The following is a 54,347-nucleotide window of genomic DNA, read 5'->3' on the forward strand; positions in this document are numbered from 1 at the left end:
GGGCTGATTCCCCTGGATAACAACCCGGCCGAGAACGCCATCCGCCCCTTCGTCGTCGGTCGCAAGAACTGGTTGTTCAGCCACACGCCGAGCGGTGCCCAGGCCAGCGCGGCAATCTACAGCCTGATTGAGACCGCCAAGGCCAACGGCCTCTCACCCTACGAGTACCTGCAGTTCGTGTTCGAGACCCTGCCAACCCTCGGCGAGGATGACGACCACGGCACGCTGCTGCCCTGGCGCTGGAAAGACACGCTGCCGGTCTAACTCAGGCCGCAACAGGTGGGGTTGGTGGAGCGCTTACCTTCCACCATTGGGTTCTTCATCGGATCGTCGCTGGCCTGCCACTCCTCTAGCAGGGGAACGGCTTCGGGTGATGCGGCCAGGCGAGCCGCCAGGACGTGGTTGGCATCCGGGTAGTCAGTGATTTCGCTGGCGTAGTCACTCTGCACTTCTGAGTAGCATGCCAAGGCGTCGTCCGTGGCTCCATCCAAGCGCTCTTGCAACATGCAGCGCATCAGCTTCCCTTCCTTGTGTAACTCTCCTTCTTTAAGCATATCCAGATCAGCCTTAGCCGCTGCGTAGTGGCCGAGGCTGGCGTTTAGCTGTGCGCGATTGTTGAGAAGATCGGAGTCGGTTGGGTGCTTTTCGAGGCCCTCATCGTAGATGGTGAGCACTTTTTCGAGCTGAGTGGCATCGCCATGTGCTTTGATAAGTGCTGCGTTGGCACGCTCCTGGTAATGCTCTGCTGATTCGCCTTGGGCCGATGAGCAGGTGCACTAAGCGAGCCGACTTCAGTGCTGCAGCCCGTTATTACCTGACCACCGCAGGAAGTGGCGCTGCCATGAATGGCGGCGTGTGCACCCTCTATGGGGTACCACGCCACCCCGTCGGTGATGGTGGCGCCGCAGGAGCACTTATCACCAACCCTGGCGATGGGGATGCCATCCACCATGGCGTTGGAGGCACCGGAAACGATGCGGTGCGGCCCATCTTTGCAAGAACAGGCCACCTTATCGCCAAGCTTTGCCAGATCCATGGGCTGGTACCTTCGATCTCGTACCTTGAGTACTTATCGATTATCACTATCGTTGGTGCCTTGGCTACCGATGGAACGGGGATTTCAGCGATCTCTTACAGCAAGATAAGCAATATCTTACAGTGCTGTTGTGGTGGTTCACATTCAGGAGCGATCAACCCGGAACGACGCCATATCCACCGCCGGTTCTTCGCCATCCATCATCTGGGCGAGCCGCAGCTTGGTCTAGCCTAAGACGTTTCTCGCGCAACGTACCGTCAGCAGCAAGCCCCCACGACGATTGAGAGGGAGTAAATCAATCATAACTCGCTGGCGTCGACCTGTATGTGATGGATGAAGTGGGTCAAGCAGGCTGCCGCAACAATGGGGAAATGCGGTTGTTGCGTCTTGGTGGTTTTAAATATTAGAATGTAAAAATGTTTCCCCGCTATGGAATAGTCTAACGGCGCCCCATAGATCTATCAGCCACGGTAAGGGGCCGGGCAGTTTGGCAAGAGCTGCTGGAAACCGTTCCCTATCGCGTCATGTACGACGTAAGCAGCAAGCCACCCGCGACGATCGAGGGGAAGTGATCTTCGCGAAGTGGTTTATCCCCAAAGTAAGTGCCCCGCAACGTTAATGTAATTCCTAAGGAAAGGTATGTTTCACATCTTTAAAGAACTTTACCGGCTCCGTCCGATGAGCGAGCCGCGCCAGGATCGCCACCGCTACTGGCTGGCTGCCTGCTTGCTATTAAGTATACAGTTAGGCGGCGCGTTTCTTATGAGCCAAAGCCGTTTCTTATGGGACATGACGCCACGATTCTATTCTGAAGCCATCTTTTGGGGTAGCTATTTCACGCCGCATGTCTCAATGGATCTCGCATTGATCGCTCTATACATCATCGTGGGTATGAACGCCTTCGGCCGGGTTTGGGGTAGCCTCGCTGGGGTCGGCCTATACTCATTAGGGGCTTCGGGCTCAGTGTTCAACTGGGCGACATCGAATCCTATGGATGAGCATCTTTGGCATTCACTACTCTCGGCAGGGGGGCTGGCAATAATAGGCGTCGTGGCGCTGCTCATGGGGTTCACGTTACGCTCTCTCCGCGATGTCGAGCCGTCACATGCGCTCTTGCGACAGCGGCCGGACATGCCTGCGGAAAAACAGCTGGACTGCCTGGCCTTCTTGCGCCGTTACCTGTTAGCCCACTTGGTGATCAGCGTAATAGGTGTCGCAATTAGCGGCATCATGTTTTGGCGTCTCAACAACCTATCAGGGGTGGCTTACTATGGGGCAGCCGATTCAACGCTCAAGACCGGTGGTTTTTTCCTACTGCTACTGGCAGTGGTGGGATGCATCTGGATCCTCAAGCTAGTCGCCAAGCGATTGAACAGTTTCACCGATGCTACGGTGGCAATTTTATGCTGGGGTATAGGCCTCACAGTCGTCATCGGAGGCGGTACGGCCTGGCTGGCAATAAACGAGTTTTATGCTAACGGGTGGCTATTTCTACTGGCCACAACCGTTGGTCTCAGCCTATGGCCTATCAGCATTGCCGCTCATATTTATTTGCTAACCAATCCCGCGAAACAGCCCTCCTTCGCAGAGGCGGAAATGGCAGAACCATCAGCGCAGGCACCTGCCGGCTCTCCGCAGGTTGATACTTGACGCCCCCTACCAAGCGACCATGACCAGCTAAATGTGCCGGCATGGTCGCTGATCATCGGGGACCCCGTATCTAGTTCCTTGTGGGCTTGCACTCAGAAGCGATCAACCCGGAACGGCGCCATATTCACCGCGGGTTCTTCGCCATCCATCATCTGGGCGAGCAGTTCGCCGGTGGCCGGGCCCAGGGTAAAGCCCTGGTGGCCGTGGCCGAAGGCGAGCCACAGCCCTTCCTTGTTGGGGGCGGGGCCGATCACCGGTTTCATGTCGGGCAGGCAGGGGCGGGCGCCTTTCCAGGGCTGGCCGTCGCGGCGCTTGCCCAGCGGGAACAGCTTGCGTGCCACCTTCTCGGCGGCGGCTAGTTGCTTGTACTGGGGCGGTGAGTCCAGGTCGGCCAGCTCGGCGCCTGTGGTCAGGCGAATCCCGGCGCGCATCGGTTCGAGCAGGAAGCCCTTCTCGGCGTCCATCACCCAGTGGTTGAGCTTGGCTTCGCCTTCGGCGGAGTAGTGCATGTGGTAGCCGCGCTTGACGAACAGCGGCACCTTCATGCCCAGCCGTTCCAGCATATCCCCGGCCCAGGGCCCCAGGGCCACTACCACCTCGTCAGCCTCCATTGGCCCCTCGCTGGTCTTGACCCGCCAGCCGCCCTCGACCTGTAGCACGTCCTCGACGCTGGCCTGCGTTACCTTGCCGCCCTGTTCGGCAAAGCTGCGGGCGTAGGCCTGCACCAGGCCGCCCGGGTCCGAGACCATCCACGGCTGCGTCCAGTGGATCGCGCCGATCAGCCCCTTGTCCAGATGCGGCTCCTTGGCGTGGAGCGCCTCGGCGTCGAGCACCTCATACTCGACCCCGAAGCGCTCGTGGTTCTCCTTGGCCTTTTCCTGGCACTCCTCGAACGCTTTGCGGGTGCGATAAAGCTCCAGCCAGCCGCCCTGACGCACCAGCGCCTCGGCGCCGGCGGCCTCGATCATCGGTGCGTGGGCATCCTGACAGCGCATGATCAGCGATGCCCACTCGGTCACGATGCGCTCGTAGCGCTTGCCACTCGAGTTCAGCCAGTAGTTCAGCAGCGGGCCCGCGGCACTCATCATGCCGGTGGGGCGGTAGCGAATATCCACCTGGCGGTTGGGCACCACGCGCAGCAGGGTGCTGATATCACGGGGGAAGGCGTAGGGGCGCACCGCCTCGCGCTGGATGATGCCGGCGTTGCCGAAGGAGGTCTCAAGGCCTGGCTCGCGGCGGTCCACCAGGGTGACGTCATGGCCGCGACGCACCAGATGCCAGGCTACGGATACGCCGACCATGCCGGCACCAAGAACGATGATATTGCGAGCCATGAAGATCTCCCTGCCGATGGGTATGGGACGCTCTGCCGGGGGCAGAGCCTGTTACGGGCGGAGTTTATCAGTGCTTGTCATAAAATCGGCGGCGTGTCGAAAATTAAGATGAAGTGGCTATATAAGGCTATAAAAGCAGAGCATTCTTCCTCTTAGATGGCGAAAAATGGCACTTGTTTTTGTGGGCGGTGTTAGGCCCGCTCGCGCCCTTGCCCATTCAGTGTAGGTGCTGACCTGACGGCCGCCGTGGTCTGCTCAGCCGCCCCTGGCCGTCCACCGCTCTGGCAGCTTGCGGCAGTTGCTCAACAGCCGCTGCTGCAGCCGCTCCAGTAGTGTTTGCTCGGGCGCCTAGGGGCTCAGGGTGGCGAGGGTAGCGTCGATGGCTGTCGGCAGTCTGAATACGCTAGTGGTGTGGTGGCGAAGCTCAAGGTGGTGACGCAGGTCGCCTTCCGGCAGCAGGTTTTCGAAGTAGGCCAGCACCGCATCGCCTACGTGGACCTGCGGCGAGAGGGGCAGGGTGGGGGAGAGACTCGCCGCGCCAGGGTATCGTCACTCGACATGGCGATTGCCACCCTTGCGCCGCACCACCACCTCGAGCCCCATCAGGTCGAGTACATCCAGTACCTTCTGCAACTGCAGTGTCGGCTTGCCCCGCTCCAAGTCGACGATGAAGCGATTGCCGGTGCCGGCGAGGCCGGCCAGATCGATCTGTAACAATCCCTGCTCGGCGCGCAGCTGGCGCACCAGCTTGCCGAGCTCTTCGCTGTGGCGAATGGTAGCGGCCTGGGTCGGCGGGGAGTCGATGGTCGGCATGGCAAATCCGCGTGTAATTACCGTTCGGTAATTCTAGGCATGGATTTGTTGATTCGCAATGAAGAAATTACCGCTCGGTAACTTTCATGGCGATCAAGCTCGGCTTGCAGGAAAAATTACCGACCGGTAACTCATGCGTAGTCGCGCTTGCCGGTCTTTCGTGAACGGTAACGAGGGCTCATTACATCTTCGCCTCGCCTTCCTCCAACACCCGCCATGCCCTGCGCCTCAACGCCTGGTCTCCCGCTGTCATCACTTCGAGGAGCAGGCGCTTCTCGGCCAGGTAGACTCGGGCGAAACCGCGGTCCCGCGCGGCGATGCTGGTGGTGTTGTCGATCAGGTCGGCGTACTTGATGGTCTGCGCCTCGGGGGAGACGTGAGCTAGCCTATTACGCTCCAGTGCCTTGCGGTGTGCGCGATTGCCGATTTCCGGATCGATGAATTGATCCGTCAGTTCCTGAACCAGGACGGTGACCCGCTGGCCGAAGCACTCCTCGATGTCCAGGGCTGTCACGGCAGTATCCTCGAGCACGTCGTGCAGGAGGGCGGCGGCGATCATCTCGGGTGTCGCCATCTCCACGGCTGACACGGTTTCTGCAACAGCCACCGGGTGTTGCCAGTAGGGTTCGCCGGTGTACTTGCGCTGCTGCCCAACGGCTTGGTGTGCGGCCCTGCTGAATAGCGCCGCCCGTTCGATGATGTCGTCCACGTCGGTAACGCCCTGCAGTGAATATTCCCCATCAGGATGCCAGATATCCATCGCATCCGAATCACTCCTCCCGCCTCATCTCCAGCATCTCTTCCACTATCGGGTTCTTCATCGGATCGCCGCTGGCCGTGAGGCTGGTCAAGTTTCCGTTGATCTTCGCTTTGAGCCTATCGAGCTGGCTTGAAAGAGCCATATTAGTAACCCTACGCATAGGATGAAAGCACCCCAGGCCATGTAGAGGCCGGACACCGAGGTGATCGAGAATAGAGTGGGGATAAGATATATCACCATGCCGATTGAGTTGGTCAGCATGGAAGTGGTGGCCCGAACTCTGCCCATCATGCCTTCAGGGCAAAATGTTAGGATCTTTCCATCAAACCTCGCCCTAGTAATCGAAAAAAGTCCCCCCATAATGGCATAGAGCAGTATCAGTGCAGGGATAAAACGAAGGAAGGAAAATAACATCATGCTGATGCCAAGCAAACACAGCAGTAGTGCTTCAACCTTGCTGTAAGGGGAAGAGTGATGTTTAAAGGCAGCGATAAGTAGTATGGTGCCCCCACCAATAGCCCACGCCATTTCTAGTAATCCATATACGTCGCTTCCCGCAGCGAGCTCATCTTGTACGAAGCCCGGAACCAGCACATTTGTCATTTGTGCGGCTGAAAAAGTTAAGGCTACACCACATATAGAAAGATAAATGTTCTTGTCGTTAGCAGCATATGCCAATCCTTCTTTCCAAAGCTGCATTGGATTAGAAGAGGAACTCCGTTTTATCTTTTTCAGGCTGTTAAGAAACACCTCGCTAATGGCAAAGCGTGAAATAGACACCACAAGCAACAGTGATATGCAAAAAATGGCGCTGGTTTGGTCTAAAAGAATCCCGCCACCTCCCATGCCAATCGCGAGCCCCAATTGGCGTATAATAGAAACTCGCACAGACATGGCCACGCGCCTTTCTTTGCTGACAATAGCTTGGAAAACGCTGTCTATCGCCCCAGCTTTGACTGCCATGCCGGCAGTGTTGAGAACGCTGAAGATATAAAGGAAAGGTGGCAGGCTGTGGCCCTCTAGTATGGCATAGAGTAGAATTACCAAAGCGATCACCTGGGCTGTTATTCCAAGCCTGATAACCATCTTCCTGTTCCAACTGTCTGTCAGCACTCCTCCTAGCAGAGAGATACCTATGCCCGTGAGGCTTGACAGAAGGAATATTCTACCGACTACGGCTATTGAGCTGTCTTCGACAGCGATCCAGGCAATCGTGACGAGGCTGCTGCCTATAAAGAGGAAGGTAAGGAATAAGAACACTACATAGCAGAATAGTTGTAGGCTTCTTTCTGACATGTTGACTGTTTCCGTTGTTGGTGCTCTTATTGTATTGGTGTTGGCTTTCAAGGATGGTATGTTCTGCCTACACACATTCCTTCTAAAGATATTGAGCGCATGAAGGAGCGTGTATATCTTGTTCCCGCAACAGGAGAGTTGAATATATCTCTCGAGTGTGCACCTGAAGAGTTGTTCATGATAATGACTCTTCTTGCTCTTTGGGGGACGTAGTATCGAAAAATGTTGTTTTGCATAGACTCTCTTAAAGACATGCTGATGCTTCTGTTGTCAATGCCGTTATCGAGATCAGCCAACTCTCCATTATAAAACATGCTTTTTTTGGGCCCTTCTTTAAAGAAGATAGGTGCTTCAACAGCTGAGAGGGTTGGTCTTTCAAGTTCGCCACCTCTTCCTGAATACACGATAGGAGTTAGCTCAAACTTATAGGGAACATTCCACCCAATGGACTCTGCGAAACTCTCAAATTCGCCCCATAAGGCAAAAGGAAGCCAATAAAAATCCCCAGGTTTTTTGTAAGCGATTAACAGGTTGTAGATAGATAGGCGCTCAGGAATATAAACATTTGGAGAGTCTATCCTACCATCTGTGTGAAACCCTAGCTTCTCTTCAGGAGAATAAAACCGAAGCCCGGATTTCTTTAGCTTTTTCTCTCCTTCCTTAGAGGCATTGTATAGGGTGAATGGTGTATGGTTTTTCCTATCTATTGCAGGTGACATGAATTTGTTCACTATCGCTTGTGCAACAATTGCTCCCACTAGCGCATCATGCGTAGGATCATTAGAAACTCCCTCTGGAATATCGAGAGCGGCTATACCACAGGAATCATCCTGCAGAGCGGAGCTAATGTCAGCATGAATGTCTTCTGCTATATTGTATGACAAATGGTCTATTTCTTCTCTGATTGTTGAAGTTTTAAATATGTCTAGGGAGGTTGGGTTTATGTTGTTGTCGGCCAATGATTTTATGAAATCTTTACAAGCATGCAGTGAGACGTTGAATAGTGGTGCTTCCATTCTTTTGTAACTTTCTTTAGAGATATACTGAGACATAGCTTCACCCTCATAGGAAGTTTAGCCCCCCGCCGAATCGACGGAGGGCTACCAGAGCCTAACTGGTTAAATCAGGCCTGGGCCGTCAGTGCATTCGGGGGATTGAAGGCAGGCCTCTAGAGAACCGGCAACTATATCCATGTTAATTTGACAGAGAGTATCTTGTGTCATGTTGCACCTCACTTTTGGCTTGGTTTTTTCTTCCGGCGCACAGTTTGTGTAGCGCCATAAAAGGTATAGCAATCATTTTCACCTCGATGCATAAGAATAATATGACATATTATGTAAGAAATTTCTTACATTAGTGAGATATGTGCTGGCACACTGTCTTTTTTAAGACTAGCCGCCCGGTTAACGCTATTGCTGGAGGGCACGTTAAGGCCCTCCCGGAGAGGCCAACGTTCTATATTGCCATTGCGCATGTGCTTATGCCTCTGGCTCGGGTGTTTCACCAAGGGGCGACAGCATGCCGTAGTTGCTACTACAGCTCGGTAAGATGGACCTGAGCCAAGAGGCCGCCGGAAGGCAGCACGCCACCTGGATGGTGAGTGGTGGGGAGGTCGACTATCGTGAGTAGAGGAAGGGAGGCCGTCATCCAGGTTGAGGATCATGCTCGCGGGGTTGCCTTGGAAGCAGGCGGCCGCCGGGTGATCGCGGGGCAGGGGCCGCACCATGGAACGCATCCGGCATATCCATTCCATCACCAAGCGCCTGATCATCATGACGACCATCGCGGTTGCCGTGCTGGGCGGTATCTTCGCGCTGACCTACTTTTTCGATCAGCGGTTTTTGGTGACCTGGGCCGTTCCCCTGTGCGGCATCATTGGCGGCTTCGTCAGTATTCAGCAGCGTTTGAACACGGTTACCGATGAAGAACTCGCGCTGCTGGATGCCTCACTGTTTCAGATCCTGCTGGTGCCGATCTTTGGCGGCGTCTTCGCACTGGTGCTCTACCTGGTGTTCCTCTCCGGCATCGTCTCCGGTGATCTCTTTCCCCAGTTTTCCTTTCCGCCAGAGGATGCGGGGGCGTCAGGTGACGACTTCATGCTCAGCATCTTTCGGGAAACCTACCCCAGCTCCGGGCCGGACCTGGCCAAGTTGCTGTTCTGGTCGTTCGTGGCGGGCTTCTCGGAGCGTTTCGTGCCCCAGCTGATCAGCAATGTCACGTCGTCGGCTTCATCGACATCCCGGGGCGGCGAGCGGGATGACACGGAGGATCGCTGAGCGATCGATGCCGGCCCATCGGCATACCGGGCAAATTTGACAGCGCCGCGCGCTCGGGCATCAATGAAGTCTTTCCTGTGGAGTGCTATGGGGGAGACGGTGATGCTGAAGGCGGTACTGCTCGATATCAGTGGCGTGCTAACCGAGGACGGTGAGGCCCTGCCCGGCGCCGTGGCTGCGGTGGCGCGGCTGCAGGCCAGCGGTCTGGCGCTGCGCTTTCTGACCAACACCTCGCGCAAGACCTCGTTGGCGATACGCGATGAGCTGCAGCGGCTGGGGTTCGCCCCGGCGCCTGAGCAGGTCTTCACCGCGCCGGGGGCGATCCGCCGCTACCTCGAGCGCAGCGGGCTGCGCCCCTATCTGCTGGTGCATGAGCGGCTCGAGCCCGAATTTGCCGACCTGCCCCGCGATAACCCCAATGCGGTAGTGCTCGGTGACGCTGAGCAGCGCCTGGACTATGCCCACCTCGACGAGGCCTTCCAGCTGCTGCTGGAGGACGCGCCGCTGCTCGCCGTGGGCAGCAACCGCTATTTTCGCCAGGCCGGTGCCCTGCACCTGGACGCGGGGCCCTTCGTGCGAGCCCTGGAATATGCCGCCGGCATCGAGGCCAGGGTGCTGGGGAAACCCTCCGGCGATTTCTTTCATGCCGTGCTCGACGAGCTTGGCGTGGCGCCCGATGAAGCGCTGATGGTGGGCGATGATGTGGAGTGCGACGTGGTCGCCGCCATGGACATTGGCCTGCAGGCCTGCTTGATCCGCTCAGGTAAGTATCGCTCGGGGGACGAGGCGCAGGCCCCCCAGGCACGCTGTGAGGCGAGCCTGGCCGAGCTGGTCGATACGCTGCTGGAGACGCGCTAGCCGCGCGGTAGGGAAGTAGTGCTGGCCGCTTCCCCTAGATCGAGGTGCTGGCCGTGTTGCTTTTACAGGCGCTGGCGAGGATGCTTTATTGAGCAAATGCCGAACGTCACCGATAGGAACCCGTCGAGGAACGCGCTATGCCGCTGGAACTGTGGCTCTCTTTCTGCCTGGCTTCGCTGTTGATCATCGCTTCTCCTGGCCCCGCCGTGGCGCTGCTGGTCACCACCGGGGTCAACCGTGGGCGCCGTGCCGCTCTGGCCATGCTGCCGGGCTTCTTCCTGGGCGACTTGCTGGCCATGACCCTGTCATTCGCCGGGGTCGGGGCGCTGCTGATGGCTTCCGCCGAGCTGTTCCAGCTGTTCAAGTGGCTCGGGGCGGCCTATCTGCTCTACCTGGGCATCAAGATGTGGCGCGAGGCCGGCCAACTGGGCGACCTGCAGCCAACGGGGGCGGACATTCGGCTGGGCACGGCTAAGGCGTTTCTGGTTACCGCGCTGAATCCCAAGAGCCTGGCGTTCTTCATGGCCTTCATGCCGCAGTTCGTGGCGCCGGGCCAGCCCCTGCTGCCGCAGCTGGCGATCCTGTTCTCGACTTTTCTGGCCCTCGGCGTGCTCAGCGATCTCGCCTTCACCTTCCTGGCCACCAGCGGTGGGCGGATGCTGAGCGCACGGCTACGTCGCATCCTGCACCGCACCGGCGCCGGCAGCCTGATCGGGGCGAGCGCCCTGGTCGCTGCCATGCGACGGCCTTGAGGGGGCGCGCCTCCGCTAAGTACGCATCAAGCACGCGGGATTTTCTTCAGGCGCTGGTCGGCGCGTTTCACCGTTTTCATCTTCTCGGGCCGCTTCATGGCTTTCCAGTGGCGTATCTCGTCAACCGTGCGGCCGCAGCCGACACACAGATCGCCTTTCAGTTGGCAGACCGAGACGCACGGGCTTTCGATCTTCTTGGCCATTCAGTGCCTCGTTGGCTTGCTGCGTAGCCGCCGCTGCCAGTCGCCGCCGTGCTCTCGCTGGCAGTCCTCTTCGCTGTCGACATCGAGATGCCGCGAGGCGTCGCTAACATCCACGCCAGCGTCGGCCAGTGCTTCGGCGGTCAGGTCATTGATGCTGTGTCGGGCCTCGCCCTTGAGCGCCTGCGCCAGGTTGACGTGGGTGTCGAACACCCAGGTCACCACCAGGCTTTCGGGGAAGCGCTGATAATCCACCTCGTGGGTCAACCAGCAGAAGCCGGGCAGCTGAGGCTTGGCCTGCTCGCAGGCATGGGTCAGCGCAGCGCTCAAGCGGCGCTCCATCTTGCCGCGCGCTTTCTTGGCAATCATTGCGTCTCCATTGGGGTTAACCGGATACGGGAAACAGTCCCGCGAAGCCCTTGTCGGTGCCGAAGGCCAGCCAGGCGCCGTCGGCGGACCAGGCCATGGTGGTCACCGCGCCGTGTCCCGGCGGCTTGATCACCACTTCCTGATCCTTTTCGATGTCGGCCACGGTGACCTGGCCGTCATCGTAACCGATCCCGAGAAGGGGGTACTGTGGATCTCCCGCCACGGCCGTGACCAGTGCACGCTCGTTGTCGCCAGGGGTCTTTGGGGTGTGGCCACGGGGGCCCTTGCGGCCTTTGAACGGCCAGCAAGGGGCGCAGTTGGAACCGCTGGTGGCCAGGTAGTGCCCGCCATTGAACCACGACCAGGATTTTACCTTGGTGGCGTAGCCACTCATATAGAGGTCGTCGTTATCTTCCAGCCGCCAGCCACGAATACAATCCTCCTGCATGGCCGAGAGCACGAAGCGTGCGTTGGGGCTCCAGGTCACCGAGAGGTGCGAGCCCGGGCATGTCAGCGCTACCGGCGAGGCATCGGCGGAGCGCGTAGAGCAGAGGGTGACGCCGCCATAGTGGGCTACCGCGATGCGGTGACCGTCCGGCGAGAAGCAGATACCGCCGACCGTACTGGGAAACTCGCGGATGATGTCGTCGCGGCCCGCAGCGAAGAGGTGCAGGCGCTTGCCTTCGGAGCAGGCGACGACCCCGTTGGAGTGGCTGGCGACGTGGTCGACCCAGCGCCCGGGGAAGGTGGCCAGCGCCTGTATGCTGCCGTCCATGCCGAGTTGCACGCAGCGCCCATCGTCACCGCCGCTCACGAAGCCCGTGCCCGGGGCGGGGGCCATGCTCAGTGCCATGTCATCGTGTACTTCGACACGCTGTGGTGTTTGCGAGGCGCCGGCGGGCAGCAGCCGCAGGCTACCGTCGCCGAGGGCAAAGGCGAGGTTGTTCGAGGCATCGAAGCATGCCGAGAGAATATAGGCCGACCACTGCCACTGGTGACCCAGTTGCTCGAGGATCGAGGCGGGCTGATTCATGCTTGCTCCGACGCCACACGAGGCTTGGAAACGCAGGCATCGAAACCGGCCTGGAGCTTGTCGGCATCGAGGTCGCGGCCGATGAACACCAGTCGGCTGTGGCGCGCTTCATCGGGCTGCCAGGGCTGGGTCGGGATGCCGTTGGCCAGCATATGCACGCTCTGGAAGACGTAGCGCTGCTCCTGGCCCAGCAGGTCGAGAATGCCCTTGCAGCGCAGGATATTGACACCGTCGATGCGTAGCACGTCGGCAATCCAGCGATCGAATCGCTCGGGAAGTAGCGGGCGGGTGGCCGTCAGCGAGATGCTCTTGACCTGCTCGTCATGCTCGTGCGCGTGCTCCTCGGAGAGGAACTCCGGCTCCAGGGAGATGATCCGCTCCAGGTCGAACGCCCCCAGGCCGATGACCTGGTCCAGCTCGATGTCGCAGTGGTTGGCGGCGATGATGCGGGTGTAGGGGTTGATCGAGAGGATGCGACGCTCGAGGGCCTGGCGCTCGTCGTCGTCGACGAGGTCGACTTTGTTGAGCACGACGACATCGGCAAAGGCGACCTGCTCGGCGGCTTCGGGGCTGTCGTCGAGCCGGGCCGGCAGGTGCTTGGCATCGACGACGGTTACCACGGCGTCCAGCGTCGTCTTGCTGCGCACATCGTCATCGACGAAGAAGGTCTGGGCCACCGGCGCGGGGTCGGCTAATCCGGTGGTCTCGATGATCACCGCGTCGAAGCGGTCGATGCGTTTCATCAGGCCTGAAATGATGCGAATCAGGTCTCCGCGAACGGTGCAGCAGATGCAGCCGTTGTTCATTTCGAAGACTTCTTCGTCGGCACCGACCACCAAATCGTTGTCGATGCCCAGTTCGCCGAATTCATTGACGATCACGGCATAGCGCTTGCCGTGATCCTCGGCAAGAATGCGGTTGAGCAGCGTTGTCTTGCCTGCCCCCAGATAGCCTGTCAGGACGGTAACCGGGACGTTAGCCATGGTGGTGCTCCAGATCGTAGTCGAATGGGCTTCACTCATTACGATATAACATAGCATCTGGAGGCGTTTGGCTCATACCGCTCGCAGGTGTCGCAACGTCGAGTCTACCGGAGACTCCGGTGCCCACCCCGAGAGGGAGCTGCCGATAGCGGTGTTGAGCGACGTTAGGGGGCCTTGGCCAAGCGACGTGCGGCCTCGACGACGGATGCGCGGCGCCGTTCCCGGTCCTTGTCGTCGTCATCTCCGGTCAGCATGCGCGCGATCTGTGGCATGTTGGACCAACAGCCGGCAAGCGCCAGCACGAGGAATGTCAGATGATCGGCGTCGAACGCTGTCGTGATCGCACCACGCCGCTGTCCGTCTTCGACGAATGTCGTCTTAGCGCCGTAGTATTCGCGTCGAAGCGCTTCGTCCGGGACATCACCCGTGAAGATCAGCCCTTCCCAACGTAGCAACCGGCTGAGCTCGGGATGCTCACAGTGGTAGTCGAAGGCTCGACCGGCATAGTCTCCAATGTCTTCGTCGGCAGACGACTGTGCAGCCAGCGCGACCTTAGCGAGTTCGCTGCGCAGGACCGCGGCAAACAGGTTGCGCTTGTCGCCGAAATAGTTATAGATGCGCTCCTTGTTGACGCCTGCGGATTTTGCGATGCGCTCTACCGTAGCCGCGTCAGGGCCGAACTGTGCAAACTCAGCGACGGCCGCCTCCAGAATCTTCCTCTTCGTCCCTTCTACATCCCACGCCATGGCCATACACCTTACCCAAAGGGGTTGTGATAGCACGAAATTCGATCTACTCTCAACTCCAACGTTGTAGTTGGAAATTGACGTGGTGACGTTGAACGTTGTTCGCAAGGTCTCAGGGTGGTCGGAAGTAACCACTACCGTAGCTGCTATGCGCTGAAGGCAGAGTGCCCATGAACAGACGAAGCTTTCTCAAGACGATGGGCGTTGCCTCCGTCGCGGCCGGTGGATTCGGAACCGCTTATGCAATGAGAGACAATCCCTATTATCAAGGTCCTGTGAGTGATCACTTCGACGGGCTGCGTTTCTTCAATCCAGGCGGTACCGAGCCACCGGGAGTGCTGGACCTTGCGCGCTGGCAGGCCACCAGCAGCGCTAGTCCATGGCCGGAGGCCTGGCCGCAGAAAACCACGAGTGCCCTTCCCGTCGAGCGCGTATCCGGCGACGAACTCCGCGCGACAATGGTGGGTCACGCGACCATTCTCCTTCAGGTCAGGGGAGTGAATATTCTCACTGACCCCGTTTACTCTCGTCGCACCTCACCTGTTTCCTTTGCCGGGCCGCAGCGCGTCAATGCGCCGGGCATCCGGTTCGAGGACCTGCCACCGATTGACCTGGTGCTCGTCACCCACAGTCATTATGACCATCTCGATCTAGCGACGCTGGAGCGTTTGCACGCGATTCACGATCCACTCGTCGTCACGCCGCTCGGCAATGACACCATCATCCGCAATGCCATCCCAGCAATGCGCGTTCATGCGCAGGATTGGGGCGACGTAACGGAATGGGGCCCAGTGTCGATCCATTGTGAGCCGGCACATCACTGGTCGGCCCGCAACCTATGGGATCGCCGGATGGCGCTGTGGGCCTCATTCGTGGTCGAGACACCGGCTGGCAACATCTACCACGTCGGCGACACAGGCTTTCATTCGGGCAACAACTACTGCGCCGCTCTTGAAAAACATGGCGGCTTCCGCCTCGCAAATCTCCCCATCGGCGCCTACGAGCCGCGCTGGTTCATGGAGTCCCAGCATCAAAACCCGGAAGAAGCCGTTCAGGGCATGATGCTGTGCGGCGCGCGTAACGCCATCGGCCACCATTGGGGCAGTTTTCAATTGACGGATGAAGCCGTCGAGCAGCCTCGCCAGGATCTGCATGATGCCCTGTCTCGAGCAGCGATATCGCAAGAGCGGTTTCGCGCACTGCTGCCAGGCGATACCTGGGTGGTGCCCTGAAACCCAAAAGGAAAGAGGAGTACACAGTGATCGACATTTCCAACACCAGCACCTATGTGCTGGGTGATCGAGTCATCAGGCGCCTAGGCTATGGTGCTATGCAATTGGCGGGACCGAGCGTATTCGGGCCGCCAAAGGACAAGAAGGCGGCTATCGCGGTCTTGCAGGAGGCGGTTGCCGCTGGCGTCAATCACATCGACACGGCCGACTTCTATGGTCCCCACATTACCAACCAACTGATCAGGGAGGCACTGCATCCGTATCCGGATGATCTCGTTATCGTCACCAAGGTAGGCGCCTTCCGGGGAGATGATGGGTCGTTTGTGCACGCACAGACTCCTGGTGAATTAACCCGAGCGGTGCATGACAATCTTCGTAACCTCGGCGTTGACCGCCTTGACGTCGTTAATCTGCGTGTTCCCGAAAATCCTGCGGGTGGTATCGACGCATCCATAGAGGAGCGCTTCGTCGCACTGGCTGAACTCCAGCAGCAGGGCCTGATCCGACACTTGGGCCTCAGCGGTGTTACCTCGTCTCAGGTCGCTGAAGCACAGCGCATCGCTCCCGTGGCCTGTGTTCAGAATCACTATAACCTTGTGCATCGGGACGATGATGCGCTGATCGATGCACTGGCCGAACAGCATATTGCCTATGTCCCTTTCTTCCCGCTAGGCGGCTTTAATCCTATCCAGTCGGAGACGCTGTCAGCGGTGGCCAACGAGTACGGAATTTCTCCAATGCAGCTGGCGCTGGTATGGCTACTGGCACGCTCGCCCAACATTCTGTTGATACCGGGAACGTCAAACGTTGTGCATCTACGAGAAAATATAGCCGCCGCAAACCTTTCGCTACCACAAGAGGCGCTGTCGTCGCTAGCGCTGGCGGTCTAGGCGCCTTCTCTTGGGGAGGGCCCGCAAAGGGGGCGTACGGAAAATGGTAGAAGCGAAGCAGCGTGGTAGCGTCCGACGCGCGCTGATGGCTAGTATCGCCTTGGCGACACGCCCATGACTCGCTTGAAAGCCGTATTGAACGCATGCTCGGATTCATAGCCGACCGACGTCGCAATGCGTGCCAGCGTGTCACCACCATGCGTGAGTTTCTCGCACGCAAGCATCATTCTCCAACGCGTTAGGTAGGCGATCGGTGTCTCTCCGGTTCTTTGGCGAAAGCGCTCGGCAAAGGTCGAACGTGACATACCGGCCTGCGTAGCTAGCTTCTGCACGGTCCAGGGATGTGCCGGATTGGCATGTATCGCATTGAGGGGACCACTCAACTGAGGGTCGGCGAGGGCGGCGAACCAGCCGATGTCGCTGTGAGATTGCTCCGCTAGGTACAGGCGCAGTGCTTGTACCAGCATCATATGCGCGAGCTGCTGCGCCACTAAGGATGAGCCGGGCCGGGCGTCGCGCAACTCCTCCATCATCAACTCGATCGACCCTCTCAGTCTGGCACGGTCACCTGAGGTCTCGACCTGCATGAGAGGTGGCAGGGTCTGCAACAGTACCTCGGCATGGCGGCCGTTCACCTCGAAGCGGCTGCCAACCAGAAAGACGTCGCCTCCGCCGTTGTAGGTGACGACTTCGCCGCTACGGTTGGGGTCGAGCACTTCGCTGGCTCGTTTTGGCTCAACGCCCAGGTCGCTGCCGATGCGCACGGTTCGGCCGCTGGGCAGGACGAAACAGTCGCCGGCCTGGAGCTGCACTGGCTCGCTGCCTTGCATCGACAGCCAGCAGGTGCCTTTGATGACGGCATAACACTTGATGCGGCCTGCTAGATCATCGAGCGTGAGCGCCCAGGCCCCGCCTGCGTCGAAGCCGGCGGTGATATAGCTGCGAGGCTTCAGCAGCGAGAGCACTTCTGAAAGGGGATCCATACACTACCTGGACGAATACGAACAAAAAACGGATTTTAAAGCATAGATCGTTCGAGTGGATCTGCCTACTCTGCAGACGTGCGAAGTATCCGTCCAAGTTCTTGGAACACTTTCAGGAGTGAGCAGCATGAAAGCAGCCGTGGTAACTACTTTCGGCGTTCCGCCGTCGTTTCAGGATTTTCGTGAGCCGGAGGCCAGCGACGGCGAAACCGTCGTCACAGTGCATGCCACTGCGCTCAGCCCCATCGTTAAGGGGTTGGCGTCAGGTAGGCACTATGCCAGCGGCACGACCGCCGGATTCGTTCCGGGTGTCGATGGCGTGGGCATCGACGCAGCGGGGCAGCGGGTGTATTTCCTGTTTCCCAAGGCACCGTTCGGTTCCATGGCGGAGAAATCATTGGTCGCCAGGGAGATGATGGTAGCGGTGCCCGAGGGGCTGTCTGACGAGCGCGCGGCGGCCATCGCCACGGCTGGGCTTGCATCGTGGATTGCGTTGACGCGACGGGCCAAGCTGCAGCCCGGCGAGACGGTGATGATCCTCGGGGCGACCGGCTCGGCAGGCGGCATGGCGCTTCAGACCGCGCGGCACTTGGGGGCGAGCAGGGTGATCGCTGTCGGGCGCGATGCGGCGAAGCTCGAGCACCTGGAAGCTGATGTGAAGATCGCCCTGAATGACGATGCGGACGGAGCGCTGCGTGCGCAGTTCGATAAAGGTGTCGATGTCGTACTCGATTTCGTGTGGGGCGATCCCGCTACTCGCGTCTTGCGGGCGGCAACCCAAGATCGCGGGGCCAGGACCGGCGAGCCACGTCTGCGCTATGTTCAACTGGGTACCGTGGCCGGTGACGAGATTGCTGTTCGCGGCGACATGCTGCGCAGCACGGGACTGGAACTGATCGGAAGCGGCATTGGTAGCGTGTCCGTCAAGGAGCTGCTGGCAGGCGCTGGCGAGTTGCTCGCCGCTGCGCCTGCCGCGGGCTTTGACGCACCGTTTACCAGCCTGCCGCTGACCTCCGTAGCCGAGGCCTGGAACGGTGACCCGAATGTTCGCTATATCCTCACGCCGGTTCGGTAGCAGCCCTGCGCAGGTTCTGTGTGGCAACGGTGGGCTTGTGTGGTGCGCGCACCAGGTGGCTTGAGATGGGCGCCTTGAGCGTGAGCCGATTGTCCATGAGCATGGATAGTGATGGCATATTTTGCGTCTTCTGCCCCGGGAAAGGGTGCCTTAGCATCGGTCACCTTCTGACGACGCAAGAGGAAGCATAGATGAGCAAGCCCGAGTTCTTTGTGACGCCTGGCTACGGGGAGAAGGCGCTGGATCTGCTGTATTACTCGCAAGCCGTCAAGGTCGACAACCGAGTGGAGACATCCGGGCAGGGCGGATGGAACGATGACTTCGAGATCCCTGAATCGCTGGTTGAGGAGATCGAGCAGGCGTTCCGTAACGTTGAGCGAACGCTCAAGACCGCCGGTGCCGGCTGGGAGCACGTCATCCACGTCAACTCTTACCACGTTGGTGGTTTTCCGAAGGAAGTAAACGAGACGATGTCGCGGCTCTACCGACACTACATGCCCGGTCATGCACCGATCTGGACGCAGACGGGTGTCGAGGCTCTGGGGCTGCCAACGATGCGGGTCGAGATTCGTGTGACAGCGATCGTTGCCTGACCTGCCGGTGGGTGACTCGCGGCTGCGTTGGGCTGCAGGCTAGTCGTTGAAGGTGGCCAATAACCACTCGATGAAGACCTTCAGCCGGGCGGTCTGGTGTCGGTTGGGTGGATAGAGAATGTGGAACGGCATGGCCGGCCGGGACCACTCGCCCAGCACCGGCACCAGTTCGCCAGCGTCGAGATACGGCTGCACGCAGCACCGAAAATGCTGCCCAACGCCGAGCCCGGCGAGCAGCATCGCCATCAGGCCGTTGCCATCGTTGGCGGCATAGTCGCTATGTGCCATCTCGAATCGTTCGTTTTCCTTCTCGAAGAGTAGCGGTATCGGCTTGCCTGTCGCTGCGATGAAATAGCCAAGTCGCGTGTGGCCTGCGTCGAGTTCCTTGGGGTGCGATGGCACGCCATGTCGTTCGAGATAATCGGGTGCCGCGCAGGTCACGTAATCCAGGTCGTTGAGCTGGCGCCCGACCATCGACAGCTCGTCGAGCCGGCCTGCGCGAATAACGCAATCCACGCCTTCACCGACGAGGTTTACTGCCCGGTCGCTGACGCCCAGCGCCACGCTGATATCGGGATATTCTCGCTGGAAGTCGGCCATGGCCGGGATCAACAGGCTGGTGGCGAAGGAGGAGGGCGCATCGATACGCAAGTGTCCGCTGGGTGTTAATCCGTTGCTGCGGATATCGCTGTCGAGCGAATCCACTTCAGCCACCAGCCGCACTGCATGCTGATAATATGCCAGCCCATCTGACGTTGCCGTTACCGTGCGCGTCGTGCGGTTCAGCAGTTTGATGCCGAGATGGCTCTCCAGGTCGGACACCAGCTTGCTCAACGTCGAGCGTGGCAGCCCCAGATAATCCGCCGCTTGCTTGAAGGAGCCCGTTTCGGTGACGCGGACGAACGCCCGCATGGCGAGTAGTTGGTTCAATGTCGTCATCCTGTTGATATACGCGGGCATGTATTCGCAGGGGGCGAGCCGGTGGAGTAGCACGTTGTGTGGCTGGAATTACATGGCCCTGACTCTAGCGTATCAGGTAACTTCAAGCGCCTGCTCGTTGCGATGCTGCTGCGTCCTGACCGGCCATCTCGGCAGGTCTCAGCAGGCGCAGCGCATCGCGCTTCGGCGGTCTTTGGAACAGGCGCCTGTATTCGCGGGTGAACTGCGATACGCTTTCGTAGCCCACCTCGAAGGCGGCATTGCTCGCCGAGGAGCCTTCGTCGAGCATCAGGCGGCGTGCTTCGATCAAGCGCAGACGCTGCTGGTATTGCCCCGGTGTCAGCGAGGTCATGCGTTTGAAATGCTTGTGGAACGAACTGAGGCTCATGCCGGCTTGCGACGCCAGTCGCTCCACCGGCACGCTGGATCGGTACTCGGCCCGCAGGGTTGCAATGGCAGCGGACAGACGGCCGGCGTGACTGCCTGGGTCTGCCAGTGTTCGCAGGGTATGGCTGTGAGGTCCCGACAGTAGCCAGAAATGCAGCTCCCGCATGATCCCGGGGCGTAGCAGCGGTATGGCGGCGGGTTGATCCAGCAGTTGCATCAGTCTCAGCGCACAGTCGGTCAGTGCGGCTTCGGTATCTTCGACAAATAGTGTCTCCACCTCAGATGAGCGCTGCGAAGCGCTGATTGCCATATGGGCGGTGAGTTCGCGCAGGACACTCATCTCCAGTTCGATCGAGACGGCCAGATAGGGCTCGCGCTGGCTCGCTTGCACGATTCGCCCGACGACCGGCATATCAGCACTCACCATGACCGACTGGCCAGCGGAGAAGAGGCGCTCTTTATTGCCGATTACCGAGCGTTTCGCCCCCTGCAGTATCAGGCAAATCAGAGGCCGATACACCGAATGGAGGTCGCCACCTGGGGCGTTGCGGCACATCGTGCGCAGTCCCGGAACGGGCGTTTGCGCCAGGCCGTCGCTATTGGCGTGGCGGCTGGCATAGGCCCAGACCGCGTGTTTGAGTGAATCCATATGCTTTCCTCATGGATGTCGGCGTCACCCGTCTCAAAACTGCCAGTTGGCCGGGACCCAGGCATAGCCGGTGTCGGTCTTGAGCATGCGGCCAAGGCCCGGGAAGGGAAAGTGGAAGCCGAGCACGGGGAGCCGGTCTGCCGCCGCCATATCGAAGATGCGACGGCGGGAGGCCAGCGCCGTTTCCTTGTCACGATCCGGCCCGGGCAGCCAGGCGTGGTCAATGTTGACGATGGGGTGATAGGCAAGATCGGCGGTCAGCAGTAGCTGGTCATTGCCGGAGTGAACGAGGAAGTTGGCCATGCCGGGGGTGTGGCCCAGTGCTGGTAGCGTGGTCAAGCCGGGCACGATCTCTGTGCCGGCTTCGTACAATTCGATCTCGTCGATGACCGGCTCGAGGCTCTGGCGGATGGCGGCGGCGAAGTTGCGCTGAAAGTCCTCGGGCACCGGCATGTAGGAGAGGTCTGGCTCGTGACGGATGAAGAAGTCCCAATCGGCCCGTGGCGCGAACACGGTTGCCCGCGGAAAGGCCTTGCCGCCATCGGCCGTTCGCAGGTTGCCGACATGATCCGGGTGGGTGTGTGAGATCACCACGATGTCGATATCATCGGGCCGTAAACCGATGGCGGCCAGGTTATCGAAGATACGACCGCCTAGCGGCCCCATGGTCTGTCCGGCCCCGGCTTCGAGAAGGATTCGCCGCCCCTGCGTTTCGATCAGTAGGGTATTGAGATTCAGCGTCAAATGGTCGGTCGGCAGGAAGGCCTGCCTCAGCACCTCCTCCAACTCCGCCTCTTGCGCGTCGCTGGCGTAGATCTGCGGGGGGCCGCCGATCAGCCCATCGCTCAGCACGGTGGCGGCGATGTCGCCGACGCGAAAGCGATAATGGCCGACATTGCCACTCGCATTTACTCCCTGGGCCGTGGACGCTGCCGCGGCAGTATCCTGCGCAAAGGCGATGCTACCGGTCGGCAGGACCACGCCCGCCGCTACCGACGCCGCTGTCAGTATCACCTTCCTACGATTCATTGTTATTCCGGTCATTTTGTTCACCCCGTTCGAGTCTCTGATGCTTGCGACACGTTCAAAGGATGACGCAGATCGGGTGCGCGGATAAGCTAATGAAAACGGATCAGCTTAGTAAGCAGGGCTTTGCAATGCGGCCGCTACGCCTGGATAGCTTGGAGATTTTCGAGGACGTCGTGCGCTGCGGTGGCTTCAGAGCCGCCGCGCTTGCCAGGGGTGTCTCATCGTCAGCCATCAGTCAATCGATTAGCGCGCTCGAGGAGGCGTTGGGTATCCGGCTGTTGAACCGAACGACACGCAGCGTTGCGCCTACCGAGGCAGGCGAGCAGCTTCTCGAGCGGCTTGGCCCCGCCCTCCACGACATCAGAACGGCGATCGACGATCTCAATCAGCTTCGCGAGCGCCCCTCCGGCAGCGTGCGGATCAATGCACCGGCGCCGGCCGCCGACCACGTGCTATGCCCGCTGGCTTTCGAATTCATGAGGATCTATCCCGACATCAACGTTGAGATCGTCAGTGATGCGGCGATCATCGATATCGTGGAGCAGGGGTTCGACGCCGGCGTGCGCTTTGGGAATCAGCTCGCCCAGGACATGATCGCCTTGCCCGTGGGCCCCGCCTTGCGATATGCCCTCGTGGCCTCGCCCGATTACCTTCGACAGCGCGGCCGGCCCGATTCACCGCAGGATTTGCTGCAGCATGACTGCATTCGTCGCCGCTTTCCTGGCGGCACCATGGTGACATGGACATTCGAAAAGGATGGCGAGGAAGTGAAAATCACACCACAAGGCCGGTTGACGCTCAGCTCAGCGCATCACGAGCGCCAGGCCGCGATTGCCGGCTCGGGAATCGCGCATCTGTTCGAGGATTATGTCCGCGAGGATCTCGAACAGGGAAGAGTGGTGGAAGTGCTCAGCGACTGGAAGAAGACGTTGCCGAGCTGGTATCTGTACTATCCGAGCCGGCGGCATACCAGTGCGGCCATGCGGGCCTTCCTGGCGTTTATCCGCCAGCGCCGATAACGTCCTATCAGCACTTGATACCCGCTATATCGCCGTCATCCACCTGGCAGGATCAGGCCAGTTTTACGCAGATGATGGCAAGCCTTCTCCCCGTCTAGTGATTAACACTCAATGCCAGTGCAGTCGTCATCGTCACGCTATCTGCGGCGAAGGCGGCTGAACGCGCCGGCATACAGGCCGCGTTACCCACCATGGCCAGGCCGAGGAGAAGCCTTTATGACAGCCTTCACGATCAACGGGCGCACCGTCGACGTCAGCGCCGCGCCCAATACCCCCTTGCTCTGGGTGATCCGGGATGAGTTGAAACTCACCGGTACCAAGTTCGGCTGCGGCGTGGCGCAGTGCGGCGCCTGCACGCTGCATGTGGATGGCGAGCCGGTGCGCGCCTGTGTGTTCCCGCTAGCGGGCGCCGAAGGGAGATCGATCACCACCATCGAGGGGCTGTCCGAGGATGGCTCGCATCCCGTCCAGCAGGCCTGGGTGGAGCTGGACGTCCCGCAGTGCGGCTACTGCCAAAGCGGGCAGATCATGAGCGCATCTGCGCTTCTGGCGCGCAACCCGAGTCCTTCCGATGCGGAGATCGATGAAGCGATGCGCGGCAACCTGTGCCGCTGCGGCACCTACTTGCGCATCCGGGCGGCCATTCAGCGAGCTTCCGAGGCTTGACGAGATCCGCTCCCATCCACGTATACCCAAGGCACAGGTAGAACAATGACTCCACAACGTTTCTCTATGACGCGTCGCGCCTTCCTGGCAGGGACCGTCGCCACCGGCGCTGCGCTCATCGTTCCTCTGCGGCTGTCAGCGGCACTGGCGCAGCCGCGGGAAGGAGCGGGTATCGCGAATGCCTTTATCCGCATCGATACGAGCGGGCAGGTCACCTTCGTGTTGCCCACCAGTGAAATGGGGCAGGGAGCCCACACGGGGCAGGCCCAGGTGCTTGCCGAGGAGCTGGGGGCCGACTGGTCGAGCATTGCTGTCGAGATGCCGAATCAGCCGGCGCCCGCCTATCGCATTCCGTCCGGCCAGATGCGCTCGGTGGGCTCGTTCGGCATCCGCTTATGGCATGACCCGTTGCGCCGCGCGGCGGCCCAGGCGCGGGAGATGCTGACCCAGGCGGCAGCCACGCGACTCGGCGTGGCACCCGCGACGTTGCAGGCCGAGAACGGCGTCATCGTCCATGCTGCAACCGGGCGTCGCCTTCCCTTCGGTGAGTTGGTGGAAGATGCCATGCAACTGCCGGTACCGGATGAGCCAACCCTGCGCCCCGACGGCGAACGAACGCTGACCGGACGCACGGTGGCGCGCCTCGATACGCCGCTGAAGGTAACCGGAAAGGCGGTATACGCGGTGGACGTTGAGCGTGAGGGCATGCTGTATGGCGCCGTCCGGCTTGCCCCGGTGTTTTCTGCCGATGTGGCGAGGTTCGACGAGAGCAGCGTCGCCGGGATGCCGGGCGTGGTAGCGGTGGTTCGCGTGCCACGCGGCGCGGTGGTGGTGGCCGATTCCTGGTGGCAGGCCAAGCAGGCCGCCGATGCCCTGGATATCACCTTCACTCAGACCGCGGCGGATACGCTTTCCACCGAGGAGATCAATGCGCTGCTCCGCGAGGGGTTGGATCGAACCGATGTGCCGGTCACCACGCTGCGTGGCGACGCCGAGGCGACGTTGACGACCGAGGGGCAAGTGGTCGAGGCGGTATACTCGGTGCCGCTTCTCACCCATATGTGCATGGAGCCGATCAACTGCACGGCGGAGTCCAGCGAGGAGCGCACCGAACTGTGGATCGGCACCCAGGGCCAGGACGTCATCCGCATGACGCTCGAGAGCGCCATGCAGGTGCCGGCTGACCGGCTTTTCATCAATACCACCTATCTGGGCGGCGGCTTCGGTCGCAAGACCCATGGCGAGATCGCCCTGCAGGCAGCGCTCGCCAGTCGTGCCGTTGATGGTCGGCCGGTCAAGGTGCTGTGGGCGCGCGAGGACGATGTTCGGCAGGGCCAGTATCGCCAGACCATGATGTGTCGCTTTCGCGCGGCCCTGGACGATGACGGCAACATCACTGCCATGCACATCCGGCTTGCCGGGCCGCAGATGGGGCGTGACTACGGCTTCGACCCCGAGGAGCGGGCGCAGGCGACGGGCAACCTCGCCAACTTCGATCCGTTCTCGCTCGGCGGGCTGTCGGACATGCGCTATGTCATTCCGAACTTCGTCGTGGAGCACGCGGTGGTCGACCTGCCGATCCCGCTCTGCCCCTGGCGGGCGATCTCCCACACCTACAACGGCTTCTTCTTCGAGAGCTTCATGGACGAATGCGCGGCGGCTGCGGGCCGCGATCCGCTGGCGTATCGCCGAAGCCATTGTGAAGGGCAGGAGAGAATGCTCGCGGTGCTCGACCGGGTCGCCGAGATGGCGCGCTGGCGCGAGCCGGCCCCAGAGGGGATCTCGCGCGGCCTGGCGGTGGTCGAGAGCTACGGCTCCTACGTCGCCCAAGTGGTCGAGGCTCAGGTCAATGGCCAAGGTGTCCAGGTGGAGCGGGTGCATGTGGCCATCGACTGCGGACGCGCCATCAATCCGGGCCAGGTGGAGGCGCAGATGGAGGGCTCTGTGGTCGATGCCCTCGGCGCCGCCCTGAACCAGAAAGTGACGATCCGCGACGGCCGCGCCGAACAGTCGAACTTCCACGATTATTCGTTGCTACGCATCGGCGAGGCGCCTTCGGTGTCGGTAGGTATCGTCGAGATTGGCTCTCCCCTGGGCGGTGTCGGTGAGCCGGGCATGCCCCCACTCGCGCCGGCGCTGGCCAACGCGCTGTTTGCCGCCACCCAGCAGCGAATTCGCCACCTGCCGTTGTCCGATCATGTCCAGGGATAGTGCCGTCGCCGTCGGCTCGTTGAGCCCTCCAATGTATCTGGAACATGCACAAGACGTGCTTGGGCAGTGGTTTGCCTGGCGTCACACCAGTGAGGCGGCACTCGTTGTCGTGACCTCGACGGAAGGTGGCGCCGTGCGCATGCCGGGCGCCTTGATGGCCGTGTCTGCGGCTGGCGAACGTTGCGGCTACATCTCAGGCGGCTGCATCGACGCGGATGTGGCCATGCATGCCCTGGACGCGCTTCGTTCAGGCCGTGTAGGACGCTTGCGCTACGGTAAAGGCTCGCCATTTATCGATATGCCACTCCCCTGCGGAGGAGCGATCGATGTGTGGGTACTGCCCGATGCACAGGCCGGTGTTCTGCGCGCGTGCCATGATCGGCTCGCTTCGCGGCAGGCAGTGACGCTCAATCTCTCGGTATCCGGGGCTCTCTGGTTGGGACATCCGATGGAGGCAAGCGCGCTGTCTTTCGAGTACACGCCCAAGCTCCGCCTGCGCATTGCCGGACGCGGAGCCGACAGCATGGCGCTGGCCAGGCTGGCGCAGGCCAGCGGTATTCACACTGAGCTACAGCTCCGCGATGACGCCGACATCCAGGACGCGCGGCGCCTGGGCATCGACCAGGTCGCGACGCTGACGGTTCCGTCTACGCTACCGGCGGCGAATGATGATCCATGGACGGCCTTTCTCCTGGCGTTCCATGATGTCGATTGGGAGGCGGCGCTGCTTGCCCAGGCCCTCCAAGGCCCAGCCTTCTATCTCGGGGCTGTGGGCAGCAAGGCGACCCATGCCAGGCGCTGCGAGGAGCTGCGTGCGATGGGGTTCGGCGAGGGGCAGATCAGGCGAATCCACGGTCCCGTCGGCTTGCTGCCCTCCATGCGTGAAGCGTCGACGCTGGCCGTGTCGGTACTCGCGGAGATCGTCGGTGCCTATCAGCGTAATGCGTGATTCCCCTTCAGCACGTAAACGGGCCATTCGCATGAATGGCCCGTCGTACTATCTATCACGCTCGAATTGTTGCATCAGTCGATATTTCTGCACCAAGGTTAACCGTGAGTCGGTCTTCTTTGTCCGGTTGTTCCAGCTCAAAGGCAGCCTCTTTACCACCCTTGGTGATGGCGCTATAGCGGACCTTTAGGCTTGCGGCGCTACATCGCTTAAGTGCCGAAGAAGCCACTCCTTTACATCCACCGTCTCCATGCCTTTTTGGAAATTGTAAGTTTTCGATTTTTCCCACCACATGCCTGTGCCAAGAGCGAATGCAGCTCGGTAGCGAAGCATGACATCATCCGGCGTCTGTGCAAGCTGATGGTTAAGCTCGGCAATGGATAGTTGAACACGCTTGAACGCTTTTCCTGTTACCTCTTCGACGACCGCGGCCAGCTGGCCGTATGAGATAGTATCTCCCGCCACTAAGACCACTTCGTTGGCGATGCGAGGCTCTTCAAGGTATATCGCGGTCGTCAGCCAGCCAATATCCTCAGGTGTCGTGACCGTGACACGAGTATCGCAGCTTCCGAGTGCCCGTATGGTATTGGTTTCAAAATCAACGACACCGAAGCTTGGCTCGAAAAGAAAGCTGGTGAACATCCCGGTTGAAACAATTACCCATTCAGTTTTTTCCTGAGAGCGAAGTAACTGTCTGACCTCATATTGCTCATCAAATACAGGTTGACCGCTGCCTTTTCCAACGATGTCGTAGTCAACGCCGAATTGCCACGGAAAGTATCTCGATACTCCAGCGGCAAGCGCCGCATGAGTGATTTTCAACTGTGTGCCGGGACCGGCAATAAAGCCAGTACAGCAGATGATCGTTTGAAAGTTTGAAAACAGTTCGGCCAGGGCTGTCTCGGTTCCTTCAGACAAGTCGAAGGGGATGATATCGACCCCGCGCATATTCAGCTCATCGGTAGCTTCTTTCTTGTACTTATCACTAGAGGTGGTGAAGCCAGGTTCTACAAGGACGGAGACAGAACCAGGGCTAACCCGGGAGGTCATATTTATAATGACCTGCATCCCGAGCTGGCCAGCTCCGAGGATAAGTATTTTGTCAACTTGGATGGTTTCGTTAATCGCCATATGGGTCGCCTAGAGTGAATTAGAAATGCCGTGGTTAAGTGGCGTCGGCGGGAGCGACTCGCCGTCTATTACACGCTCATTTTTGGCAATGTGCTGGAGGCATCATGCTGCCGGTTGCTTACTCCTTGAGGAAGCGCACAGGCAGCTTAGGCGCTGATGTGTCTATTGTTAATGACTGTTTTTGGATAACATAATTATGAGGAATGGAATGCTTCTCCTGCTGAGTTTATTGGTATTTTTCGAAATGACTTTTGCTCTGGCTGGAATTAAAAGCAGGTGGCTGGTCGGCTATGATGTTTCTGGAATTCAGTTTATGGAGTTGACCTATGTCAATGACTTACCTTCCAGCAGTTCATGCAGACGTAAAAATCCCTGCCTTGGGCTATGGTTTGTGGCAGGTGCCGCCGGAACAGAGTGCCGAACTGGTGAGTCGCGCCTTGCAGACCGGCTACCGTCTGCTAGACACAGCAGAGGCTTATTATAATGAACAGGGTGTCGGAAAAGGTATCCGTGATAGTGGGGTGGCGCGTGAAGAGATTTTTGTGTCCACTAAGGTGTGGAATACACACCACGGCTACGCGCAAACCCTGCAAGCCTTCGATGCCAGCCAGAGGCGACTGGACCTTGATCGGATCGACTTGTATCTGATGCACTGGCCTTCACGCATTCGTGACGCCTACGTGGAAACATGGCAGGCAATGATCCGACTACGTGACGAAGGCCGAGTCGGTGCCATCGGCGTCTGTAACTTCTCCAGTGGGCAGCTGCAGCGCTTGATAGGGGAAACGGGAGTGACGCCGGTGGTCAATCAGGTTGAGCTACACCCCTACTTTCAGCAGCAGAAGCTGAGAGAGTTTCACCGCGAGCAGGGTGTTATCACACAGTCTTGGAGCCCGTTGGGTTTGTGGTGGCAGAACCCGGACCCGGGATCGTCGGTGCTGCAGGCTCCGGAGATCCTTGAACTTTCCGAGCGGTATGGAAAGACCCCTGCTCAGATCGTCCTACGCTGGCACCTCGACAGTGGCCTTGCCACCATCTCAAAGTCCGTGCGACCCGAGCGCATTGTAGAGAACTTTCAGCTATTCGACTTCGCACTCACGCCGAGGGAGATAAAGGATCTGGCCGGGCTGGACCGTCGGGATGGCCGTCTGGGACCAGATCCGGAGACGGCCGATTTTTGACTGGCTCTATGTCGGCACCTTGCGGTGCTACCCATCTCAGCGCTTGGTGGCGCAGCACACACAGCTTCCACTTGTGCTGCCTGACGTTGCGTTTATCCGATGACGCCTCTCAATTCCGATATCGACCTACCATGCATAGCGCCAACCAGGCGCCCCGAGACTGAGCGAGCAAATCTATGAGGAGACAACCTATGAAGGTCGTCATCGCTGGAGGACACGGCCAGATCGCCCAACATGTCGAGCGCTTGCTCGCCGCCCGCGGCGACGAGGCCGTTGGCCTCGTGCGCAACTCCAGTCACATTGCTGACATTGAAGCCAGCGGCGCCACCGCCGTCTTGCTCGATCTCGAGAGAGCAAGTGTCAACGAGCTTGCCGAGGTGATAAGAGGAGCGGATGCCGTCATCTTCGCTGCTGGCGCCGGACCGGGTAGTGGCGCCGCGCGCAAGCTCACGGTTGACCGGGATGCAGGGATTCTGCTCGCCGACGCCGCGGTGCAGGCCCAAGTGCCGCGCTATGTAATGATTTCCGGCAAGGGCGCTGATAAAGGCGGACAGGGCGAGGCTGACGAAGTTTTTGGAATCTACCTTGATGCGAAGAAGGCTGCCGATGACGACCTTATTTCCCGAGAGTTGGATTGGACCATCGTGCGTCCAGGTGTACTCACCAACGAGGTAGGGACCGGCCGGGTGACCCTAGCGCCACAGGTAGAGTGGGGTAAGGTGGCTCGGGAGGACGTTGCTGCCGTTATTATCGAGATCCTCGATAAACCAGAGAGTGCGGGGTGGATCGTTGAACTCGTGGCGGGAGAGACGCCAGTTACTGAAGCAGTGCGGTTACTCGCTCGATAGCCGAGACGGCATCGACAAATTGATCAGCCGTTTCATCGGGGGAGCAATATATGGATCGCCTACAAGCCATGCAGATATTTACCCGTGTGGTTGAGATGCACGGCTTTAGTAAAGCCGCCGAGAACCTGTCCATCCCCGCATCGACTGTTACTCGCGCTATTAAGGAGCTAGAGGCGTTCCTTGGGGTGAGGCTACTTCAGCGTACCACGCGCCACTTGAACCTGACCCCCGATGGCAGCCTCTATTATGAGCACTGTCGACGTTTGCTGGCAGAACTAGAAGCAGTTGAGACCAGTTTTCCAGGTCAGGCGGGGCAGGCCCAAGGCAAGCTGCGAGTCGGCATGACGGCCTCGTTTGCCCGTCTATTCGTGGTGCCGGCCATCAAGGCATTCCAGGTTCGCTATCCTAATGTGGAGTTGACCCTGACGTTGAGCGACCGCACGGTGGAACTGGTTCCGGAAGGCATCGATTGTGTCATCCGTGCCGGGGTTCCTCATGACTCGCCTACGCTGGTGGCGCGTCGTATTGCCAGCTTCGAATGGGTGACGTGTGCATCACCGGCGTATCTGGAGGAGTACGGTGAGCCGCATTCACTGGACGAGTTAAAGCATCATCATGCTGTCGGGTTTCTATCCGGTGACCAGGGACGACCAATGCATTGGCGCTTCGTGGTCAATGACGAGGAGCGAGTCGTGCGGATGCCTCAGAAGCTGGTCGTCAACGACACCGAAACGTATATCGCTTGTGGTTTGGAAGGCTTAGGCCTGATACGAGCGGCTAGTTATATGGTGCTGCCGCACTTACGTAGTGGAAAATTACAGCAGGTCCTGAGTAGCACACCAGCACCAGCAGTGCCTATATCGGTTATGTATCCACAGAACCGCCACTTATCACCTACCGTGCGGGCATTTGTAGACTGGGTCAGTAACCTCGCACAAAGTGCCGAGCGGGGGGGCGGTTCGTCTCACAACAAGCACGGCCAACCCCATGTCTATGTCTCCTAACGCTAGTGCGCCAGAATTTCATTGAACTCCAGCACGTTGCGGTCGGGGTCGCGGATAAAGCAGACACTGCGGCGTCCGTGGCCCATGGTTACCGGCCCTTCGGTAATCGCGATCCCCTCGCCGGCCAGCCAGGCCACCAGGTCGTCCATGTTCTCGACGATAAAGGCGGCGTGGGTGTAGCCGGGCCGTTTGATTGGGGCGTCCAGCAGCACGTTGCCTTCATCGGCGGACTCGCCGTTGTAAATCAGGTGGATGCGCAGTCCGGTGGGGTGCACGAGCCCGCAGGCCTTGGCCTCGGGGGCGAACTCCCCGGGGTCGCGTAGGAAGCCGAGCTTGGCATAGAAGGCTTCCGCGGTGGCGAGATCGGTGACGCGGATGCCGATATGGTCGAGGTGTAGCGTGTCGAAGCGCATGCTGATGAGTCCTTGAGTTAGTGATGGATTGAATGAGTGACGGACTCAGGCCTCTAGCCCGGCGCGGGTGCGCTGGAAGGGGATGAAGCCGGGTAGTCCTTCGATGCGGCGCAGCCAGGCCTGGATATTCGGGTAGCCGGTGAGATCGACATTGCCCTCGGGGGCGCGCTCGACGTAGCTGTAGAGTGCGATGTCGGCAATGCTGGGCTGTGCCGTAGCGGCGATCCAGCGCTGCTCTGCCAGCGTTTGCTCCATGACATGCAGGGTGGCGTGGGCGCGGGCGATCACCTCATTGGCGTCGAAGGGGGCGCCGAAGACGGTGATCAGCCTGGCGGCACAGGCGCCATAGGCAATCTTGCCCGCCGCTACTGAGAGCCAGCGCTGCACCTGCGCCTCCTTGGCCGGATCGGTTGGCAGCCAATGGGAGGGGCCGACCTTCCTCGCTACGTAGACGAGGATCGCCAGCGAGTCGGCGATGATGGTGCCGTTGTCGTCGAGCACCGGCACTTCGCCGAAGGCGTTGAGGGCCAGGAACTCTGGCTGCTGGTGGGCGCCGGCTGCCAGGTCGACGTCGATCAGTTCATGCTCGACCCTGGCCAGGGAGAGAAACAGGGCGGCGCGATGGGCGTGCCCAGAGGGGGCGAAATGGTAGAGCGTCATGGTGTGTGTCCTCCTGCTGATGATGTGGCCATTCTGTCTGTTGTTGTAATGTGGGAGAATCAGCCAAAATCGCATTTCATCATTGCGGTTTATGACAATAATGTGCGGTGGCGGGAGTTAAGGGTAATGGACAGGCTGCGAACGCTGAGGACCTTTATCTGCGTTGCCGAGCAAGCGAGCTTCGCCGAGGCGGGGCGGCGCCTGGGCCTGTCGCCCACCACCGTGACGCGGACCATTGCGGGGCTGGAGGCGAGCCTTGGCGTTCAACTGTTGAGGCGTACCACGCGTAGCGTGCGGCTAACCGAGGAGGGGGCGCTGTTTCTGGCGCGATGCCGGGCAGGGCTCGCCGAGATCGACGGAGCAGTGGAGAGCGTGCGGGGCGCTCGATCTGCGCCGCGCGGCACCCTGACGGTAACCGCTCCGGTGATGTTCGGCCGGCTGCATGTCCAGCCGGTGGTGGTCGAGCTGCTGCGGCAGTATCCCGATCTGCAGGTCAGGCTGCTGCTGCTGGATCGGGTGGTGAGCCTGGTCGAAGAGGGCGTGGATGTTGCCGTGCGCATCGCCGAGCTGCCGGATAGCTCGCTGCATATGCTCAGGGTGGGTGAGGTGCGGCGGGTGATGAGCGCGAGTCCGTCCTATCTGGCGGCCCGGGGGCGGCCGACGACACGCGCCGATCTGCGCGATCATGACGTGATCCGGGTCGAAGATGAAGTAGGACGCTCCGCTGGCCCGGCCAGGCTGACGGTCAACCATATGGACGCGGCGATTGCCGCGGCTGTCGCGGGGCTGGGTGTGGTGTCGTCGCTCTCCTACCAGGTCGCCGAGGATGTCGCGGCGGGGCGGCTGGAGACCATTCTGAGCGACGACACCGCTCCCGCACTGCCCATCTCACTGCTATTCCAGAGCGGGCGGCGTGACCACCCCAACGTGCGCGCCTTCATCGATGCCGCCAGGCAGCACTTGCAGGGGGTATCGTTGTAGCTAGTGTCGTTGGATAAGTCGCCGGGAGCACCGACTGTCAGACACAGCCAAGGTCGTGCGCGTGACTGGCCATGATCGGCGCCAGCTAATGGCCAGATCTTAAGGGCGTGCTAATGTTGAGTGCGTAAGGACACGGTTCTATGCCAGCCAAGGAGGGGGAGATCCATGCCACTGCAAGTCGTCAGGCGCCTGATACCGGAGTGGGGCACCACCTACGGGCCACCCGGGGCGGGGCCTTTTCCCACCGTCATGGTGCTGCATGGTTCGGAAGGAGCCTTGTCGGGCTGGAGTCACCGCAATGCGGCGATCCTGGCCGCCCATGGCTTCCTGGCCTTTCCATTCGGTTATTCCAGCGGCGGTAATGCCTGGAATGCGGGACATATCGTCGACTGCCCGATCGATCGCACCGTCCAGGCGCTGGCCGCGCTGCGCGACTTTTCCTTCGTCGGGCCGCGAGTCGGCCTCTACGGTGTCTCGCGCGGCGCCGAGCATGCCCTGTTGCTCGCCTCCTTGATGGCCAGGGATGAGATGCTTGGTATTCCCGAGGCGATTGCAGCGCACAGCCCGCCGGACGTGGTGTGCGGTGGCTTCGATGCGCGCAGCTTTCGCGATTCCGGCGATCCCGGTTGGCAGTCATGGGATGGCAGCAAGCGCGCCTGGACCTGGAAGGGCAGTGCAGAAGGATTGCTGCCCACGTCGCCTATCGAGGTCGAGCGCTATGCCGGACCGTTGTTCCTGTCCCACGGGGTGCAGGATAGGATGTGGTCAGTGGAGATGACCAGACGACTGGAGAGGCGGCTCCAGGACCACGGGCGGCAGCCTGAGGTCCACTACTACGAGGGCGAGGATCACCTGCCGGGCAGTGAGGGTGAAAATCGTCACCATGAGTTATTAGTGGCGTTTTTTGAGCGACAGCTGAGCTAGGGAAGCCCTTCACCAATGCCTGCACGAACGAATTGAGCGTCCGGCTGCGGAGCATTCTGAATTGGCAGTCTGTTTGGGGCGAGCGCCCTTGTGGCCGCCAGGCGGCGCTCAATCAACCCCGATAGTCCTGGCTATAAGTTTATAGTCAGTGTATTTTGATCACCATGAGTGCTCATAAATTCGAAAAGTTAAACTCTCTGGTTTCTGAGCTGAGTGATACTGACTTGGTCTCCAGCCGCTGGCTGCGAGCACATGGCTACTCCAGCAGCCTGGTGGCGCGCTACATGGCCAGTGGCTGGTTGGTGTCGCCAGCCCGAGGCGTTTACATGCGAAAGGGTGGGCGCCTTCAGTGGGAGGGGGTGGTTCGCAGCCTGCAATACAGAGAGGGCCTGCCGCTGCACATAGGCGGGCGCTTTTCGCTTGCGTTGCAGGGCCATGAACATTATCTGCGTCTAGGTGAATCGGCGACGGTTAGTCTCTTTGGACCGGTGCGGCTACCCGGCTGGGTGAGCAAACTATCTCTGAACGAACGCTTCCAGCTTCTTGGCCGAGGGCCATTCGACCTACCTATGCCTACCAGGGCCGATGTCTCCGATAAGGAGCTGCAGGCCTGTGGGCTGCTTCGTTATGAGGTGGAGACGGGGACCTTAGGCTTGGTCTGTTCTATGCATGAGCGGGCTATGCTGGAGTTCTGTAGCGGTGTCACCGGTGCCGCCCTAGTCTATGAGGCTGACGCTCTTATGCAGGCCATGACCACGCTGCGACCACAACAGGTGGCCTCAATGCTGAGGCATTGCCAGAGCGTAAAGGCCAAACGCCTTTTTCTCGCGCTAGCGGAGCGACATGGTCATGCGTGGCTGTCCTATGTCCCGATGGATGGCGTCGACTTGGGTAGTGGTAAACGCGCACTAGTGCCAGGAGGGCGACTGAATTCCACCTACCAGATCACGTTGCCGGGAGATTTGGATGAGCAACTGGGATAGGCGCTATGCCGATCGTGTGCAACTGCTGGTCGACATCCTGCCAATGTTGGCAAAGGAGCCACGTTTCGCCTTGAAAGGCGGCACGGCAATCAATCTGTTCGAGCATGATCTTCCCCGGCTTTCGGTTGATATCGATCTTGCCTGGTTGCCAGTAAACAGTTTTGACGAGGATTCGGCATCGATCAGCGCTGCGCTGGAGGCGCTGGCAGATATTCTTCGCCGACGACCACTGCAGTTGCAGGTACAAGTGTCAGCGGGTGAAAAGGCGAGAGGCATCACGCGGTTGGTCGTTAGCCGCGGGCGTGCTCGCGTACAGATTGAGACGACACCGGTGATGAGAGGTACGGTGCATGCGGTGCGAGAGATGCGAGTCAGGCCTAAGGTGGAGGAGGCCTTTGGTTTCGCTTCCGCACAGGTGCTCGACTTCGCCGATCTCTATGCGGGGAAGTTGTCTGCAGCATTATCACGGCAGCACCCTCGTGATCTGTTCGATATCGGCTTGCTGCTGGACGACGAACGCGCGGATATAACCCTTTGGCGTACTTTCTTGGTGTATCTGACCTGCAGCCCAAAACCAGCCTGGGAGATGCTTGCACCACGAGAGCCCGAGCAGTTTGAGACGACGTTCAATGGGCATTTCAAGGGCATGACGGCGGAGCCAGTGAGTACTGATCATTTGCTGGACAGTCGAGCACGATTACTGGAAAGGATCTACGGTTGGTTGGATGAGTCTTCGCGTGAGTTCCTGCGGTCTGTGGAGAGTGAGCAACCTGATTTCGGACTGATTGGTCTGCCTCACGCGCAACAGCTACCCGGTGTGTGTCGTAAACTGCACAACTTGGCTAGGCGCTCGACAGCTAAGCGAAGGGCCGATCAATTGGCCTTGGAGCAGACACTGGCACGTATTGGACGTAACTGACCTTCACCTTTCTGGCCACTAGTGGTGGCCGCCATGCGTCGGCCTTGAGTGGGAGGGAATAGCAGGATGAAAACGGCAGGCGAAATAGTGCGCGAATTCTGGCGGTTGATGGCCTCGAACGACTTTCACTCGGTCATGGCGGTGCTGGCGCCAGAGTTCGTGCTCGAATGGCCGCAGTCCCACGAGCGTATCCGCGGTGGTGAGCGCTTTGCGCAGATGAATGACGAATACCCGGCCCACGGCCGCTGGCAGTTCACCCTGAGCCGTGTCGTAGAAGATGACGATACGGTGGTGACGGAGGTTGCTATCACTGATGGCGTGCAAGCGGCCACGAATGCCCTGTACGCTGGAACATAGAAGGTGACGTCTTGCATGACAGACTCCGATCACACCGCCTGCCCCTGCGGCAGCGCTAGTCCACTCGCCGGCTGCTGCGGGCGCTATCACGACGGCGAACCGGCGCCGACACCGGAGGCGCTGATGCGCTCGCGCTACAGCGCCTTCGTGCTCGCGCTTGTCGATTACCTGCTGGCGACCTGGCACCCAAGCACCCGCCCGCCGAGCCTGGCGCCAGATGCCGCGACCGTCTGGAAGCGTCTCGAGGTGCTCGAGAGCGGTGAAGAGGGCGAGCGGGGATGGGTGCATTTCCGCGCCACCTTTCGCGAGGGGCGGCGCTGGTCGATGCTGGAGGAGTCGTCGCGCTTCGTGCGCGAGGCGGGACGCTGGCGTTATCTCGATGGTAACCCTGTCGTCCATCGGCTCAAGCCAGGCCGTAACGTTCCCTGCCCCTGCGGCAGCGGGCGCAAGTTCAAGGCTTGCTGTGGCTTGGGGTAGCGGCGCAGCGTGCTGAGAACGTTAAGTCCTGGCGCCGGTGGCTGGCGTGCCATATGCTTCTGCTGTCCGGCGCTCGCGCGCTGCAAACTCTTTGTGGCCGGGCCTGAGCCGGAGGCATGCAATGGAGCACGACGAGAAACTCCCTTCCCGCGGGCCGCAGCTGCTGCATGAAGAGCTGCCCAAGGAGCATGAGGATCCACTAATACGGCAGCTGCACGTTATCATTCGCTACGCGATCAAGCTGCTGGCGGTGCTGATGGTACTGGTGATTATCTGGGGCGTGCTGGATGTCATCTACGTGCTATACACCAAGTTTCTCGCGCCTCCGGTACTGCTGTTCGAGGTTAGCGATATCTTCGTGATCTTCGGCGCTTTCATGGTGGTGCTGATCGCCGTAGAGATCTTCATCAATATCAGGCTCTACCTGGGAACCAATGTCCTGCCGATACGCCTGGTGATTGCCACGGCGCTAATGGCTATCGCGCGGAAAGTCATCATATTGGATATTGCAACTGTATCGGCTGAAGACATGCTGGCTATTGCAGCGGTGGTACTGGCTCTGGGGGTTACCCACTGGCTAGTGGGCAAACGGGAGTAGGGCGGGATGTCGTATGGACACTCGTCCGGGAAGCCTTAACAGGCTATCGATTTCAGATAAGTGTGCCATGGAGATGCTTGGAGAGGCGTCTGCTCAGTCAAGGGAATGACTGCACGCCCCCTAACGTCGGGTGCGGATCCCCGTCTTGGCACTGCACCGGCGCGGGTAGCGCAGGGTGCCTGCCTCATTGAAATAGCCGGTGGTGGCCTCTCACGCATTCGGCATAAGCCGTGCCACCACGGCTGTTACCACCGCCAGCAGCGGTATCCAGACGCCTGGTGCCCCCAGTAGCTGCAGGGTGGCGGCACTGATCAGGCACCACAGCAGCGGAGCGACCATTAGTACCCAGCCGTAGCGTGCTGGCTGGACGAGGGTCGCCGCGCCGAGTGTTGCGATCGCCAACGGGTCGGGGGTGAGTCCGACTACCTCGGCACCCGCCAGGCTGCGGCCGTGCAGCAGGGCGGAGAGGGGATGCAGGAAGACGGCGTAGGTCACGAGCGCCAGGCCAAGGACGCGTGGTGCCTGCCAGCGCGATGCTAGCGCCAGGCCACGCCACCGGCTGAGCGCGAGCAGCAGCAGTGCCTGGAGCACGAACAGCGGCACCACGTAGCGGATGCCCCAGTTGATGGGGGCGTAGCGCTGCCACAGGAAGGCCCAGGCGACGAAGAGCCAACTCACCGCGAGCACCGGCATGATCAGGCGTAGCCATTCGATCCTTGATTGCCAAAGGGCGAAGAGCAGGCCGGCGCCGAGTGCCAGAGCCAGCCACTGCGCCGGCCATAGCGACTGGTTGTGCAGCACGAAGAGCCGCTCATAGACGCGTAGCGAGAACATCAGGAAGTCCGCGGCCCGGTAGCTCCACCACTCGCTCATTGGTTCGCCTCGCTACAGGGCTCGCACATAGTCGGCCATGCGCCGGCGCAGCTCGGCATCGGGGAGTGGCCCGCGCGCCGCTGCCAGGTTCTCGCGCACGTGCTCGACCCGGGTGGTCGCGGGAATGGCGCAGCTCACGGCGGGATGGGAGATGATGAACTTGAGGATAAACTGCGCCCAGGTCTCGGCACCGATCTCGGCTGCCCACTCGGGCAGTGGCTCGCCCTCCAGGCGCCGGATCAGCTGCTTCTGTTGGAAGGGCCGGTTGGCGATGACTCCGATACCGCGTTCACGGGCCAGCGGTAGCAGGCGCTCTTCCGCCTCGCGGTCGACAATATTGTAGGTAAGCTGCACGAAGTCGATGTCGGCCTCGCGCAGGATACGCTCGATGGCGTCATGGCGCCGGCCGTGGGAGGTGGTGATGCCGACGTGGCGGATCTCGCCTGCGGCCTTCATCGCCTGCAGGGTATCCAGGTTCTCCTCCCAGGCGCGCAGATTGTGAACCTGGAGCAGGTCGAAGCGCGGCACGCCCCAGTCGCGACGCGAGGCCTCGACCTGAGCAGGGCCTTCTGAGGGGCTGGAGGTCCAGATCTTGTCGGCGGCATAGACGCGGTCGGCGGCGTCGAGCTGGGCCAGTGCATGGCCGATGGTCGCTTGGGAGGAGCCGTACATCGGTGAGGAGTCGATCATCCGCCCACCCTCGGCGAAGAAGGCCGCCATCACCGCCGTGCACGCTTCGAGCAGAGCCGGGTCATTGCCAACGTTGAAGGTGATCCAGCTACCGAGACCGACCAGTGGCAGCGACTCACCCGTAGCCGGCACCTCGCGGGTGAGTATCTCTTGGGACGCGGCGTGTGCAGTGAGTGGCGGCATTGCCGAACCGGCAGCGAGGGCCAGCAGGCCGCCGAGCAGCCGCCGCCGCGAGAGGGGCGGTGGTTCCGGAAACATGGGTACTCCTGACATTCGCATGATGAGCAGTGTAGGAAATGCGCGGTGAGATACCAGTCGCGCGCGACTTGGCGCTCCTGAGCAGCGCGTAGCGAGATGTGTGCCTAGACTAGCTGAGGCGATTCAGACACAGGGAAATGACATGGCTTCTACTCGCCGTGAGCTGGTGGCATTGATCGAAGGGGGCGCGATTGCGCGTGAGCAGGTGCCCCGGGCGGTGGCACGCTCAGGGCTCCACCCGTCGGGGCAGGCCTGGGGAGTGTTCGTGGACAGGCTGCTGCTGTGGCTGGGCACGCTGGCGCTGGTCTGCGCCATGCTGTTCCTGGTGGCCTATAACTGGAGCGAGATGCCGCGCTGGGTGCGCTTCGGGCTGGTGCAGGCGGCGCTCGTGGTGGCGGTTGCCACCTACTGTTGGGGAGCGCAGCGCAGGCTGGTGGCGCGCGCCGCACTGACAGCGGCCTCGCTGCTGCTGGGTGTGCTGCTGGCGCTGTTCGGCCAGGTCTACCAGACCGGCGCCGACCCCTGGCAGCTGTTCTTCTTCTGGGCGCTATTGATGCTGCCCTGGACGCTGGTGGCACGTTTCGACGCGCTGTGGATCCTGTGGCTGGGGCTGCTCAACCTCAGCCTGGCGCTCTATTTTCAAAGCCGGGGCGGGCCGTTGGGTGTCCTGTTCGTGACCGACGCCGCTGCCCTGTGGGGAGTGTTCACCCTCAATACCACAGCACTAGTGCTCTGGGAGTTGGGCGCTCGGCGTTTGCCGTGGCTGTCGGCCGGGTGGTCCACCTGCCTGCTGGCGCTGGGTAGTGGCACATCGCTGACGATGCTGGTGCTCGCTTTTCTCTTCGATCCACGCTCGCCGTTCTCGGTGGCGGTGCTGGTCTATCCCGCCTGGCTGGCGGTTGTCTATGCGGTATATCGCTACTGGCGTGCCGATCTGTTCATGCTGGCCGGTGGCTGCCTCTCGGTGATCGTGGTGGTGACCGCCTTGATTGGCCGGTATTTCATGCGCCAGGGGGATCCGGGGGGCTTGCTGGTATTGGCGATAGCGGTGCTGGGAATGGGCGCCCTGGCGGTGATTTGGCTCAAGCGGCTTCAGAAGGAGATGCTGGTATGACGCACTCGCTGAAGCAGAGGCTGGAGCAAGCGGGGATAGAGGTCGCCGATAGCCAAGTGGCTCCGGCGATCGAGTCGCCCTGGTTCGTGCGGGCGCTGCAGGCGTTCTCGGGGTGGCTGGCAGCCCTGTTCCTGCTCGGTTTCATTGGCATGGGCATGGTGTTCGTGTTCGAGAGCAGTATCGCAGCCGCCGGGCTGGGACTGGTAATGATCGCCGGGGCCTATGCACTGCTGCGCGGCAACGGCGGCGACTTTCTGGAGCACCTGGCGCTGGCCGCTAGCCTGACAGGGCAACTGCTGGTGGCCTGGGCGCTGGCCGATGTCCTGATGAGTCACACCGCCAGGCTGTGGTGGGCGCTGCTGCCGCTGCAGGTGCTGCTCGCCCTGATCATGCCAAGCCTCACGCATCGCTGCGTGTCGGCGTTGGCGGCGTGCCTGGCGCTCTATCTGGCCTTGATCGAAAGCAGCGCGGCGACGTCCTTGGCGAGCGGGCTGGTGCTGTTGGTGGCCACGGCCCTGTGGCTGAACGAGTTTCGTTGGCCGGCCTATTTGCGACAGTGTCAGGCGCTCGGCTATGGCCTGTTGCTAGGCCTGCTGGCCATCCAAGTCATGGCGTATGCCGGTCGGTCGCCGTTCATGTTTCGTCACCACGATAGCGAGGTGCTCGCTTGGCTGGCTCCCTGGGGAGGCGATGCACTCGCTACGCTGGCTCTCTTGATACTGCTTTGGCACGTCTTCAAGCGCCACGCTCAGGCCAGGATGCCGGGCGTGCGTCTGGCGGCCTACGGCGCCGCGGTGGTGTTGATGTTGCTGTCATGGCAGGCCCACGGTCTGAGCCAGGGGGCGGTAGTGATCGCGCTGGGATTCGCTATCGGCAATCGCCTGATCATCGGGCTTGGCGTGATCTTGCTGCTGCTGGCCAGCGCCAACTATTACTACTGGCTTGAGGTCACCCTGCTGGTCAAGGCTGTGACGCTATGCGTACTCGGCGTGGTGTTGCTGACGCTGCGCTGGATGCTGCGGCGCTGGTGGCGGTCCCCGCCACGTGGCGAGATGGAGGGTGGGCAATGATGTTATCCACCAAGGGGAGCCGCGTGGTGGTGGTGGCCGCGACCCTGCTGGTCCTGGCGCTGGTTAACTGGGCGATCTGGGCCAAGGAGCGCCATCTGGCCGAGGGCGAGGTGGTGTATCTGGCGCTGGCGCCGGTGGACCCTCGCTCGTTGATGCAGGGCGACTACATGGCGCTGCACTTCGAACTCGCCAACCGCATCCGCGAGGCGCGCGGCGCCCAGCGCTCGCAGGGCGGCGAGCCGCTGGCCGCCAATGGCCATGTGGTCGTGCAACTGGATGCGCAGCGCGTCGCCGACTTCCAGCGTCTCGATGCCGGCGAACAGGCGCTGGAAGACGATGAAATGCGCCTGCGCTATCGGGTGCGTAACGGCCGCGTGCGCTTTGCCACCGACGCCTTCTTCTTCCAGGAGGGCCATGCCGAGCGCTTTGAGCTTGCCCGCTATGGGCAATTCCGCGTCAATCATCGCGGCGAGGCGTTGCTGGTCTCGCTGCATGACGCCGAGCTCGAGCGGCTCGGAGAAATGGCCCGGTAGGTCGTGTGGATCTCGGCAGATGTCGTAATCGAGACAATCACTTAGGCGTCGGTGTTTACCATGGCGACAAATTTCAATAACAGGTGAAATCTGCCATGGTTTATACCGTTGCCGTGTTATTCAGCCTCGTCGGCTACTTCATCATCGGTAACCTCGCTGGTCGCCGGGTCAAGAATCTCGACGACTATCTGGTCGCGGGGCGCAACGCTCCCACATTGATGATCCTGGGCACCCTGGTTGCCAGCTATCTGAGTACCAGTGCCTTCCTCGGCGAGACCGGTTTCGCCTATCAGGGCTACCCCTTCGTCATGCTGATCTTTGCCGCCATCAGCACCGCCGGCTGCCTGCTCGGCGCGCTGGTATTCGGGCGCTATCTGCGCCGCAGTGAGGCAATGACGGTGCCTGAGTTCTTCGGCAAACGCTTCGCCTCCAGGCGGGTCCAAATGATCGCCGGGCTGACCACTGTCGTCGGGTTGGGCGCCTATCTGCTGGGGGTGATGCAGGGCGCCGGCATCATGTTCGAGGAACTCACCGGGCTACCCTACTGGACCGGGTTGGTACTGGTGTGGCTTACCTACACCAGCTTCATTCTCTACTCCGGCTCCCAGGGCGTGGTGCTCACCGACACCATCATGTTCTTGATTTTCTCCATCGCGGCAGTCGGGGGCTCACTCTATATCATCAGCGATCTCGGCGGCTGGTCGGGGGTGATCGAAGGGCTACTGGCACAGCGTGACAAGCCCGACATCGCACTGTGGCACGGTGTGATAGAGGGCGAGGGGGCAGCCTTTTCCTCTCCCGGCGAGGCGCTGATCTGGGGGCTGACGCTGGGGCTGGTGTGGGCGACGGTGCTGGCGGCCAGTCCGTGGCAGTCGAGCCGCTACCTGATGGCGCGTAACGAGCACGTGGTCATGCGCTCGGCGATGCTCACGGCGGTGGTGCTGGCGATCTTCTATGCGCTGATGATGATGACCGGTGCGGCGATCAACCTGTATGACCCGACGCTCGACGGCGAACGCGCCATGGTGTGGGCGGCGCTCAACGTACTACCGGTTTGGCTCGGGGTGGTCATCCTGACGGGCGTGTTTGCCGCCGGTCTCTCGTCTTGCTCGACCTTTCTGTCAATCATCGGCTTCAGCCTTGCCCACGACATACTGCCCGCTTCCCGCGGCGAGCGTAGTGCCATGCGTGCCAGCCGTATCGGCGTGTTGGCGGCTGGGCTGGTGGCACTGCTGCTTGCACTCTTCCAGCCTCCGGCGGTAATGGCGGTGGTGTGGTTTGCCGCAACCCTGTTCGCCTCTTCCTGGGGACCGGTGGCGCTCATGAGCATCTGGAGCCGTCGGATCACTGCTGCTGGTGCGAGCTGGGGGCTAGGCGTCGGCTTCGTTGGCAACCTGATATTGTCGCTTATGGTGCAGGCCGAGTGGCTGTCGCTGCCGGTTTACCTCCACCCGGTGGTGCTGAGCACCCTGGCTGCCTTGGCAGCGATCGTGGTGGCCTCCCGGCTGAGCAGCGTCAGCCAGGCGGAGCGCGACTACCTTGCCTTTCTGCATCGTAGCCCGGTGCAGAACGAGCATGGTTGGGCGTTGGTAACCCGCCGTGTGGCTGTCGTGACCATGCTGGCCGGAGTCGGCACGGGGCTCTTCCTGTGGTGGCAGTATGCCGATTCTCTGGCGACCCTGGCCGCGCGCTTCGCGGTCACCGAAGGGGCGGTCACCGGTGCCTATTTGCTGGCAGTGGGATGCGGCACCATGCTGGTTATCGCAGGGGCGGTGGGTTTCTGGCTGGTGCGCGCGCGTCGGGCGGAAGCTGCAAGCGCCTCGATGAGCAAGTAGCCCAGGACGGCTCGCTTGGCGCTACCGGTCAGTGTGCTCTACCTCGTGTGTGGCCTGGCTCTGCTGCGTACGGTGGGCTACTGAGCGACGACCATGACAAGGCCCGCTAGGCGGGCCTTGTCGTATGTCCTGCGGATAGAAATCGTTGCTCAAAAGGCGCCGTTGCCGTTTTAAAACAAGGATTAGAACGAGTAGGTGAGCGTCGTGGTGGCGTTGAGGGGCTCGCCGTAGACGCCGTAGCCGTCGAAGTAGCTGTAATAGGTCTCGTCGAACAGGTTGTTGATATTGACCTGCATGGCGAGCTGCGGAGTGAACTGATAACGCCCGAACAGGCTGGCCAGAGTGTAGCTGCCCTGGTCGATGCGCTGGGGGCCATTGGGTCCAGCAGCGTTGGCGACGAAGGTGTGACTCTGCCAGTTGAGGCCGCCGCCAACCGTCAATGGTTGCCACTGAGGAACGCGATAGCTGGAGAACAGCTTGACCTGGGTGCGCGGCCGATCGGTGCTGTAGGGGCCATCGGCATCGGTGGCGGTGTAGTGGGTGGCGCCGACGGTCATGTCCAGGTCGCGGGTGAGCGCGCCGCTCACTTCGACGTCTACGCCACGGCTCACCACGCCCCGCGCTGCGTGATAGGTGGTTTGGGTCGCGCCCGGAGCGAGCGGATCGGCCTGGGCGACGTTGTCCTGCTCGATGCGGAACACCGACAGTGAGGCATTCAATAGGCCATCGAGCCAGGCCGCCTTGAGCCCTGTTTCGTAGTTCTTGCCGACGATCGGGTCGAGGAAGCGCCCGCTGGCGTCACGGTACTCCTGAGGTTGGAAAATCTCGGTGTAGCTGGCAAAGACAGACCAGGTATCGTCGATGTCGTAGATCAAGCCGCCGTAGGGCGTGATCTCATTCTGCGCTTGGGCGTCGGTGCCACCTGCGGCGGTCCAGCTACTGCCGCTCCAGTCGCTGTGGCGTGCGCCGAGGATCAGCGTCAGCGGGTCAGCCAGCGACAAGCGTGCAGCGCTATAGACGGCTTTCTGGCGCACGCTGGTACCTTCCGAGGGAGCGAAGTCGGGCCACTGCTGCTCGGGAGTTAAGCCATCCCAGCGGTTGAAATTACCCGGATCGAATCCCGCCGTGAAGGTGTTCTCGTAGTCGTTGGTTTGCTCGCTGTAGCTGCCGCCGATGACCAGCTCGTGCTGTCGGCCGAGCAGGCTGAACGGGCCGCTGGCATAGACGTCGACCGCATCCACTTCCCGCTCACCGCGATTCCAGCCGGTGAAATAGTACATGCCCTGGCCGCTGGCGCGATCAGGAAAGCCGTAGGGATAAGCAAGCTTGGAGTCCAGGTTGGTCACGGCGTGGGTCGCTGCGCCGCGCAGGGTCCAGTCGTTGGCGAAGCGGTGCTCGACGTCGGCGAAGACCTTCTCCGACTCCCGGTCGTTGTAGGACCAGTCCGGTGCCACGCTGAAGGAGCGGGAGTAGTGGGTTTCGCCGCCGTCGGCATACCACAGTGGTAAGCCACCCCAGGTAGGCGATGAGTGACGTCCGCGGTGATAGTCGTAGCCTACCGAGAGGGTGGTGTGCTCAGTGACGTCGGCATCGATCACCGCATAGCCGAACTTGGTACGCTCGCTAAAACGGTCGAGGTGAGAATCGCCCTCCTCATAGCCGCCGATAAAGCGGGCGCGTACATCCCCGGACTGAGTGAGCGGGGTGGTGACGTCGGCCACCGTGCCGTGCTGGTTCCAACGTCCCAGCGAGCCCGACAGCGAACCGGTGAGTTCCCGGCTATTGGCTCGCTTGCGGACGAAGTTTACCGACGCGCCGGGATTACCTGCCCCGGTCAAAAGGCCGTTGGCTCCACGCACCACTTCGACACGATCATAGATTGCCGCATTGAGCGCGCCTTCACCGAAGTCCCAGCGGTTGTCGGTATTGAGCGTGGGCAGACCATCATACTGGAAGCTATTGATCCGAAAGCCGCGGGAGAAGAAGCTGACTCGACTACTGTCGATCTGGCGAGCGGAGACACCAGTGGTATTGGCGAGTACGTCCTCGACGGTGCGCAGGTTCTGGTCCGAGATGCGCTGCTCGGTGATGATGCTGAGCGCTTGCGGAATCTCCTTCGGGCTCAAGTCGAAGCGGGTGCCGGCACTGGTACTGCGGCGGGTATAGCCGACGTTCTCGTAGAGATTCTCTCCGGTGACGGTCACTGTCTCCAGTGACGTCGTGTCGTCTGCGCTGTCGGACTGTGCCAGCGCGCCGCTCGAGGCGCCAAGCGTGGCCGCGAGAAACGCAATGAGTGAAACATGGCGCCAGGCGCGGAGTGAGGTAACCACCGAGCGCTTGGCCATCGGCTGCTGAGTCATGCTCCCGGCATGACGCGACGAGGTTTTCATTGTGATCCCTTGTTACGCCTCGTGGGCGCTTGTTTATTGATCTGCGGGTAAACAAGAAAGGAATCATCTGAGAATGGTTATGATATGTCAATGATCATGAGAATCGTTAGCAAAAATGCCAGTTGCCGTCCCTCTCGACCTCTTATGTGACGAGCTTGGCATGCTAGGCTACTCCTCCCATTGATCCTCAAAGGCACTCCCTCCTTGCGAACCGATAGCCGTCTTTCCCGAATGCTGCATGTGCTGCTGCATATGGCGCGTCAGGATGGTCCCATCACGTCTGAACAGATCGGCGTGATGCTCGGCACCAATGCTGCTGTGGTGCGACGCACCATGGCGGGCCTGCGCAAGGCGGGCTACGTGGGCGCCGAGAAAGGCCGCAACGGTGGCTGGCGGATTGGCTGTGACCTCAACCGTGTTACCTTGCTGGACGTGCACCATGCCGTCGGCGGGCCGCGCATCTTCGCTATCGGCACTGACCGGGAAAATCCCGATTGCGTGGTCGAGCAGGTGGTCAACGAGGCGATCTTCGATGCCATGCGTGAAGCGGAGGCATTGCTGATCGAGCGCCTGGGCTCGGTAACACTGGCCGAGCTGGCGAGCCAGTTCGACGAGATCGCCACTCGGCAAGGCTATCGGTTCCCCGCACACTGAGGGAGAGCGGCACGAGAGCATTGACGCTTGCGTCTTTTAGTGTATCAATTAAAGATACATTATATCTGGCAAGGAGGCAGGACATGACATTCGATGCGGTGATTGTCGGTGGCAGCTATGCGGGGATGGCGGCGGGGCTGCAACTGGCGCGGGCGAGACGGCGGGTGCTGATGGTGGATGCGGGTGAGCCGCGCAACCGCTTTGCCTCCCACTCCCACGGGTTTCTGTCCCAGGATGGCACGCCACCCGCTGAGATCGCAGCCGACGCACGCGGCCAACTGATGGAGTACCTGACGGTGGAGTGGCGCTCGGGCAGGGTGACGTCGGTTGGCGGCGAGGCGGACCGCTTCACGATCGGCCTCGCCGATGGAGACACTTACCAGGCGCGCCGCATCATTCTGGCGGCGGGGGTGAGTGATGAGCTGCCGGCGATTCCCGGGTTGGCCGAGCAGTGGGGGAAGCGTGTCTTTCACTGCCCCTACTGCCACGGCTATGAGCTAGGTCAGACGGCTATCGGGGTGCTGGCATCCTCCGATATGGCGATGCATCACGCCTTGATGCTGCCGGACTGGGGCACCACCACGCTGTTCTTGAACGCTGCCTTCGAGCCAACGGCGGAGCAGTTGGCCCAGTTGGACGCGCGCGGTACCGGTATCGAACGAGGTGTGGTGACGCGTCTTCAGACTGGGCGAGGCGAGAGGGTCGAGGTGGTACTGAGCGATGGGCGCCAGGTCCCGCTTGCTGGCTTGTTCGTGGCGCCGCGGTTGCATCTAAGCCCGTTGGTGGAGGACGTTGGCTGTGAGCTGGAAGAGACGCCGATGGGCAGTGTCATCAAGACCGATGCGATGCAGGCAACCTCGATCCCCGGCATCTTCGCCTGCGGCGATATCGCCCGTGCGGCAGGTTCGGTGACCTTCGCCGTCGCCGATGGGGCCATGGCCGGGTTGTCTGCGCACCGCTCGCTGATGTTTGGCCTGTCCTAGCCCGGCTCAGCGTGTGCGGCCTTGCGATGGCCGGGAGGGGTAGTGGTGGATTGGAGTGTTATGTTATAACATAGGTTTCGAGGTAGCAGTACGACTCCATCCATTCACGGAAGCCACCATGCCGTTGACCGCCAACCAGCAGCGCGTGCTCGAGGTGTTACGCAGCGCCGAGGCTCCTTTGGGAGCCTATGCCCTGCTCGAGCGACTGAGCGGTCATGGGTTCTCGGCGCCGACCCAAGTCTATCGTGCGCTGGACGTGCTGATTCGCCACGGCTTGGCCCATCGCTTGGAGACATTGAATGCCTATGTCGCCTGCCGACTCAAGGAGTGTCGCCAGGGGGTGACGGTATTTGCCATCTGCGACGACTGCGGAAATATCGATGAGCTCATCGATAACGCCTTGAACTCGAGTCTGGGGCATCTGGTCGAGCGCCGTGATTTCTCTCCCGGCAGCACGACCATCGAGATCCATGGCACCTGCTCGCAGTGTGCCGCGGCGCTTCCCGAATCCACTCGCCCCTCGAAGGTGAAATCATGAACCAAGGCGTATTTGGCCAGGACAGTAAGTTGCCCGTCACCGTGCTGACCGGTTTTCTCGGCAGTGGCAAGACCACGCTGCTCAACTGCCTGGTTCGTCAGCCCGCCATGCAGGGCGCGCTGGTGGTGATCAACGAATTTGGCGATATCGGCCTGGATCATCGGCTGCTCGCCGAGAGCGACGAGCATAGCGTCGTGGAAATGAGCAGCGGTTGCCTGTGCTGCACCATTCGCGGCGATTTGAGCCGTACCGTACAGGAGGCCAGCGAAGCCCTCGAGCGGGAAGGCAGTGAGCCGTTTACGCGGGTAATCATCGAGACCACCGGGCTGGCCGATCCGGCCCCGATTCTGCATACCCTGATGACCGACCACTGGTTGGCGCATCGCTTCTTCATGGATGGCGTGATCTGCCTGGTGGATGGCGCCAATGGGGTCTCGACCCTGAACGCCCACCGCGAGTCTCAGCGCCAGGCGGCGGTGGCCGACCGCCTGCTGATTACCAAGACCGATCTGGTCGACGAGGAGCAGTTGTCGCGTCTTGCCAGCCAGTTGGCGACGATCAACCCCGCCGCTGAGCAGTTGCAGGTGCGGCATGGCGATCTGCCAGCCGAGTATGTCACCGGAGAGGGCTTGCCTGATGGGCGTTATTCGGCAGAGCGCTGGCTGGGGGCTGCCTCGTATCAGCAGGTCGCGTCGACTCCCGGTCTGACGCCTCCTGATAGCGGCTCCCTGGTGTCGATGATGCAGCCTGCTGGCGCCTCGGGCCATGGTCATGCCAACCTCAGCCGTCACGGCGAGCAGATCCGCACGTTCTGCTTCAGCGTTGAGGATCCCATTCCCGCCGAGCTGCTCGAGGATTGGCTGGATCTGTTGATGTCACTACTGGGTGAGAAGATCCTGCGCGTAAAGGCCATCGTCAAGCTGGTCGGCCGCGAGAAACCGCTGGCACTGCACGGGGTGCAGCATATCTTTCACCCCCCCGAGCCGCTGCCGGTGGAGGCCTGCCGCGACGGCGTCTCGCGCTTCGTCTTCATCACCAATGGTGTGACGCCCGAGGCGGTGACGCAGCTCTTCGACTACTTCCAACCCGCAACGGCACAAGCCAACTGAGCGGGGACCGGCGCCCCCGCTGCTCAGGACAGCAGTGGCATGCCGGTCATGGCCTGCCGGGTCAGCCAGCCGAGCCCTATAACCAGTAACAGCACCAGGACGATTGCCATTAGTCCCTGGGAAACAGGGAGTCGTGGCATGCAGCGCTTCCAGAGGTAAAACATAAAAAAGTTATGTTATAACATATATATTCATGAACAGATTACCGCTAGAAGATATCGCCTCGGCTCCCGCTAAGCGGCTCGGCACGCTGAGCTGGGTCGGCATCCTGGCCACCCCCCATAGCCAGCGCAGCCAGGCGCATCTCTCGCTGCGCCTGGCCGACGGGCTGGATGAGCTGCCGTTGTTGGGCGCGGTCGAGCGCGGCCTGGGCACAGCGCTACGGACCGCGGTCAAGCGTATCGACGAGCAGGCCTTCGCTCTGGCCAACGGCCAGCACCTGATGTTCTGCGAGGAGTGCGAATGTTGAAGCGACTGGGCTACCTGGCTGGTCTCGGCACCTCTTGGCTGCTGCTGGGTGGCATGGCAGCGGGGGCCGCCATCGGCCATGCTCTGCCGGTTGCTGGCCAGTGGCTGGGTGAGCACATGGATGCGACCCTGATGCTGCTTATCGTGCTGCTGCTGTTCGGAGTGCGCTTCGACGTCATCGTCAGGGCACTGGGCAACCTGCGCTTCATTGGTATCGCGCTGGCGCTCAACTTCGTGGTGATTCCTGCCCTGGGGTATGCCATCGCCTCCTCCTTCCTGCACGCCAACCCCCTGTTCATGGTCGGGCTCACGATCTACTTCATGGCCCCCTGCACCGACTGGTTCCTGGGCTTTACCCGGCTGGCCGACGGCGACGTGGCGCTGGGTACGGCGCTGATGCCGATCAATATGCTGGTGCAGCTGCTGCTCTATCCGCTCTACCTGTACCTCGTCACCTACCAGGTGGTGCCGGTTGAGAGCACGCTGATCGTCACTACCTTGCTGCAGTGGTTCCTGCTGCCGCTGGCAGTAGCGGTGGTCGCGCACCTAGTGTTGCGCCGGTGGCTCGGCGCGGATCGCTTCGCTCATTTGCTGGCGTGGAGCGACCGACTCACCCCCTGGGTGGTGGCGCTGCTGGTGGCGCAGATCTTCGCCGACAATATTGCCGTGATCCTCGAGCACAGTGGCGTCTTTGGCCGGGTGCTGCTGGCGGTGTGCGTATTCTTCCTGGCGACCTTGCTGCTGGGGGAGTGGGTCAGTCGCCGGGCACGCTTGGCCTATCCGGAGCATGCGCTGCTGACCATGACCACGGCGGCGCGCAATGCGCCGCTGATGCTCGCCGTGACCATGACCGCACTGCCGGAGCAGCCCCTGATCCATGCCGCCATCGTGATCGGCATGCTGCTCGAATTTCCTCACCTGACCCTACTGCGGCACCTGCTGCTCAACTCGAGACACCGCCTGGCCGGTAGCCGCCTTCACCCTTGATGAGCCTGACACATGACCGACACTCTTCCGATCGCCGATAGCATAGTCATTACCCTGCCGGATGGCGCGCAACGCCGCTTTTCTCCCCCCACTTGCGTCGCCGAGGTGGCGGCGGCGATTGGTCCGGGCCTGGCGCGTAGCACCGTCGCCGGCAAGGTGGACGGTCGGCTGGTCGATGCCTGCGACCTCATCGAGCGCGATGCACACGTGCAGATCATTACCCCTCAGGATCCCGAGGGGGTAGAGATCATCCGCCACTCCTGCGCCCACCTGGTCGGGCATGCCGTCAAGCAGCTCTACCCCACGGCGCAGATGGTGATCGGCCCGGTGATCGAGGACGGCTTCTACTACGACATCGCCTATGAACGCGCCTTTACCCCGCAAGACCTGGCAGCCATCGAGGCGCGCATGGGGGAGTTGATCGCCAAGGAGTACGACGTCATCAAGCGCATGACGCCGCGGGACGAGGCCATTCGGCTGTTTCGTGAACGCGGCGAAACGTACAAGCTGCGGCTGATCGAGGAACTGCCCGAGGCAGTAGCGCTGGGGCTCTATTTCCACGAGGAGTACCTGGACATGTGCCGCGGCCCCCACGTGCCCAATACCCGTTTCCTCAAGCATTTCCGGCTGACCAAGCTGTCCGGCGCCTACTGGCGGGGGGATGCCAACAACGAGCAGCTACAGCGTATCTACGGCACGGCCTGGCCTGATCGCAAAGCGCTACAGGCCTATCTGGTGCGCCTCGAGGAGGCAGAGAAGCGCGACCACCGCAAGCTTGGCCGCCAGTTGGACCTGTTCCACTTTCAGGAGGACGCCCCCGGCGCGGTGTTCTGGCATCCCCGCGGCTGGGCGGTGTTCCGCGAGCTGATCGCCTATATGCGGCGTTGCCAGGAGGACGCTGGCTACGTCGAGGTGAACACCCCGGACGTCATGGACCGTAGCCTCTGGGAGCTCTCCGGCCACTGGCAGAATTACCGTGAGCATATGTTCACCACCGACACCGAGGATGGCCGCTCACTGGCCCTCAAGCCGATGAACTGTCCGGGCAGCGTGCTGCTCTATCGCCATGGATTGAAAAGCTATCGCGATCTGCCGATTCGCATGGGAGAGTTCGGCAAAGTGCATCGCTACGAGCCCTCCGGGGCGCTGCACGGCCTGCTACGGGTGCGCCACTTCACTCAGGACGATGCGCATATCTACTGCACGCCGCAGCAGATGATCGATGAATGCCGCGATGTGGTCACCCAGGTGCTGGATATCTATCGCCAGTTCGGTTTCGAGGAGGTGCTGATCAAGCTCTCCACGCGGCCGGACAACCGCATGGGCGATGACGCTACCTGGGACCTGTTGGAAAACGCCCTGATCCAGGCGCTGGACGAGGTGGGCCTGGCCTACCGCTACAACCCCGGTGAAGGCGCCTTCTACGGTCCCAAGCTCGAGTTCGTGCTGCGCGATGCCATTGGTCGCGATTGGCAGTGCGGCACCCTGCAGGTGGATATGAACCTGCCCGAACGCTTCGGCCTGGACTACGTGGACGAGGAGGGCCAGCGCAAGCGCCCGGTGATGCTGCACCGCGCTCTGTTCGGCTCCCTGGAGCGCTTTACCGGTATCCTGATCGAGCACCACGCCGGCAAGCTCCCGGCCTGGTTGGCGCCGCTGCAGGCGGTGGTGCTCTCCATCACCGAGCAGTACTCCCGCTATGCGCTGGAGGTAGCCCAGGTGCTGCGCGATGCGGGCCTGCGCGTCGAGGCGGATATCCGCAACGAGAAGGTCGGCTACAAGATCCGTGAGCAGACCCTGCAGCGCGTCCCCTTCCTGCTGGTGGTCGGCGCCCGGGAGGCCGCCTCCGGCAACGTGGCGATTCGCAGCCGCGATGGCGACGACCTGGGCAGCCTGGAGATCGCTGACGCCATTGCCCTGCTTAGCGAGGACTGTGCCGCCCCCGACACCCAGCAGCGTCGCGCCGCCCAGGCGGCCTTGCTCGAACGGCTGCAGGCGAGTGGCCGGCACGAGGTCGTCTGATAGGCGTAGTCTCGTTGGCACGCAAAAACCGGCCCTGATAAGGGGCCGGTTCTAGGTCGCCAGGCGACGTTATCTCGCTAGACGGGTCGCTCAGGCCGGCCGAGGCTTGTCGGTGGGTTCCCCCGATCAGTTTGCCCGGCTGGGGGCCCTGTCATGGTCTCCTGGGGTTGATAGTGAATGACCGAGCAAATCGTTTCGCTTAGATGCAGCAGCTCGGAGCGCCCCAGCACGCTGCCAAAGGCGCTGCCCCGTCAGACGCGCCCGGTGACCATCTGAAACGTCCGCGGTGAGCCGCTGCTGGTGTCCCGACACGACGCCGAGCTCGAGCTGCTTGGCGACATGGTGCGGTAAGATGCGTCAGATAAATCAAGCGCTTATGGCTGGGGCGATCATAAGGCGTGTCAATGAATCTTGCCGCTGGACTTGGCCAAGGCCCTCAACGCAATTACATAACACGGCAGTCTGGGACTATCTTGTCAGCACAGGCAAACGAGGAGGTCCACTATGTCTCAGCAAGAATGTGCATGCCCCAAGTGCAAGTGTGCAGTTGATCGCAGCTCAATCGAGAAGGATGGCAAGCTGTACTGCTCCCAGTCCTGTGCCACCGGTCATGCCGATGGTTCAGTCGACTGCGGCCATGACTGCAAGTGTGGGTAATGTCTGACGCTATCTGCCGCCCACCACAGGCAGCGCCCGACAGCGACACGCTGGCAGGCGCTGCTTGCTTTGCCCAGCCCCCTGTTCAGCACTGCCGTTCTCCTTCAGCTGACCCGCTTGAATTTCCTCGGTAGCCACATCCCTTAGCCGCAGGCAATGCTTACGATGCAAGCGAGTATCGCTTCATTGGGGTAGCCCGGTGGAAGGTATATGATGGGGCTCTGTACGGAAGTTTATGTCAGGAGCCCCATGAGTCGGGAGGTCATCCAGCGTAGTCTGATTGCTGCCGAGCTGCTTTTTCTGGCGTTACCGACGACCGCGATCTGCATGTTCTTCAGCATGGCCTTGTTGTCCACCGTAGGCTTCCCATGGGACCTAGAAGCGCTGCTGATCATGCACTTCGTGCTGCTGGGCAACGTGGGGATGGTTGGCCTATGGGCGGTGGCGATCACTTATCTTCGACATCGCGGGCCGGGGTTGAAAGGGCTGTGGTGGTGGTGGCGGGCCGCTTGCCTGGGTGCGGGGTTGGCGAGCGTTTCACTGCTACTACTTGGTCTGCCGATGACCGGCTGGGAGGCGCCCGAGGGTGTTGTCATCGTCGCCACAGGCAGTCTGGCCAGCCCGCTGCTGGTACCGTTTCTGCATCTTGCGTACTTGCGGCGTCGAGCGTATAGACGTAATGCAACAGGGCTCGCCTAGGCGAGCCCTGTTATCGAACCGGTTAGGTCCGAGCATTCACAGGATCGTTAGATCATGCGATGGCTTTAATGTTCGACGCCTGAAGGCCTTTCTTGCCCTGGGTCACGTCGAAGGAGACGCTTTGACCTTCCTGCAGGGACTTGAAGCCTTCGGCTTGGATCTCGGAGAAGTGAGCAAAGACGTCATCACCGCCGTCAGACGGCGCGATAAAGCCAAAACCCTTTGCATCGTTGAACCACTTAACTGTACCAGTCGACATAATA

At 60.9% G+C, this 54,347-nt stretch carries 58 protein-coding genes and 2 pseudogenes; 36 read left to right on the top strand and 24 right to left on the bottom strand.

Annotated features, from left to right (window positions below; genetic code table 11):
* On the top strand, positions 1-264 hold a 264-nt coding region (locus BLT16_RS11085; protein WP_143025063.1), incomplete at its 5' end, for a transposase domain-containing protein.
* On the opposite strand, the gene BLT16_RS11090 is transcribed toward BLT16_RS11085, so the two are convergent.
* Together BLT16_RS11090 and BLT16_RS11095 are read right to left on the bottom strand one after the other, a co-directional pair.
* A complete protein-coding gene (locus BLT16_RS11090; protein WP_176817217.1) occupies positions 261-674 on the bottom strand; it encodes a tetratricopeptide repeat protein in 414 nt (137 codons plus the stop codon). The two genes, BLT16_RS11085 and BLT16_RS11090, sit on opposite strands and share 4 nt — an antisense overlap.
* Positions 599-1,036 carry a PAAR domain-containing protein gene (locus BLT16_RS11095; RefSeq protein WP_089658592.1) on the bottom strand — a complete coding sequence of 146 codons (438 nt, stop codon included), beginning with the start codon at positions 1,034-1,036 and terminating at the stop codon, positions 599-601. Before BLT16_RS11095 ends, BLT16_RS11090 begins: the two co-directional genes overlap by 76 nt.
* 639 nt (positions 1,037-1,675) lie before the next feature.
* Here BLT16_RS11095 and BLT16_RS11100 point away from each other — a divergent pair.
* Positions 1,676-2,686 (top strand): hypothetical protein, encoded by a 1,011-nt coding sequence (locus BLT16_RS11100; RefSeq protein WP_089658593.1) that lies wholly within the window; start codon positions 1,676-1,678, stop codon positions 2,684-2,686.
* Positions 2,687-2,778: 92 nt separating this feature from the next.
* On the opposite strand, the gene BLT16_RS11105 is transcribed toward BLT16_RS11100, so the two are convergent.
* The 6 genes and pseudogenes from BLT16_RS11105 to BLT16_RS20630 form a co-directional block, all read right to left on the bottom strand.
* Positions 2,779-4,020 (bottom strand): NAD(P)/FAD-dependent oxidoreductase, encoded by a 1,242-nt coding sequence (locus BLT16_RS11105; RefSeq protein WP_089658594.1) that lies wholly within the window; start codon positions 4,018-4,020, stop codon positions 2,779-2,781.
* Positions 4,021-4,368: 348 nt separating this feature from the next.
* A pseudogene (locus tag BLT16_RS21025) lies at positions 4,369-4,551 on the bottom strand (HipA N-terminal domain-containing protein); the annotation flags it as partial.
* A gap of 18 nt (positions 4,552-4,569) precedes the next feature.
* Positions 4,570-4,833 (bottom strand): helix-turn-helix transcriptional regulator, encoded by a 264-nt coding sequence (locus BLT16_RS11115; RefSeq protein ID WP_089658595.1) that lies wholly within the window; start codon positions 4,831-4,833, stop codon positions 4,570-4,572.
* A 181-nt stretch (positions 4,834-5,014) separates the two neighbouring features.
* The gene (locus BLT16_RS11120) at positions 5,015-5,593 is read right to left on the bottom strand and encodes an HD domain-containing protein (protein ID WP_245701608.1); all 579 of its coding nucleotides are present in this window, start codon (positions 5,591-5,593) and stop codon (positions 5,015-5,017) included.
* 87 nt (positions 5,594-5,680) lie between these two features.
* Positions 5,681-6,940: an MFS transporter gene (locus tag BLT16_RS11125; protein WP_176817218.1), complete on the bottom strand. Its 1,260-nt coding sequence runs from the start codon at positions 6,938-6,940 to the stop codon at positions 5,681-5,683.
* Positions 6,937-7,941, bottom strand: coding sequence for a hypothetical protein (locus tag BLT16_RS20630; RefSeq protein WP_143025064.1), 1,005 nt, complete (start codon positions 7,939-7,941; stop codon positions 6,937-6,939). Before BLT16_RS20630 ends, BLT16_RS11125 begins: the two co-directional genes overlap by 4 nt.
* A gap of 672 nt (positions 7,942-8,613) precedes the next feature.
* Here BLT16_RS20630 and BLT16_RS11130 point away from each other — a divergent pair.
* The 3 genes from BLT16_RS11130 to BLT16_RS11140 all read left to right on the top strand — a co-directional run bounded on the left by BLT16_RS11130 (position 8,614) and on the right by BLT16_RS11140 (position 10,775).
* Positions 8,614-9,165 (top strand): hypothetical protein, encoded by a 552-nt coding sequence (locus BLT16_RS11130; RefSeq protein WP_089658597.1) that lies wholly within the window; start codon positions 8,614-8,616, stop codon positions 9,163-9,165.
* Positions 9,166-9,267: 102 nt separating this feature from the next.
* Positions 9,268-10,023, top strand: coding sequence for a TIGR01458 family HAD-type hydrolase (locus tag BLT16_RS11135; protein WP_218124440.1), 756 nt, complete (start codon positions 9,268-9,270; stop codon positions 10,021-10,023).
* A gap of 137 nt (positions 10,024-10,160) precedes the next feature.
* The gene (locus BLT16_RS11140) at positions 10,161-10,775 is read left to right on the top strand and encodes a LysE family translocator (RefSeq protein WP_089658599.1); all 615 of its coding nucleotides are present in this window, start codon (positions 10,161-10,163) and stop codon (positions 10,773-10,775) included.
* A gap of 26 nt (positions 10,776-10,801) precedes the next feature.
* Here the strand turns inward: BLT16_RS11140 and BLT16_RS11145 are convergent, their stop codons facing one another.
* The 5 genes from BLT16_RS11145 to BLT16_RS11165 all read right to left on the bottom strand — a co-directional run bounded on the left by BLT16_RS11145 (position 10,802) and on the right by BLT16_RS11165 (position 14,106).
* Positions 10,802-10,978: a DUF1289 domain-containing protein gene (locus tag BLT16_RS11145; RefSeq protein WP_089658600.1), complete on the bottom strand. Its 177-nt coding sequence runs from the start codon at positions 10,976-10,978 to the stop codon at positions 10,802-10,804.
* On the bottom strand, positions 10,979-11,344 hold the full coding sequence (locus BLT16_RS11150) for a hypothetical protein (RefSeq protein ID WP_089658601.1): 366 nt from the start codon (positions 11,342-11,344) through the stop codon (positions 10,979-10,981).
* Between the two features lie 16 nt (positions 11,345-11,360).
* A complete protein-coding gene (locus tag BLT16_RS11155) occupies positions 11,361-12,377 on the bottom strand; it encodes a WD40 repeat domain-containing protein (RefSeq protein ID WP_089658602.1) in 1,017 nt (338 codons plus the stop codon).
* Positions 12,374-13,360 carry a CobW family GTP-binding protein gene (locus BLT16_RS11160; protein WP_089658603.1) on the bottom strand — a complete coding sequence of 329 codons (987 nt, stop codon included), beginning with the start codon at positions 13,358-13,360 and terminating at the stop codon, positions 12,374-12,376. Before BLT16_RS11160 ends, BLT16_RS11155 begins: the two co-directional genes overlap by 4 nt.
* 164 nt (positions 13,361-13,524) lie before the next feature.
* Entirely contained in the window at positions 13,525-14,106 is a 582-nt protein-coding gene (locus tag BLT16_RS11165) for a TetR/AcrR family transcriptional regulator (protein ID WP_089658604.1), read from the bottom strand.
* A gap of 170 nt (positions 14,107-14,276) precedes the next feature.
* On the opposite strand from BLT16_RS11165, the gene BLT16_RS11170 reads away from it, so the two are divergent.
* Together BLT16_RS11170 and BLT16_RS11175 are read left to right on the top strand one after the other, a co-directional pair.
* Entirely contained in the window at positions 14,277-15,338 is a 1,062-nt protein-coding gene (locus BLT16_RS11170) for an MBL fold metallo-hydrolase (RefSeq protein ID WP_089658605.1), read from the top strand.
* A 26-nt stretch (positions 15,339-15,364) separates the two neighbouring features.
* Complete coding sequence (locus BLT16_RS11175) at positions 15,365-16,228, top strand: aldo/keto reductase family oxidoreductase (RefSeq protein ID WP_089658606.1); 864 nt, start codon at positions 15,365-15,367, stop codon at positions 16,226-16,228.
* A gap of 89 nt (positions 16,229-16,317) precedes the next feature.
* On the opposite strand, the gene BLT16_RS11180 is transcribed toward BLT16_RS11175, so the two are convergent.
* Positions 16,318-17,211 carry an AraC family transcriptional regulator gene (locus BLT16_RS11180; protein ID WP_089658607.1) on the bottom strand — a complete coding sequence of 298 codons (894 nt, stop codon included), beginning with the start codon at positions 17,209-17,211 and terminating at the stop codon, positions 16,318-16,320.
* Positions 17,212-17,338: 127 nt separating this feature from the next.
* On the opposite strand from BLT16_RS11180, the gene BLT16_RS11185 reads away from it, so the two are divergent.
* Both BLT16_RS11185 and BLT16_RS11190 read left to right on the top strand, forming a co-directional pair.
* On the top strand, positions 17,339-18,286 hold the full coding sequence (locus tag BLT16_RS11185; RefSeq protein WP_089658608.1) for a quinone oxidoreductase family protein: 948 nt from the start codon (positions 17,339-17,341) through the stop codon (positions 18,284-18,286).
* A 191-nt stretch (positions 18,287-18,477) separates the two neighbouring features.
* Positions 18,478-18,879, top strand: a complete 402-nt coding sequence (locus tag BLT16_RS11190; protein ID WP_089658609.1) for a RidA family protein — start codon at positions 18,478-18,480, stop codon at positions 18,877-18,879.
* A gap of 39 nt (positions 18,880-18,918) precedes the next feature.
* Here the strand turns inward: BLT16_RS11190 and BLT16_RS11195 are convergent, their stop codons facing one another.
* From BLT16_RS11195 to BLT16_RS11205, 3 genes are all read right to left on the bottom strand, one after another.
* Positions 18,919-19,809, bottom strand: a complete 891-nt coding sequence (locus tag BLT16_RS11195; RefSeq protein ID WP_089658610.1) for a LysR family transcriptional regulator — start codon at positions 19,807-19,809, stop codon at positions 18,919-18,921.
* Between the two features lie 112 nt (positions 19,810-19,921).
* On the bottom strand, positions 19,922-20,854 hold the full coding sequence (locus tag BLT16_RS11200; protein ID WP_089658611.1) for an AraC family transcriptional regulator: 933 nt from the start codon (positions 20,852-20,854) through the stop codon (positions 19,922-19,924).
* Positions 20,855-20,887: 33 nt separating this feature from the next.
* Positions 20,888-21,883 (bottom strand): MBL fold metallo-hydrolase, encoded by a 996-nt coding sequence (locus BLT16_RS11205; RefSeq protein WP_245701610.1) that lies wholly within the window; start codon positions 21,881-21,883, stop codon positions 20,888-20,890.
* Positions 21,884-21,975: 92 nt separating this feature from the next.
* Between BLT16_RS11205 and BLT16_RS11210 the strand changes: the two genes are divergently transcribed.
* From BLT16_RS11210 to BLT16_RS11225, 4 genes are all read left to right on the top strand, one after another.
* Positions 21,976-22,902 (top strand): LysR family transcriptional regulator, encoded by a 927-nt coding sequence (locus BLT16_RS11210; protein WP_218124442.1) that lies wholly within the window; start codon positions 21,976-21,978, stop codon positions 22,900-22,902.
* Between the two features lie 216 nt (positions 22,903-23,118).
* Complete coding sequence (locus BLT16_RS11215) at positions 23,119-23,568, top strand: (2Fe-2S)-binding protein (RefSeq protein ID WP_089658612.1); 450 nt, start codon at positions 23,119-23,121, stop codon at positions 23,566-23,568.
* Between the two features lie 45 nt (positions 23,569-23,613).
* On the top strand, positions 23,614-25,779 hold the full coding sequence (locus BLT16_RS11220; protein ID WP_089658613.1) for a xanthine dehydrogenase family protein molybdopterin-binding subunit: 2,166 nt from the start codon (positions 23,614-23,616) through the stop codon (positions 25,777-25,779).
* Positions 25,780-25,810: 31 nt separating this feature from the next.
* Positions 25,811-26,728, top strand: a complete 918-nt coding sequence (locus tag BLT16_RS11225) for an XdhC family protein (protein ID WP_245701612.1) — start codon at positions 25,811-25,813, stop codon at positions 26,726-26,728.
* A 186-nt stretch (positions 26,729-26,914) separates the two neighbouring features.
* Here the strand turns inward: BLT16_RS11225 and BLT16_RS11230 are convergent, their stop codons facing one another.
* Positions 26,915-27,859, bottom strand: a complete 945-nt coding sequence (locus BLT16_RS11230) for an aromatic alcohol reductase (protein ID WP_089658614.1) — start codon at positions 27,857-27,859, stop codon at positions 26,915-26,917.
* Between the two features lie 326 nt (positions 27,860-28,185).
* On the opposite strand from BLT16_RS11230, the gene BLT16_RS11235 reads away from it, so the two are divergent.
* The 3 genes from BLT16_RS11235 (at position 28,186) to BLT16_RS11245 (ending at position 30,892) form a co-directional block, all read left to right on the top strand.
* Positions 28,186-29,040 (top strand): aldo/keto reductase, encoded by an 855-nt coding sequence (locus BLT16_RS11235; RefSeq protein WP_089658615.1) that lies wholly within the window; start codon positions 28,186-28,188, stop codon positions 29,038-29,040.
* A 191-nt stretch (positions 29,041-29,231) separates the two neighbouring features.
* The gene (locus BLT16_RS11240; RefSeq protein ID WP_089658616.1) at positions 29,232-29,888 is read left to right on the top strand and encodes an SDR family oxidoreductase; all 657 of its coding nucleotides are present in this window, start codon (positions 29,232-29,234) and stop codon (positions 29,886-29,888) included.
* A gap of 50 nt (positions 29,889-29,938) precedes the next feature.
* Entirely contained in the window at positions 29,939-30,892 is a 954-nt protein-coding gene (locus BLT16_RS11245; protein ID WP_089658617.1) for a LysR family transcriptional regulator, read from the top strand.
* 2 nt (positions 30,893-30,894) lie between these two features.
* On the opposite strand, the gene BLT16_RS11250 is transcribed toward BLT16_RS11245, so the two are convergent.
* Both BLT16_RS11250 and BLT16_RS11255 read right to left on the bottom strand, forming a co-directional pair.
* Positions 30,895-31,305: a VOC family protein gene (locus BLT16_RS11250; protein ID WP_089658618.1), complete on the bottom strand. Its 411-nt coding sequence runs from the start codon at positions 31,303-31,305 to the stop codon at positions 30,895-30,897.
* A 45-nt stretch (positions 31,306-31,350) separates the two neighbouring features.
* A complete protein-coding gene (locus BLT16_RS11255; protein ID WP_089658619.1) occupies positions 31,351-31,965 on the bottom strand; it encodes a glutathione S-transferase family protein in 615 nt (204 codons plus the stop codon).
* 126 nt (positions 31,966-32,091) lie between these two features.
* Here BLT16_RS11255 and BLT16_RS11260 point away from each other — a divergent pair, with 126 nt between their 5' ends.
* The 7 genes from BLT16_RS11260 (at position 32,092) to BLT16_RS11290 (ending at position 37,204) form a co-directional block, all read left to right on the top strand.
* The gene (locus tag BLT16_RS11260; protein ID WP_089658620.1) at positions 32,092-32,946 is read left to right on the top strand and encodes a LysR substrate-binding domain-containing protein; all 855 of its coding nucleotides are present in this window, start codon (positions 32,092-32,094) and stop codon (positions 32,944-32,946) included.
* Positions 32,947-33,111: 165 nt separating this feature from the next.
* Positions 33,112-33,870 (top strand): alpha/beta hydrolase family protein, encoded by a 759-nt coding sequence (locus BLT16_RS11265; protein WP_176817220.1) that lies wholly within the window; start codon positions 33,112-33,114, stop codon positions 33,868-33,870.
* A 164-nt stretch (positions 33,871-34,034) separates the two neighbouring features.
* The gene (locus tag BLT16_RS11270; protein WP_176817221.1) at positions 34,035-34,853 is read left to right on the top strand and encodes a type IV toxin-antitoxin system AbiEi family antitoxin domain-containing protein; all 819 of its coding nucleotides are present in this window, start codon (positions 34,035-34,037) and stop codon (positions 34,851-34,853) included.
* Entirely contained in the window at positions 34,837-35,772 is a 936-nt protein-coding gene (locus BLT16_RS11275; protein WP_089658621.1) for a nucleotidyl transferase AbiEii/AbiGii toxin family protein, read from the top strand. The genes BLT16_RS11270 and BLT16_RS11275 overlap by 17 nt, the downstream gene beginning before the upstream one ends.
* A 66-nt stretch (positions 35,773-35,838) precedes the next feature.
* Positions 35,839-36,129 (top strand): nuclear transport factor 2 family protein, encoded by a 291-nt coding sequence (locus BLT16_RS11280; protein WP_089658622.1) that lies wholly within the window; start codon positions 35,839-35,841, stop codon positions 36,127-36,129.
* Between the two features lie 15 nt (positions 36,130-36,144).
* Positions 36,145-36,606 (top strand): YchJ family protein, encoded by a 462-nt coding sequence (locus BLT16_RS11285; RefSeq protein WP_089658623.1) that lies wholly within the window; start codon positions 36,145-36,147, stop codon positions 36,604-36,606.
* Between the two features lie 121 nt (positions 36,607-36,727).
* Positions 36,728-37,204 carry a phosphate-starvation-inducible PsiE family protein gene (locus BLT16_RS11290; RefSeq protein ID WP_176817222.1) on the top strand — a complete coding sequence of 159 codons (477 nt, stop codon included), beginning with the start codon at positions 36,728-36,730 and terminating at the stop codon, positions 37,202-37,204.
* Between the two features lie 210 nt (positions 37,205-37,414).
* Here the strand turns inward: BLT16_RS11290 and BLT16_RS11295 are convergent, their stop codons facing one another.
* Complete coding sequence (locus BLT16_RS11295) at positions 37,415-38,077, bottom strand: DUF6064 family protein (RefSeq protein ID WP_089658624.1); 663 nt, start codon at positions 38,075-38,077, stop codon at positions 37,415-37,417.
* A 12-nt stretch (positions 38,078-38,089) separates the two neighbouring features.
* Complete coding sequence (locus BLT16_RS11300; RefSeq protein ID WP_089658625.1) at positions 38,090-39,025, bottom strand: aldo/keto reductase; 936 nt, start codon at positions 39,023-39,025, stop codon at positions 38,090-38,092.
* A 142-nt stretch (positions 39,026-39,167) separates the two neighbouring features.
* On the opposite strand from BLT16_RS11300, the gene BLT16_RS11305 reads away from it, so the two are divergent.
* From BLT16_RS11305 to BLT16_RS11320, 4 genes are all read left to right on the top strand, one after another.
* The gene (locus BLT16_RS11305; RefSeq protein ID WP_089658626.1) at positions 39,168-40,139 is read left to right on the top strand and encodes a DUF2157 domain-containing protein; all 972 of its coding nucleotides are present in this window, start codon (positions 39,168-39,170) and stop codon (positions 40,137-40,139) included.
* Positions 40,136-41,209: a DUF4401 domain-containing protein gene (locus tag BLT16_RS11310; RefSeq protein ID WP_089658627.1), complete on the top strand. Its 1,074-nt coding sequence runs from the start codon at positions 40,136-40,138 to the stop codon at positions 41,207-41,209. The genes BLT16_RS11305 and BLT16_RS11310 overlap by 4 nt, the downstream gene beginning before the upstream one ends.
* Positions 41,206-41,742 (top strand): GDYXXLXY domain-containing protein, encoded by a 537-nt coding sequence (locus BLT16_RS11315; protein WP_089658628.1) that lies wholly within the window; start codon positions 41,206-41,208, stop codon positions 41,740-41,742. Before BLT16_RS11310 ends, BLT16_RS11315 begins: the two co-directional genes overlap by 4 nt.
* Positions 41,743-41,837: 95 nt before the next feature.
* Positions 41,838-43,577, top strand: a complete 1,740-nt coding sequence (locus BLT16_RS11320) for a sodium:solute symporter family protein (protein WP_089658629.1) — start codon at positions 41,838-41,840, stop codon at positions 43,575-43,577.
* Between the two features lie 182 nt (positions 43,578-43,759).
* Here BLT16_RS11320 and fhuE read toward each other — a convergent pair whose 3' ends face one another.
* The gene (gene fhuE, locus BLT16_RS11325; RefSeq protein WP_089658630.1) at positions 43,760-45,967 is read right to left on the bottom strand and encodes a ferric-rhodotorulic acid/ferric-coprogen receptor FhuE; all 2,208 of its coding nucleotides are present in this window, start codon (positions 45,965-45,967) and stop codon (positions 43,760-43,762) included.
* Between the two features lie 204 nt (positions 45,968-46,171).
* On the opposite strand from fhuE, the gene BLT16_RS11330 reads away from it, so the two are divergent.
* From BLT16_RS11330 to BLT16_RS11370, 9 genes and pseudogenes are all read left to right on the top strand, one after another.
* Positions 46,172-46,621 (top strand): Rrf2 family transcriptional regulator, encoded by a 450-nt coding sequence (locus BLT16_RS11330; RefSeq protein ID WP_089658631.1) that lies wholly within the window; start codon positions 46,172-46,174, stop codon positions 46,619-46,621.
* 83 nt (positions 46,622-46,704) lie between these two features.
* A complete protein-coding gene (locus tag BLT16_RS11335; protein ID WP_089658632.1) occupies positions 46,705-47,604 on the top strand; it encodes an NAD(P)/FAD-dependent oxidoreductase in 900 nt (299 codons plus the stop codon).
* Positions 47,605-47,722: 118 nt separating this feature from the next.
* Complete coding sequence (locus BLT16_RS11340; protein WP_089658633.1) at positions 47,723-48,142, top strand: Fur family transcriptional regulator; 420 nt, start codon at positions 47,723-47,725, stop codon at positions 48,140-48,142.
* Positions 48,139-49,251 (top strand): CobW family GTP-binding protein, encoded by a 1,113-nt coding sequence (locus BLT16_RS11345; RefSeq protein WP_089658634.1) that lies wholly within the window; start codon positions 48,139-48,141, stop codon positions 49,249-49,251. The genes BLT16_RS11340 and BLT16_RS11345 overlap by 4 nt, the downstream gene beginning before the upstream one ends.
* 262 nt (positions 49,252-49,513) lie before the next feature.
* Positions 49,514-49,708 (top strand): annotated as a pseudogene (locus tag BLT16_RS11350) (GTP cyclohydrolase, FolE2/MptA family); the annotation flags it as partial.
* A 5-nt stretch (positions 49,709-49,713) separates the two neighbouring features.
* Positions 49,714-50,706 carry an arsenic resistance protein gene (locus BLT16_RS11355; RefSeq protein ID WP_089658635.1) on the top strand — a complete coding sequence of 331 codons (993 nt, stop codon included), beginning with the start codon at positions 49,714-49,716 and terminating at the stop codon, positions 50,704-50,706.
* Between the two features lie 12 nt (positions 50,707-50,718).
* Positions 50,719-52,728 carry a threonine--tRNA ligase gene (thrS, locus tag BLT16_RS11360; protein WP_089658636.1) on the top strand — a complete coding sequence of 670 codons (2,010 nt, stop codon included), beginning with the start codon at positions 50,719-50,721 and terminating at the stop codon, positions 52,726-52,728.
* 504 nt (positions 52,729-53,232) lie between these two features.
* On the top strand, positions 53,233-53,385 hold the full coding sequence (locus tag BLT16_RS11365) for a metallothionein (RefSeq protein WP_089658637.1): 153 nt from the start codon (positions 53,233-53,235) through the stop codon (positions 53,383-53,385).
* 249 nt (positions 53,386-53,634) lie between these two features.
* A complete protein-coding gene (locus tag BLT16_RS11370) occupies positions 53,635-54,084 on the top strand; it encodes a hypothetical protein (RefSeq protein WP_089658638.1) in 450 nt (149 codons plus the stop codon).
* A gap of 52 nt (positions 54,085-54,136) precedes the next feature.
* Here the strand turns inward: BLT16_RS11370 and BLT16_RS11375 are convergent, their stop codons facing one another.
* A complete protein-coding gene (locus BLT16_RS11375; RefSeq protein WP_089658639.1) occupies positions 54,137-54,343 on the bottom strand; it encodes a cold-shock protein in 207 nt (68 codons plus the stop codon).
* Positions 54,344-54,347: the final 4 nt, after the last annotated feature.

This window comes from Franzmannia pantelleriensis (genome assembly GCF_900102875.1).
Classification (GTDB): Bacteria; Pseudomonadota; Gammaproteobacteria; order Pseudomonadales; family Halomonadaceae; genus Franzmannia; species Franzmannia pantelleriensis.

What these genes read in the sequence shown, in the direction of transcription:
- BLT16_RS11095 (WP_089658592.1), bottom strand. Translation starts at nt 1,036, where the DNA reads ATGGATCTGGCAAAGCTTGGCGATAAGGTGGCCTGTTCTTGCAAAGAT.
- BLT16_RS11100 (WP_089658593.1), top strand. Translation starts at nt 1,676, where the DNA reads ATGTTTCACATCTTTAAAGAACTTTACCGGCTCCGTCCGATGAGCGAG.
- BLT16_RS11105 (WP_089658594.1), bottom strand. Translation starts at nt 4,020, where the DNA reads ATGGCTCGCAATATCATCGTTCTTGGTGCCGGCATGGTCGGCGTATCC.
- BLT16_RS11115 (WP_089658595.1), bottom strand. Translation starts at nt 4,833, where the DNA reads ATGCCGACCATCGACTCCCCGCCGACCCAGGCCGCTACCATTCGCCAC.
- BLT16_RS11120 (WP_245701608.1), bottom strand. Translation starts at nt 5,593, where the DNA reads ATGGATATCTGGCATCCTGATGGGGAATATTCACTGCAGGGCGTTACC.
- BLT16_RS20630 (WP_143025064.1), bottom strand. Translation starts at nt 7,941, where the DNA reads ATGTCTCAGTATATCTCTAAAGAAAGTTACAAAAGAATGGAAGCACCA.
- BLT16_RS11130 (WP_089658597.1), top strand. Translation starts at nt 8,614, where the DNA reads ATGGAACGCATCCGGCATATCCATTCCATCACCAAGCGCCTGATCATC.
- BLT16_RS11135 (WP_218124440.1), top strand. Translation starts at nt 9,268, where the DNA reads ATGCTGAAGGCGGTACTGCTCGATATCAGTGGCGTGCTAACCGAGGAC.
- BLT16_RS11140 (WP_089658599.1), top strand. Translation starts at nt 10,161, where the DNA reads ATGCCGCTGGAACTGTGGCTCTCTTTCTGCCTGGCTTCGCTGTTGATC.
- BLT16_RS11145 (WP_089658600.1), bottom strand. Translation starts at nt 10,978, where the DNA reads ATGGCCAAGAAGATCGAAAGCCCGTGCGTCTCGGTCTGCCAACTGAAA.
- BLT16_RS11150 (WP_089658601.1), bottom strand. Translation starts at nt 11,344, where the DNA reads ATGATTGCCAAGAAAGCGCGCGGCAAGATGGAGCGCCGCTTGAGCGCT.
- BLT16_RS11155 (WP_089658602.1), bottom strand. Translation starts at nt 12,377, where the DNA reads ATGAATCAGCCCGCCTCGATCCTCGAGCAACTGGGTCACCAGTGGCAG.
- BLT16_RS11160 (WP_089658603.1), bottom strand. Translation starts at nt 13,360, where the DNA reads ATGGCTAACGTCCCGGTTACCGTCCTGACAGGCTATCTGGGGGCAGGC.
- BLT16_RS11165 (WP_089658604.1), bottom strand. Translation starts at nt 14,106, where the DNA reads ATGGCGTGGGATGTAGAAGGGACGAAGAGGAAGATTCTGGAGGCGGCC.
- BLT16_RS11170 (WP_089658605.1), top strand. Translation starts at nt 14,277, where the DNA reads ATGAACAGACGAAGCTTTCTCAAGACGATGGGCGTTGCCTCCGTCGCG.
- BLT16_RS11180 (WP_089658607.1), bottom strand. Translation starts at nt 17,211, where the DNA reads ATGGATCCCCTTTCAGAAGTGCTCTCGCTGCTGAAGCCTCGCAGCTAT.
- BLT16_RS11185 (WP_089658608.1), top strand. Translation starts at nt 17,339, where the DNA reads ATGAAAGCAGCCGTGGTAACTACTTTCGGCGTTCCGCCGTCGTTTCAG.
- BLT16_RS11190 (WP_089658609.1), top strand. Translation starts at nt 18,478, where the DNA reads ATGAGCAAGCCCGAGTTCTTTGTGACGCCTGGCTACGGGGAGAAGGCG.
- BLT16_RS11200 (WP_089658611.1), bottom strand. Translation starts at nt 20,854, where the DNA reads ATGGATTCACTCAAACACGCGGTCTGGGCCTATGCCAGCCGCCACGCC.
- BLT16_RS11205 (WP_245701610.1), bottom strand. Translation starts at nt 21,883, where the DNA reads ATGAATCGTAGGAAGGTGATACTGACAGCGGCGTCGGTAGCGGCGGGC.
- BLT16_RS11210 (WP_218124442.1), top strand. Translation starts at nt 21,976, where the DNA reads ATGAAAACGGATCAGCTTAGTAAGCAGGGCTTTGCAATGCGGCCGCTA.
- BLT16_RS11215 (WP_089658612.1), top strand. Translation starts at nt 23,119, where the DNA reads ATGACAGCCTTCACGATCAACGGGCGCACCGTCGACGTCAGCGCCGCG.
- BLT16_RS11220 (WP_089658613.1), top strand. Translation starts at nt 23,614, where the DNA reads ATGACTCCACAACGTTTCTCTATGACGCGTCGCGCCTTCCTGGCAGGG.
- BLT16_RS11225 (WP_245701612.1), top strand. Translation starts at nt 25,811, where the DNA reads ATGTATCTGGAACATGCACAAGACGTGCTTGGGCAGTGGTTTGCCTGG.
- BLT16_RS11230 (WP_089658614.1), bottom strand. Translation starts at nt 27,859, where the DNA reads ATGGCGATTAACGAAACCATCCAAGTTGACAAAATACTTATCCTCGGA.
- BLT16_RS11235 (WP_089658615.1), top strand. Translation starts at nt 28,186, where the DNA reads ATGTCAATGACTTACCTTCCAGCAGTTCATGCAGACGTAAAAATCCCT.
- BLT16_RS11240 (WP_089658616.1), top strand. Translation starts at nt 29,232, where the DNA reads ATGAAGGTCGTCATCGCTGGAGGACACGGCCAGATCGCCCAACATGTC.
- BLT16_RS11245 (WP_089658617.1), top strand. Translation starts at nt 29,939, where the DNA reads ATGGATCGCCTACAAGCCATGCAGATATTTACCCGTGTGGTTGAGATG.
- BLT16_RS11250 (WP_089658618.1), bottom strand. Translation starts at nt 31,305, where the DNA reads ATGCGCTTCGACACGCTACACCTCGACCATATCGGCATCCGCGTCACC.
- BLT16_RS11255 (WP_089658619.1), bottom strand. Translation starts at nt 31,965, where the DNA reads ATGACGCTCTACCATTTCGCCCCCTCTGGGCACGCCCATCGCGCCGCC.
- BLT16_RS11260 (WP_089658620.1), top strand. Translation starts at nt 32,092, where the DNA reads ATGGACAGGCTGCGAACGCTGAGGACCTTTATCTGCGTTGCCGAGCAA.
- BLT16_RS11265 (WP_176817220.1), top strand. Translation starts at nt 33,112, where the DNA reads ATGCCACTGCAAGTCGTCAGGCGCCTGATACCGGAGTGGGGCACCACC.
- BLT16_RS11270 (WP_176817221.1), top strand. Translation starts at nt 34,035, where the DNA reads ATGAGTGCTCATAAATTCGAAAAGTTAAACTCTCTGGTTTCTGAGCTG.
- BLT16_RS11275 (WP_089658621.1), top strand. Translation starts at nt 34,837, where the DNA reads ATGAGCAACTGGGATAGGCGCTATGCCGATCGTGTGCAACTGCTGGTC.
- BLT16_RS11280 (WP_089658622.1), top strand. Translation starts at nt 35,839, where the DNA reads ATGAAAACGGCAGGCGAAATAGTGCGCGAATTCTGGCGGTTGATGGCC.
- BLT16_RS11285 (WP_089658623.1), top strand. Translation starts at nt 36,145, where the DNA reads ATGACAGACTCCGATCACACCGCCTGCCCCTGCGGCAGCGCTAGTCCA.
- BLT16_RS11290 (WP_176817222.1), top strand. Translation starts at nt 36,728, where the DNA reads ATGGAGCACGACGAGAAACTCCCTTCCCGCGGGCCGCAGCTGCTGCAT.
- BLT16_RS11295 (WP_089658624.1), bottom strand. Translation starts at nt 38,077, where the DNA reads ATGAGCGAGTGGTGGAGCTACCGGGCCGCGGACTTCCTGATGTTCTCG.
- BLT16_RS11300 (WP_089658625.1), bottom strand. Translation starts at nt 39,025, where the DNA reads ATGTTTCCGGAACCACCGCCCCTCTCGCGGCGGCGGCTGCTCGGCGGC.
- BLT16_RS11305 (WP_089658626.1), top strand. Translation starts at nt 39,168, where the DNA reads ATGGCTTCTACTCGCCGTGAGCTGGTGGCATTGATCGAAGGGGGCGCG.
- BLT16_RS11310 (WP_089658627.1), top strand. Translation starts at nt 40,136, where the DNA reads ATGACGCACTCGCTGAAGCAGAGGCTGGAGCAAGCGGGGATAGAGGTC.
- BLT16_RS11315 (WP_089658628.1), top strand. Translation starts at nt 41,206, where the DNA reads ATGATGTTATCCACCAAGGGGAGCCGCGTGGTGGTGGTGGCCGCGACC.
- BLT16_RS11320 (WP_089658629.1), top strand. Translation starts at nt 41,838, where the DNA reads ATGGTTTATACCGTTGCCGTGTTATTCAGCCTCGTCGGCTACTTCATC.
- fhuE (WP_089658630.1), bottom strand. Translation starts at nt 45,967, where the DNA reads ATGAAAACCTCGTCGCGTCATGCCGGGAGCATGACTCAGCAGCCGATG.
- BLT16_RS11335 (WP_089658632.1), top strand. Translation starts at nt 46,705, where the DNA reads ATGACATTCGATGCGGTGATTGTCGGTGGCAGCTATGCGGGGATGGCG.
- BLT16_RS11340 (WP_089658633.1), top strand. Translation starts at nt 47,723, where the DNA reads ATGCCGTTGACCGCCAACCAGCAGCGCGTGCTCGAGGTGTTACGCAGC.
- BLT16_RS11345 (WP_089658634.1), top strand. Translation starts at nt 48,139, where the DNA reads ATGAACCAAGGCGTATTTGGCCAGGACAGTAAGTTGCCCGTCACCGTG.
- BLT16_RS11355 (WP_089658635.1), top strand. Translation starts at nt 49,714, where the DNA reads ATGTTGAAGCGACTGGGCTACCTGGCTGGTCTCGGCACCTCTTGGCTG.
- thrS (WP_089658636.1), top strand. Translation starts at nt 50,719, where the DNA reads ATGACCGACACTCTTCCGATCGCCGATAGCATAGTCATTACCCTGCCG.
- BLT16_RS11365 (WP_089658637.1), top strand. Translation starts at nt 53,233, where the DNA reads ATGTCTCAGCAAGAATGTGCATGCCCCAAGTGCAAGTGTGCAGTTGAT.
- BLT16_RS11370 (WP_089658638.1), top strand. Translation starts at nt 53,635, where the DNA reads ATGAGTCGGGAGGTCATCCAGCGTAGTCTGATTGCTGCCGAGCTGCTT.
- BLT16_RS11375 (WP_089658639.1), bottom strand. Translation starts at nt 54,343, where the DNA reads ATGTCGACTGGTACAGTTAAGTGGTTCAACGATGCAAAGGGTTTTGGC.